54 protein-coding genes, 3 tRNA genes and 1 other RNA gene (1 of these 58 only partly in view) are annotated in these 57,671 nt (G+C 39.5%); 42 read left to right on the forward strand and 16 right to left on the reverse strand.

Features of this window, described 5'->3' with window-relative positions; all coding sequences use genetic code 11:
- The 9 genes from B5D47_RS07285 to B5D47_RS07325 all read left to right on the forward strand — a co-directional run.
- On the forward strand, positions 1–1,109 hold a 1,109-nt coding region (locus tag B5D47_RS07285; protein ID WP_234969964.1), incomplete at its 5' end, for a DNA cytosine methyltransferase.
- Complete coding sequence (locus B5D47_RS07290) at positions 1,102–2,334, forward strand: DNA cytosine methyltransferase (RefSeq protein ID WP_078931178.1); 1,233 nt, start codon at positions 1,102–1,104, stop codon at positions 2,332–2,334. The genes B5D47_RS07285 and B5D47_RS07290, both read left to right, overlap by 8 nt.
- Positions 2,321–4,186 (forward strand): AAA family ATPase, encoded by a 1,866-nt coding sequence (locus B5D47_RS07295; protein ID WP_078931179.1) that lies wholly within the window; start codon positions 2,321–2,323, stop codon positions 4,184–4,186. The genes B5D47_RS07290 and B5D47_RS07295 overlap by 14 nt, the downstream gene beginning before the upstream one ends.
- Before the next feature lie 63 nt (positions 4,187–4,249).
- Positions 4,250–5,608, forward strand: coding sequence for an LlaJI family restriction endonuclease (locus B5D47_RS07300; RefSeq protein WP_078931180.1), 1,359 nt, complete (start codon positions 4,250–4,252; stop codon positions 5,606–5,608).
- Between the two features lie 59 nt (positions 5,609–5,667).
- Positions 5,668–5,886, forward strand: a complete 219-nt coding sequence (locus B5D47_RS07305) for a DUF3791 domain-containing protein (protein ID WP_078931181.1) — start codon at positions 5,668–5,670, stop codon at positions 5,884–5,886.
- Positions 5,887–5,895: 9 nt separating this feature from the next.
- Entirely contained in the window at positions 5,896–6,114 is a 219-nt protein-coding gene (locus tag B5D47_RS11680; protein WP_078931182.1) for a hypothetical protein, read from the forward strand.
- A 356-nt stretch (positions 6,115–6,470) separates the two neighbouring features.
- A complete protein-coding gene (locus B5D47_RS07315; protein ID WP_078931183.1) occupies positions 6,471–6,875 on the forward strand; it encodes a helix-turn-helix domain-containing protein in 405 nt (134 codons plus the stop codon).
- Complete coding sequence (locus B5D47_RS07320; protein ID WP_078931184.1) at positions 6,856–7,521, forward strand: hypothetical protein; 666 nt, start codon at positions 6,856–6,858, stop codon at positions 7,519–7,521. The genes B5D47_RS07315 and B5D47_RS07320 overlap by 20 nt, the downstream gene beginning before the upstream one ends.
- A 293-nt stretch (positions 7,522–7,814) precedes the next feature.
- Positions 7,815–8,573, forward strand: coding sequence for a DUF4469 domain-containing protein (locus B5D47_RS07325; RefSeq protein WP_078931185.1), 759 nt, complete (start codon positions 7,815–7,817; stop codon positions 8,571–8,573).
- 72 nt (positions 8,574–8,645) lie between these two features.
- On the opposite strand, the gene B5D47_RS07330 is transcribed toward B5D47_RS07325, so the two are convergent.
- The 3 genes from B5D47_RS07330 to B5D47_RS07345 all read right to left on the reverse strand — a co-directional run bounded on the left by B5D47_RS07330 (position 8,646) and on the right by B5D47_RS07345 (position 12,150).
- The gene (locus B5D47_RS07330) at positions 8,646–9,446 is read right to left on the reverse strand and encodes an SDR family NAD(P)-dependent oxidoreductase (RefSeq protein WP_078931186.1); all 801 of its coding nucleotides are present in this window, start codon (positions 9,444–9,446) and stop codon (positions 8,646–8,648) included.
- A 54-nt stretch (positions 9,447–9,500) separates the two neighbouring features.
- Complete coding sequence (gene hisS / locus B5D47_RS07335; RefSeq protein ID WP_078931187.1) at positions 9,501–10,808, reverse strand: histidine--tRNA ligase; 1,308 nt, start codon at positions 10,806–10,808, stop codon at positions 9,501–9,503.
- Positions 10,809–11,022: 214 nt separating this feature from the next.
- Positions 11,023–12,150 carry an N-acetylneuraminate synthase family protein gene (locus B5D47_RS07345; RefSeq protein WP_078931189.1) on the reverse strand — a complete coding sequence of 376 codons (1,128 nt, stop codon included), beginning with the start codon at positions 12,148–12,150 and terminating at the stop codon, positions 11,023–11,025.
- A gap of 67 nt (positions 12,151–12,217) precedes the next feature.
- Between B5D47_RS07345 and B5D47_RS07350 the strand changes: the two genes are divergently transcribed.
- From B5D47_RS07350 to queA, 8 genes are all read left to right on the forward strand, one after another.
- Positions 12,218–12,730, forward strand: a complete 513-nt coding sequence (locus B5D47_RS07350; RefSeq protein WP_078931190.1) for a TIGR03546 family protein — start codon at positions 12,218–12,220, stop codon at positions 12,728–12,730.
- Positions 12,730–14,235, forward strand: coding sequence for a hypothetical protein (locus B5D47_RS07355; RefSeq protein ID WP_078931191.1), 1,506 nt, complete (start codon positions 12,730–12,732; stop codon positions 14,233–14,235). Before B5D47_RS07350 ends, B5D47_RS07355 begins: the two co-directional genes overlap by 1 nt.
- A 113-nt stretch (positions 14,236–14,348) precedes the next feature.
- Positions 14,349–14,936 carry a hypothetical protein gene (locus tag B5D47_RS07360; protein WP_078931192.1) on the forward strand — a complete coding sequence of 196 codons (588 nt, stop codon included), beginning with the start codon at positions 14,349–14,351 and terminating at the stop codon, positions 14,934–14,936.
- 106 nt (positions 14,937–15,042) lie between these two features.
- Positions 15,043–15,783 carry a YebC/PmpR family DNA-binding transcriptional regulator gene (locus tag B5D47_RS07365; RefSeq protein ID WP_078931193.1) on the forward strand — a complete coding sequence of 247 codons (741 nt, stop codon included), beginning with the start codon at positions 15,043–15,045 and terminating at the stop codon, positions 15,781–15,783.
- A 58-nt stretch (positions 15,784–15,841) separates the two neighbouring features.
- Positions 15,842–16,453, forward strand: coding sequence for a crossover junction endodeoxyribonuclease RuvC (gene ruvC, locus B5D47_RS07370; protein WP_078931265.1), 612 nt, complete (start codon positions 15,842–15,844; stop codon positions 16,451–16,453).
- A gap of 9 nt (positions 16,454–16,462) precedes the next feature.
- Positions 16,463–17,071 carry a Holliday junction branch migration protein RuvA gene (gene ruvA, locus B5D47_RS07375; protein WP_078931194.1) on the forward strand — a complete coding sequence of 203 codons (609 nt, stop codon included), beginning with the start codon at positions 16,463–16,465 and terminating at the stop codon, positions 17,069–17,071.
- Between the two features lie 3 nt (positions 17,072–17,074).
- Positions 17,075–18,121 (forward strand): Holliday junction branch migration DNA helicase RuvB, encoded by a 1,047-nt coding sequence (gene ruvB / locus B5D47_RS07380; protein WP_078931195.1) that lies wholly within the window; start codon positions 17,075–17,077, stop codon positions 18,119–18,121.
- A gap of 40 nt (positions 18,122–18,161) precedes the next feature.
- Positions 18,162–19,217: a tRNA preQ1(34) S-adenosylmethionine ribosyltransferase-isomerase QueA gene (queA, locus tag B5D47_RS07385; protein ID WP_078931196.1), complete on the forward strand. Its 1,056-nt coding sequence runs from the start codon at positions 18,162–18,164 to the stop codon at positions 19,215–19,217.
- Here queA and B5D47_RS07390 read toward each other — a convergent pair.
- From B5D47_RS07390 to B5D47_RS07410, 5 genes are read right to left on the reverse strand one after another with little or no spacing between them, the layout of a single operon-like run.
- Positions 19,210–20,013: an FAD binding domain-containing protein gene (locus tag B5D47_RS07390; RefSeq protein WP_159443507.1), complete on the reverse strand. Its 804-nt coding sequence runs from the start codon at positions 20,011–20,013 to the stop codon at positions 19,210–19,212. The two genes, queA and B5D47_RS07390, sit on opposite strands and share 8 nt — an antisense overlap.
- Positions 20,000–20,491, reverse strand: coding sequence for a (2Fe-2S)-binding protein (locus B5D47_RS07395; protein WP_078931198.1), 492 nt, complete (start codon positions 20,489–20,491; stop codon positions 20,000–20,002). The genes B5D47_RS07390 and B5D47_RS07395 overlap by 14 nt, the downstream gene beginning before the upstream one ends.
- Positions 20,492–20,494: 3 nt before the next feature.
- Complete coding sequence (locus B5D47_RS07400; protein WP_078931199.1) at positions 20,495–22,624, reverse strand: xanthine dehydrogenase family protein molybdopterin-binding subunit; 2,130 nt, start codon at positions 22,622–22,624, stop codon at positions 20,495–20,497.
- Complete coding sequence (locus B5D47_RS07405) at positions 22,614–23,816, reverse strand: DegT/DnrJ/EryC1/StrS family aminotransferase (RefSeq protein WP_078931200.1); 1,203 nt, start codon at positions 23,814–23,816, stop codon at positions 22,614–22,616. Before B5D47_RS07405 ends, B5D47_RS07400 begins: the two co-directional genes overlap by 11 nt.
- Before the next feature lie 18 nt (positions 23,817–23,834).
- Positions 23,835–25,337, reverse strand: a complete 1,503-nt coding sequence (locus tag B5D47_RS07410) for a polysaccharide biosynthesis protein (RefSeq protein WP_078931201.1) — start codon at positions 25,335–25,337, stop codon at positions 23,835–23,837.
- A gap of 306 nt (positions 25,338–25,643) precedes the next feature.
- Here B5D47_RS07410 and B5D47_RS07420 point away from each other — a divergent pair, with 306 nt between their 5' ends.
- The 4 genes from B5D47_RS07420 to B5D47_RS07435 all read left to right on the forward strand — a co-directional run bounded on the left by B5D47_RS07420 (position 25,644) and on the right by B5D47_RS07435 (position 30,333).
- Positions 25,644–27,179, forward strand: a complete 1,536-nt coding sequence (locus B5D47_RS07420; protein ID WP_078931203.1) for a carbon starvation CstA family protein — start codon at positions 25,644–25,646, stop codon at positions 27,177–27,179.
- Positions 27,180–27,605: 426 nt separating this feature from the next.
- On the forward strand, positions 27,606–28,199 hold the full coding sequence (rpsD, locus tag B5D47_RS07425; RefSeq protein ID WP_078931204.1) for a 30S ribosomal protein S4: 594 nt from the start codon (positions 27,606–27,608) through the stop codon (positions 28,197–28,199).
- Between the two features lie 140 nt (positions 28,200–28,339).
- Positions 28,340–28,852, forward strand: coding sequence for a hypothetical protein (locus B5D47_RS07430; RefSeq protein ID WP_078931205.1), 513 nt, complete (start codon positions 28,340–28,342; stop codon positions 28,850–28,852).
- Between the two features lie 11 nt (positions 28,853–28,863).
- Positions 28,864–30,333 (forward strand): SPOR domain-containing protein, encoded by a 1,470-nt coding sequence (locus tag B5D47_RS07435; protein ID WP_078931206.1) that lies wholly within the window; start codon positions 28,864–28,866, stop codon positions 30,331–30,333.
- A 67-nt stretch (positions 30,334–30,400) separates the two neighbouring features.
- Here the strand turns inward: B5D47_RS07435 and B5D47_RS07440 are convergent, their stop codons facing one another.
- The 7 genes from B5D47_RS07440 to B5D47_RS07470 all read right to left on the reverse strand — a co-directional run bounded on the left by B5D47_RS07440 (position 30,401) and on the right by B5D47_RS07470 (position 35,969).
- A complete protein-coding gene (locus tag B5D47_RS07440; protein WP_078931207.1) occupies positions 30,401–31,723 on the reverse strand; it encodes an aminopeptidase in 1,323 nt (440 codons plus the stop codon).
- Positions 31,724–31,798: 75 nt separating this feature from the next.
- Positions 31,799–32,183: a transfer-messenger RNA gene (gene ssrA / locus B5D47_RS07445) on the reverse strand.
- Positions 32,184–32,260: 77 nt separating this feature from the next.
- Positions 32,261–33,553 (reverse strand): ATP-dependent Clp protease ATP-binding subunit ClpX, encoded by a 1,293-nt coding sequence (gene clpX, locus B5D47_RS07450; RefSeq protein WP_078931208.1) that lies wholly within the window; start codon positions 33,551–33,553, stop codon positions 32,261–32,263.
- Positions 33,553–34,173: an ATP-dependent Clp endopeptidase proteolytic subunit ClpP gene (clpP, locus tag B5D47_RS07455; RefSeq protein ID WP_078931209.1), complete on the reverse strand. Its 621-nt coding sequence runs from the start codon at positions 34,171–34,173 to the stop codon at positions 33,553–33,555. The genes clpX and clpP overlap by 1 nt, the downstream gene beginning before the upstream one ends.
- Positions 34,174–34,310: 137 nt before the next feature.
- Positions 34,311–35,672, reverse strand: a complete 1,362-nt coding sequence (tig, locus tag B5D47_RS07460; protein WP_078931210.1) for a trigger factor — start codon at positions 35,670–35,672, stop codon at positions 34,311–34,313.
- A 102-nt stretch (positions 35,673–35,774) separates the two neighbouring features.
- Positions 35,775–35,846 (reverse strand) — tRNA-Gly (locus B5D47_RS07465).
- Positions 35,847–35,897: 51 nt separating this feature from the next.
- Positions 35,898–35,969, reverse strand: a tRNA-Gly gene (locus tag B5D47_RS07470).
- Between the two features lie 372 nt (positions 35,970–36,341).
- Between B5D47_RS07470 and rpe the strand changes: the two genes are divergently transcribed.
- The 14 genes from rpe to B5D47_RS07545 all read left to right on the forward strand — a co-directional run bounded on the left by rpe (position 36,342) and on the right by B5D47_RS07545 (position 50,342).
- Positions 36,342–36,974: a ribulose-phosphate 3-epimerase gene (rpe, locus tag B5D47_RS07480; RefSeq protein ID WP_078931266.1), complete on the forward strand. Its 633-nt coding sequence runs from the start codon at positions 36,342–36,344 to the stop codon at positions 36,972–36,974.
- Positions 36,975–37,925, forward strand: a complete 951-nt coding sequence (locus B5D47_RS07485; protein ID WP_078931212.1) for a tetratricopeptide repeat protein — start codon at positions 36,975–36,977, stop codon at positions 37,923–37,925. It abuts the gene before it with no gap.
- A 104-nt stretch (positions 37,926–38,029) separates the two neighbouring features.
- Positions 38,030–39,532 (forward strand): hypothetical protein, encoded by a 1,503-nt coding sequence (locus B5D47_RS07490; RefSeq protein WP_078931213.1) that lies wholly within the window; start codon positions 38,030–38,032, stop codon positions 39,530–39,532.
- Between the two features lies 1 nt (position 39,533).
- The gene (locus B5D47_RS07495; RefSeq protein ID WP_078931214.1) at positions 39,534–40,637 is read left to right on the forward strand and encodes a tetratricopeptide repeat protein; all 1,104 of its coding nucleotides are present in this window, start codon (positions 39,534–39,536) and stop codon (positions 40,635–40,637) included.
- Positions 40,638–40,743: 106 nt separating this feature from the next.
- Entirely contained in the window at positions 40,744–41,925 is a 1,182-nt protein-coding gene (recA, locus tag B5D47_RS07500) for a recombinase RecA (protein ID WP_078931215.1), read from the forward strand.
- Positions 41,926–41,927: 2 nt separating this feature from the next.
- Positions 41,928–42,458 carry a 2-amino-4-hydroxy-6-hydroxymethyldihydropteridine diphosphokinase gene (gene folK / locus B5D47_RS07505; protein WP_078931216.1) on the forward strand — a complete coding sequence of 177 codons (531 nt, stop codon included), beginning with the start codon at positions 41,928–41,930 and terminating at the stop codon, positions 42,456–42,458.
- A gap of 47 nt (positions 42,459–42,505) precedes the next feature.
- Positions 42,506–43,291, forward strand: coding sequence for a segregation and condensation protein A (locus tag B5D47_RS07510; RefSeq protein ID WP_078931217.1), 786 nt, complete (start codon positions 42,506–42,508; stop codon positions 43,289–43,291).
- Positions 43,292–43,305: 14 nt separating this feature from the next.
- Positions 43,306–43,851: an SMC-Scp complex subunit ScpB gene (gene scpB / locus B5D47_RS07515; protein WP_078931218.1), complete on the forward strand. Its 546-nt coding sequence runs from the start codon at positions 43,306–43,308 to the stop codon at positions 43,849–43,851.
- Entirely contained in the window at positions 43,841–44,593 is a 753-nt protein-coding gene (locus B5D47_RS07520; protein ID WP_078931219.1) for a pseudouridine synthase, read from the forward strand. The genes scpB and B5D47_RS07520 overlap by 11 nt, the downstream gene beginning before the upstream one ends.
- On the forward strand, positions 44,590–46,938 hold the full coding sequence (gene rpsA, locus B5D47_RS07525; RefSeq protein ID WP_078931220.1) for a 30S ribosomal protein S1: 2,349 nt from the start codon (positions 44,590–44,592) through the stop codon (positions 46,936–46,938). The genes B5D47_RS07520 and rpsA overlap by 4 nt, the downstream gene beginning before the upstream one ends.
- A 9-nt stretch (positions 46,939–46,947) precedes the next feature.
- Positions 46,948–48,504, forward strand: a complete 1,557-nt coding sequence (locus B5D47_RS07530; protein WP_078931267.1) for a sigma-54-dependent Fis family transcriptional regulator — start codon at positions 46,948–46,950, stop codon at positions 48,502–48,504.
- A 29-nt stretch (positions 48,505–48,533) separates the two neighbouring features.
- Entirely contained in the window at positions 48,534–49,199 is a 666-nt protein-coding gene (locus B5D47_RS07535) for a tetratricopeptide repeat protein (RefSeq protein ID WP_078931221.1), read from the forward strand.
- 51 nt (positions 49,200–49,250) lie between these two features.
- Positions 49,251–50,144 (forward strand): hypothetical protein, encoded by an 894-nt coding sequence (locus B5D47_RS07540; protein ID WP_078931222.1) that lies wholly within the window; start codon positions 49,251–49,253, stop codon positions 50,142–50,144.
- Between the two features lie 123 nt (positions 50,145–50,267).
- Positions 50,268–50,342: transfer RNA gene (locus B5D47_RS07545), tRNA-Arg, on the forward strand.
- Positions 50,343–50,388: 46 nt separating this feature from the next.
- Here B5D47_RS07545 and B5D47_RS07550 read toward each other — a convergent pair.
- On the reverse strand, positions 50,389–51,411 hold the full coding sequence (locus B5D47_RS07550; RefSeq protein WP_159443508.1) for a glycosyl hydrolase family 18 protein: 1,023 nt from the start codon (positions 51,409–51,411) through the stop codon (positions 50,389–50,391).
- Between the two features lie 454 nt (positions 51,412–51,865).
- On the opposite strand from B5D47_RS07550, the gene B5D47_RS07555 reads away from it, so the two are divergent.
- The 7 genes from B5D47_RS07555 to B5D47_RS07585 all read left to right on the forward strand — a co-directional run.
- Entirely contained in the window at positions 51,866–52,867 is a 1,002-nt protein-coding gene (locus B5D47_RS07555; protein WP_078931224.1) for a 2-hydroxyacid dehydrogenase, read from the forward strand.
- Positions 52,868–52,938: 71 nt separating this feature from the next.
- A complete protein-coding gene (locus tag B5D47_RS07560) occupies positions 52,939–53,268 on the forward strand; it encodes a hypothetical protein (RefSeq protein ID WP_078931225.1) in 330 nt (109 codons plus the stop codon).
- 2 nt (positions 53,269–53,270) lie between these two features.
- A complete protein-coding gene (locus tag B5D47_RS07565; protein ID WP_078931226.1) occupies positions 53,271–53,999 on the forward strand; it encodes a hypothetical protein in 729 nt (242 codons plus the stop codon).
- A gap of 109 nt (positions 54,000–54,108) precedes the next feature.
- A complete protein-coding gene (locus tag B5D47_RS07570) occupies positions 54,109–54,720 on the forward strand; it encodes a V-type ATP synthase subunit E (protein ID WP_078931227.1) in 612 nt (203 codons plus the stop codon).
- On the forward strand, positions 54,721–55,275 hold the full coding sequence (locus tag B5D47_RS07575; protein ID WP_078931228.1) for a DUF2764 family protein: 555 nt from the start codon (positions 54,721–54,723) through the stop codon (positions 55,273–55,275). It begins immediately after the preceding gene.
- Positions 55,275–57,038, forward strand: a complete 1,764-nt coding sequence (locus tag B5D47_RS07580; RefSeq protein WP_078931229.1) for a V-type ATP synthase subunit A — start codon at positions 55,275–55,277, stop codon at positions 57,036–57,038. Before B5D47_RS07575 ends, B5D47_RS07580 begins: the two co-directional genes overlap by 1 nt.
- A gap of 15 nt (positions 57,039–57,053) precedes the next feature.
- On the forward strand, positions 57,054–57,671 hold the 5' portion of the coding sequence (locus B5D47_RS07585; RefSeq protein ID WP_078931230.1) for a V-type ATP synthase subunit B. The gene runs 678 nt beyond the window's last position; the window shows 618 of its 1,296 coding nt (coding positions 1–618); it begins with the start codon at positions 57,054–57,056; its stop codon lies off the right edge, out of view.

The raw sequence follows: 57,671 nt of genomic DNA on the forward strand, positions 1-57,671 counted from the left end.
AAAACGTCCGTTTAAAGGGCCGGGAAAATGATAGAAAACTCAATTGTATAGACCTCTTTTGCGGTTGTGGCGGACTATCCAAAGGCTTTTTAGATGCCGGATACAACGTACTGCTTGGTATTGATAATGACACCGCAGCTCTAAAAACATTTGAAAAAAATCATGGTAATGCAAAAGTACTTCAATTAGATCTTTTTAATCATGAAAACATAAATGAAATTACAAATTTTCTGGAACAAACAAATCAGAAACTTGATGTCTTGATAGGCGGACCTCCTTGTCAGGGATTTTCTATTGCAGGTCCAAGAAATATGAATGACAGACGTAATTTGCTTTACGTTGCAATGGTGAAGCTTGCGGAGCGGACAAAACCGCGTGCCATACTTCTTGAAAATGTTCCAGGAATGCTTCAAACGAATGGCGGAATTGGAGCAAAACGAATTGTAAGCGATTTTAAAAAAATAGGTTACAACATGATTCCAAAATTGCTATATGCACCTGATTTTGGAATCCCTCAAATCAGAAAAAGAGTCTTTTTTGTTGGACTAAAAAACAATTCTATAAATTTTGAATTTCCGACCCCTGTTTTATCAAAAGAAAATTATATCACTTGTGAAGATGCGATAAGTGATTTGCCTGCGCTAATCGGTATTTATGGTGATGATATTCAAAAATATCCGTCAGAACCAAAAACTGATTATCAAAAGGAAATGAGAAAAAAATCCAATGAGATTCATAATCACATTGGAACGATTCATGATCCAAAAACTGTAAAAATGATTTCCCTTGTTCCAGAAGGGAAAAACTATAAATCCTTACCAGAAGAATATAGGGGGCTTTATAAATATCACGAGGCTTTAACCCGTTATAACAGCAAAAAGCCTTCATTGACAATAAATACAGGTCATAGATCTCATTTCCATTATAAATGGAATCGGATTCCGACTGTCAGGGAAAGTGCAAGGCTTCAAAGTTTTCCTGATGATTTTATTTTTTATGGAAATAAATCTCAACAGTATAGGCAAGTCGGAAATGCTGTTCCGCCGCTTTTAGGAAAAGCAATTGCAGAACAATTAAAAAAATATCTTCAGGACAATAAAGATGACTAAGTATAAATTCTTGGACATCTTTGCTGGTTGCGGTGGTCTTGAAGATGGTTTTTTGCAAACTGAGAAATACATTGATGTCGGTGCTGTAGAATGGCTAAAGCCTCAAGTAAATACGTTACGAAATCGTCTGAAATCAAAATGGGGAATTTTAGATTCAGAAGAAAGAGTTTTGCATTTTGATATCCAAAGAGAGAAAGAGCTTTTTTACGGCTGGAAAAATGATACGGAATATGGCTCTTCAATAGGTCTGGATTCAATAGTAAAAAAATCAGAAGTAATAGATCTGATAATAGGAGGTCCTCCTTGTCAGGCTTATTCTGTTGCAGGACGCATCAGAGATGAAAACGGAATGAAAGATGATTATAGAAATTATCTATTTGAACATTATTGTTCTATCGTAAATAGATATAAGCCAAAGTTGTTTGTATTTGAAAATGTTCCTGGAATTTTAAGTGCGAAACCAGATGGAACCCCAATAATAGAACGTATACGAAAAGGGTTTTCTGATATTGGATATGAAATTGTTGAGAATTTATCTCTTGCAAAAATTGACGCTTCAAATTATTCAGTTCCTCAAAAGCGAGAAAGAATTGTAATTGTAGGATTATCAAAAACTTTTTTTGCAAATCCGCAGACAACATTACAAAAATTCTATACACAGATTCTTCCAAAATATAAAGGAAAAAAAATAATTTCTGTAAAAGAATCCATAGATGATTTACCAAAATTTGAACCATATTTTGATGAAGCTCATCATAAGAAACATATTGCCTATAAAGTACCGGAATGTTCAATTTCGTGGCATGAACCGCGTTATCAAAATCCTAGGGATATGGATACATTCAGAATACTTGCAGAAGATGTTTCGTCAGGACGTTTTGATTATGATTCAAAAAAAATTACAGAACTTTATGAACAAAAAGTAGGCTCCAAATCTCCTATTCACAGATACCATGTGCTTGAGCCTAATAAGCCTAGTACAACCATCATTGCTCATTTATATAAAGATGGAAATCGTTTTATTCACTATGACCCAAAACAATGCAGAACTATAACTGTTCGAGAGGCTGCAAGACTTCAATCATTTGATGATGATTTTGATTTTATAGGGAATAGAGGAAATGCCTATCAGATGATTGGTAATGCTGTTCCTCCCAAATTAGCGAAAGCAATAGGAAATGCAATTTTTGAACTGTTGGAGGAAGTTAAATATGTTTCATTATAATTTTACAAATGATTTACGAATAAGCAATCTTGATACTATTTTGAAAGAATCCGCCAATGCTTTTTTAACAGATACTGTTCCACCTGCAACTATTGATAAGAGCAAAAATAATAATTTTATGACACTTGGTTTTTATTTCAATTTAAAAGCAAAAGGCAATTGTGCGAAATTAGCTGCAAGTGGAAATATTAAAAAAGTTGTTTTAAACTTCATAAAAAAATTCCAGTTCCCTAATGTCAGAACTTCTTCTGATTACGAAAATTCTATATCAGACAAAATTTTGCTTGCTCCAATGAGGGATATTGTAAAACTTCTTCATATTCTTTCTATGATTAGTTATAACGATGCATTTCTTACTAAAGATGAAATTATTAATTTCATCTTTTACAATGAAGACTTAGCAAAAAGAAAAAATTATAATCTTCTTAATACTGCTAATCAAATTCTCCAATATAGAAAAGATCATAAAATTCCTGCAAATGTTGATACAACAGAAAGTAATCATATTTGGAACCAGCCGGAAAGGCAGATTAGAGAAATGCTAAAAACAGTAAATTATACTGGTTGCTTTTTGGAAGATGAAAATGGAATAAAATTAAAATCTGATGGAATCACAAGAGATAACGAAGCTGATTTGTTTGAGATTATAAATTGCAATTCATATTGGACAGGTGAGACTTTGGAGGATTATCAAAAATACATGGACGAGATATTTATGAATGACGAAGATGATAAAAATATTTTGCAGAATATAAGTTCTAACTCTTACACCCCAAACTCCTCCCAAACCATCTACTACGGAGTTCCCGGGTGCGGAAAAAGCAATAAAATTGATGAAGAAACAATAAATACCTCTGATGAGCAGAAAATGCGGGTTGTGTTTCACCCTGAATACACAAACGCTGATTTTGTCGGGCAGATTTTGCCGACCAATGTTGATGGAAATGTTGAATATAAGTTCCGACCCGGACCATTGTCAAAAATTTTAAGAAGAGCTTATCTCCATCCTGATAAAAAGTATTACCTGATTGTTGAAGAAATTAACCGTGGAAATGCGGCTGCGATTTTTGGAGAATATTTTCAATTGCTTGATAGAATTGCTGCTAAAAAAGAAGTTCCTGCTAATGGTTATACTTATACAGAAGGTTGGAGCAGATATTCTATAGAAAATGAATTTATAAACTGGTATATCCGTGAAAATTTGTATGCCGATGTAAGTCATAAATTGCAAAATGAAGACGATGGAATTGCAAAAAAATCTGATGATGAAAGTCAGAAAGCCATTGAAATAGGAAATCTTCATTTTTCAGCCAACACAGGTATCCGTCTTCCTCCAAACCTTTCAATCCTTGCCACTATGAACACAAGCGACCAGAATGTTTTTATATTGGACAATGCTTTTCAGCGCCGCTGGGATATGGTTCTGGTAAAAAACGAATTTGGAAAAGCAAAAACTGAAGAAGAACAAAAAAATGTTGACCAGCAGAAAACGGCAAAAATAGGAGATTCTCAAATTACTTGGGAAACTTTCCAGAAAACAATCAATGAGAAAATCTCGCAGTTTTCTAAGGAAAACAATTTTTCAAGCATGATAGACAAGCGGCTTGGCTGTTGGTTTGTCAAAGCTGTTCCTGATAAAAATGATGCAAATGGAAAATATATTATCACTGAGGATTCATTCAAAAACAAAATCCTGAAATATCTCTGGGACGATGCGTTCAAATTCTGCCACGAAGATGTTTTTGAGGATGCTGATAATTTTGAAGCTCTGCTTGAAAAAGTAAAAATGGATAATCCAGACTTCGGGGTTTTCAAGAATGTTGATTTTTCTGAGAAAGAAGAAGAAAACTGATACGGTTCGAGTTGGCGACACGAACGCAGTGAAACGAAATAAAGGGAAGCGCCCTGAAATAAAATGAAGAACAAAAATGAAATGAAATCAAGAAATTCCCTCTCCTCCTGCTGCGTTTATTTTGGCGAAGATAAAAGTGATGCCGAAAGTCTTTCTGAAAAATTTGTCGGACTAAAGTGTACTGACGGAAAACTGAAAATCTATTTCCCTGTGGGCTACAGAAAGCCCGACGAAAAAAATAATTCTCCTGCCGAAATAGAAAAAGAAGTCCGCAGAAACATTTTGAACCTTATTCAAATTCTGCGGAGATTCGGAGAAAAGGAAGATAATCTTTCTGCCTTGCCGCTGCCTGTAAAAAATCAAAAGGTGGATTTTCCGATTCACGCGTATCTTTTTATAATCCGCGATTTTTTGTCAAACGGCTATTATGTCCAGAAAGAAACGCTGTATTCAAAAACTCCGGGCGGAAAAGTGAGCTGGAACCGCACAATAAAAAGTGTCAAGCCGCAGTTTTTGGATTTTCAGCCGTTTTATTTTGATTTTATAACTCAAAAGATAAATTACAGCCAGACCGAGCTGATTTCCCAAATACACAGATTTTGCGTCCACGAATGTTTTTCAAAGCTCGGATTTCTGTTTTCCGGTTTTATGCCCGAAAAACCGGAGCTCAAGCTGAACAAAAATCTTTTTGTTGCTACGATAAAAAAGGCGGTGGCTCAGACTTTCAACGAGAACAATCTGCTTCTTTTTAAGAGTATGCTGGATGTGCTGAATTTCCTTGATGAAAACTCTGAAAATAAGGAATTTATTTACGGAACACAAAATTTTCATATCATCTGGGAAAAAATGATTGACTGCATTTTCGGAGAATCAAAAAAGGAAAATTTTTATCCAAAAGTTTATTGGAAGCTTAAAAACGGAAATGGCAGCGAAGAGCGTTATTATTTTAAGACGGATGAAAAACGCAACACACTCCGTCCTGATACGATTATGATTACAAACCGCGGAAAAAAACGGCAGAAAATTTTTGTACTTGACTCAAAATATTACCGCTACGGAGCGACTGGCATAAAAAATCATCTTCCGGACAGCGCGAGCATTGTAAAGCAGTTCGCCTATGCTGAATATATAGAAAAAAACGCTTCAATTCCAAGCGATGTAAAAAACAACCGGACTGAAAATTCGATTTTCAATGCCTTTATTATGCCAGCCTGCACAGAACAAATCAAAAACATCGGCTATGCGAGTGCGGATTACATTTTGACGGAAAAAGATTCTTCCGATGTTTCCTGTGTTCCAGAAAAATCCTGGCATAAAATCCACGGAATCCTTCTTGACACTAAAACGATAATGGAACACGCCGCGAAAAAAGACAACGAGCTGATTGATCAGCTTGCGGCGGCGATTGAAGAAAATCGCTGAGATATTCTCTTTTTATAAAATCAATAGAATCTTCCCTGTTCCCATGCTATAATAGCCCTATGAATCTTGAAAAAGACAAGACTGAATACATTGTGGCTTTTGTCAGCGAGTTCGCAAAAAAATATAAACTTTCCGAAAAAGAGGCTTTCAATTATCTTGACCGCTTTAAGGCTGTGGATTTTTTGGAGCGGCAGTACAACATTGCGCACACGCTTTCATTTTCACAGATGGTTTCTGACGTCGCATTTTTCTGCAGAAAAAACGGAGGCGGGCTTTAAAATTCCTCAATGACCGTTTTTGAATATCAAATTGAATGTACCACCCGCGACCTGGCGGACAAGCTTGTCGGGGATTTTTCCATGACTGTTCCACAGGCTCTGCGTGTTGTATATAATTCAGAAACTTACGAAAAGCTTATAAATCCCAAGACAGGTCTTTATTTTCAGAGTCCGCTTTATGTATACGACTTTCTTAAAAACGAGGTCCTTACCGGAAAAATGTCGTAACTCTCTCCACAATTTTCAAATTTCCACCTCCCATTCTGTCTGTACATATTTCCCAGCTTGGCTGTATAAGAGCCCCAGCCAGATTGTGCTTACGCCCCAATCATACTGTATAGCCGCCCCGGTTTGTCTGTGCCGCTTATACAGTTTGTCTGGGCTTGCTATACAGTCAGTCTGTAGCTGCTGTACAGTTTGTCTGTAGTTAAAAAGGTTTCTTTTTTTAATAATATTTACAAATTTGTGAAAAATATTTTATAAATTGCTTGATTTATTTATAAAACTGATATATATTTTACTTAGATGCTAAACGAGAAAGAATCCAAAAGGTTCATTAAAGCCTTAGAACGAGAGGTACATTTATGGGAGTAACGGCGTTTGGAAAAATTTTAAGGAAAAGAAGAATTGATTCTTCAGAAATTCTTGGGGATATGGCAAAGCGGCTAGATGTAAGCGCGGCTTACCTTTCTTCAATTGAAAACGGTCTGCGTGAAATTCCGGACTCTTTTGTTGAAAAGATTTCAAAGGAATACGGTCTTTCAGAGGCAGAAAAACAGGAGCTTGAAGAAGCTCAGGCTCAGTCAAAGGGCAGTGTGAATGTTCCTCTTGGTGAGCAGAAGGATTCAAGTGAATATCTTGAAACCGCTGTAATGTTTGCCAAGGATTTTTCAAAGCTTACAGAAAAGCAGGTAAAAATGATGAAAGAAATGCTTGAAAAGTTTCAGGCGGAATCTTCGGGAGAGAAAAATGGAAGTGGTGCAGTATGAGACACAATTAAAAGACGTAAAATATTCAGAAACTTTAGTTCTTTCTGAAGACGAGATTAAAATAGCTTCTTTCTGGAGCCACCTGCTTTGCACGGCTACTACGAACCAGAAGTTTGACCCGCTCTTTGTAATGGAAAACATAATTCCCCGTTTTGACAGGACTTTCAACTATCTTATTGAGCCGCAGGATTCCTGGAAGCACGGAAAAAATGTTGCGGCTTTTTACAATGCGGCTCAGAACGTGATTGTCATAAGAAGCGATGTCTACGAAGGCGCGCAGAATGGAAGCTATATCGACGTGATTACGGTTGCGCATGAGGTAGTGCACTGTATCCAGTCGATTATCTTGAGATTCATTAGAATTTTTGAGTGCGCGGAATTCAAAAAGAAGCTTTCAAAAATCAAGGCTGAACAGATTCAGGAGCATGAGTTTCAGACTGATTCAATAATGCGGCTTTTGTTCTCTCCGGAAGAAATCACAAAGGGCAGAACCCAGGAGGAGGTTCTGGATGAGTATGTGCTAAAGCCAGTTCTTTCGCTTCTTTGCATTCTGATAAAGAATGTAGGAAAACAGTTCCTGAATTTGCTAAAGGAAGAGAATGCAAAAAGTCCTGTCTTAAATCAGAACTTCCTGGAGGCGGTCTAAAATGAAAAAGAAATATTGTTTTTTTAGGAGGAAGCGGATGCACAATGGAATTGCCGGTGCTCTTGCAAAAAAAAACTTGAACCTACGCCAATAGATTCAAGCTTTGCAATATTAAGTCAGGATATGCCTAACTAAAAAATAACTTTGTATATCCTACTTTTTATTCTGTCTTTTTGCAAGAGCCAGAACAGCGTGCCGGTAAAATTAGATTGTTAAAATTGCCGGCTAAAACATTGCCGCATGGCAAAAAATCAAAAGGCCCTTCACGCCATAAGTTGAAGAAGGATATATAAATGGAAAATATTTCTACATTAGAAAACAGCTCATCCTTGGTGAGCATAACATTAAAAGAAAACAAATTGAAAAAAGACGGAACTTATTACGCTACTGTAACGCGCAATAAGGCAAGCTTCAGGAACATTCTTTCAGAGATTGCGGAAGAAAACAAAGGAATTGACCCGTTCATTCTGCAGTACTGCGCAATTCTTCTGCAGAAGAAAATCTTAAAATTTCTTGAACAGGGGAAAGCCGTGAACATTCTTGACCTTGGAACTATGTACATTGCAATGGAAGTTTCTGCAAAGTCAAAAACTGAAGTTCCGCAAAACGGAAAGTTCAAGGTAAGGTTTTCTCCTACAAAACTTACAAGCTCTTCTTTGCAGAAGCTTAGCATTGATAAAATTGTCTACAACGACAAGTCTCCTGAAATTGATTCTGTGACAGACATCAGCACTGAAGAAGAGAATGTTCTTTCGCTAGGTGCACCGGCAAAAATAACCGGCGCAAACCTTAAGCTTGGTAGCGAAGAAAGCGGAATCTATTTTGCGGCTATTAGCTCAGATGAAAAATTGGAAGATTCTTCTACTTGGACAAGAATTGATGATTCAAAAGTATTCCGCAACAAGCCTGCGGAGCTGAATTTCTTTGTGCCGCAAACTTTGGATTCTTCTAAAGAATACAAAGTTGTAATAAAAACAAACTACATTTCCGCAAGCGTTACCCGCAAGGAAATTTTGGAGTCCGTCAGCAGCGCTGTAAAAATAAAAGAATAACAACGTTGTAGGAACCTCAGTTTTCGCCCGGTTTCAACAAATTCTGCAAAGAACCGGGCTTTTTTATTTCTTTTACGGTCTTAATCCCATTCCGCCTTCAAGTGTGATTGTCTCGCCGCTCATGTATTTAAAGTCAGGGGAGGCAAGCTGTACGCAAACCCGGCCGATTTCTTTTTCTACGTCGCCGAAATGTCCCATTGGCGGTGTTTTTACGTTTGCTTTGAATGCGTCCGGATATGCTTTCTGGAATTTTTCCAGCTGGGCTGTCCAGGCAAGAGGGCAGATTATGTTCACGTTGATTCCGTCCGGTGCCCATTCTGTTGCGGCGACGCGTGAAAGTCCGCGGATTCCTTCTTTTGCGGCGGCGTATGCGCACTGTCCGTAGTTTCCGAATAATCCGGCTCCAGAAGCAAAATTGATTACTGTTCCTTTTGTTTCCTTTAAATATGGATAGCAGGCTTTCATATAGTAAAATGCCGCGTACAGTCCTGAATAAAGAGCCAGATTGAACTGGTCTGTTGTGTGTTCTGCAAGCGGAACTCCGGAAGCCGAGGCCTGGGCATTGTTTACAAGCACGTCAATTCTGCCGAATGTTTCTGCGGCCTGCTTTATAACGTCGTTTACAACCGCTTCGTTGTCCGCTCCCGCGTTTACGTCTGCCTGCACGGCAAGAACCTTTATTCCGTATTTTGATTCAAGGTCGGCTTTTGCGTCGTTTAATTTTTGAAGGTTGCGTCCTGTAATCACAAGGTTTGCGCCTTCTTTTGCGTATGCTGTGGCAATTCCGTATCCGATTGAACCGCAGCTTCCGTCGCTCAAAACCGCCTTTCCGCCGCCTGTTATAATTGCAACTTTATCTTTTAAAAATCCCATAGTTTCTCCTGATGTGTTTTGTTTTGCTTTTTTATCAGATAAAACTATCCAAGACTATTTTTCTGAAAGAATTTTTTCTGCCGCCTGTTCAACCGTCAAATTTTCAAACTGCTCGCGTGTGGCGAGTTTTTTTAAGGTCAAAACATTTTTTTCGGCTTCGTTTGTTCCGATTAAAATTCCCCATGGGACTGTCTTTGCATCTGTTACTGCATATTGCTGCGCCATTTTTTTTGCTTCCGGAAAAACTTCTACGTTGATTCCTTTTTGGCGCAGTTTTTCTGCAACTCCCTGATAGTGAACCGCAAGCGATTTATCCATGCAGTAGATTTCTACATCGAGATAGCTTCCTTTTTTGCCTGTTTTTCCAAGCTGCTCAAGACCTGCAAGAAGACGGTCGAGCCCGATCGAAGCTCCTACGCCAGGAAGTTTTGTTTTTGTGTAAAGGCCTGCAAGGTTGTCGTAGCGTCCTCCAGAACATACTGAGCCGATTGACGGAAGTTCGTTTAAGAAAGTTTCGTAAACAACGCCGGTATAATAATCAAGTCCGCGTGTAATCGAAGGGTCCAGAACGTAAGTTGCCTCAATTCCTGCCGCCTTCATCATATTGTAAATATCGCGCATTCTCTGGCTGTCGCTGTCTTCTCCGCCTGCCATCTGCTCAATCATGCTCAAAGTTGAGTCAAAGTCGGTGGAGCCGGAAATATATGTCAAAATCTGGTCTGCTTTTTCTTCGGACTGTGTATATTCAACAAGTTCTTTTTTTACTTCTTCTTTTCCGACTTTTGCAAGCTTGTCAACTGAACGCAAAATGTCTTCTGATTTTTCTGCAACGCCGAGTTTTGCAAGAAAACGGTTAAAAATTCCGCGGTGATTTACGTGAATCGTAATGTCTTTTACTCCGATTTCCGCAAGAGCTGCACGCATAATGCTCAGAATTTCAAAATCAGCCGCAGCTGAATCCGAGCCTACTGTGTCAATGTCGCACTGTATAAATTCGCGGTAACGTCCAGCCTGTGGTTTTTCGCCGCGCCAGACTTTTGAAAGATGGTATCTTTTAAAAGGAAAATAAAGTTCGCTCTCGTGTTCTGCTGTAAAACGCGCAAAAGGAACAGTCAGGTCAAAACGCAGGGCAACATCACGTTTTCCGTTGTCCAAAAATCTAAAAACCTGTTTTTCTGTTTCGCCGTTGGATTTTCTCAAAAGAATCTCAGAATATTCGAGAACTGGGGTGTCGATAGGAACAAAACCGTATGAGCGGTAAACCTTTGTAATTTTTTCCATAAGTCCGGAACGTTCAATTTCGTTTTCCGGTAAAATGTCGCGGAAGCCTTTAAGCACGCGCGGTTGAATTAAACTAGCCATAATTCAATATGATACAAAAAAAAAACACTTTATACAAACAAAAAAAATTGGAGCGCATTTCCTGCCTGCGACCGTCCCTGCACAGTTACGCTGCCGCTTCATCCGCTTTGCGGACGCTTGCGCGCTGTTCCGGCACGGGCTGGAATTTGTCCCTTCATGAACAGTTTTTTGTCCGCACCTTTTTGTCGTTTCGTTTTCTTTTTTTTGAAAGCCCTTATTCAGCAAAATCTTCAAAATTAACGCCAGAGCCGGCTTTTACTTCGTGTTTGAGCGTTTTTCCTGTAATTTCTTCAAGAAACTTCGGGCTTATTCCAGGCGTTAGAACCTTTTCTGTCCGCAAAACCGCGACATCTCCGTTTTTTATTTTTTCTCCAGCTTTCATGTCGTTTATAAAATGCAGGCTCCGGTTTGTGCGTCCGTAGTTTTGTTTTTCGGAAGGCGCAAGTTCCTTTTTTCCGCTTCCTAAAATTTTTTCGACGCGCTCTTTTCCGTAAGTTTCGCCCATCTGCCTGATTATTTCCATTTCGCCTTTTTCTGTTCCGTAATGCCTCAGAACCGCATCGCTTTGGTGGACTGTGTGGCACATAAATCCGAATTGTTCCGCTGTAAGCGCCACTGGATCGTCAAGTCCGTCGGTTTCTTTGCTTAAGGTTATGTGCTTTTCAATCATTTTTGCGCCCTGGCTTACCGCAAGGCAGGGAACCAGAACAGGATCGAGGGAATGGTCGCTGACTCCGCAGCCGATTCCAAATTTTTTGCTTAGTGTTTTTATTACGCGCAGGTTGTATTCATCTTCGGGAGCCGGATAAAAAGTTATGCAGTGCAAAAGTGTAATTTGCTCTGTTCCCAAAATGTCAATCGCGTTTTGAATGTCTTTTAGTTCGGAAACTCCGCTTGAAATTATTACAGGAACTGATTTTTTGCCGTTTTTTTTCTGTTCGCAGCGGAATTCTGCAAGCGCTTTTAAAAGCGGAAAATGGTTTAGTTCCGGGCTTGCAATTTTTACGTAGTCCGGCTCAATTTTTAAAAGTTCTTCAAGAGATTTTAGTCCAAAAGGCGAGCAGATAAATTTTACATTTTTTGAACGGGCGTAATCACTGCATTTTTTGAAAAATTCGCTTTTTACTTCGAGAGCCTTAAAACGGTCGTAAAGCCGCACTTTTCCGCCGGGAAGCTCTACAAAACCTGTGTTTGGATGCAAAATTTCGTCAGCATAAACCCATTGAAATTTTACGGCGTCCGCTCCGGCTTCAATCGCCGCGTCCATAAGTTCTACGGCTTTTTCAAAATTTCCGCCGTGTGCCGTTCCGATTTCTGCAATTATAAAAGTAGAATTTTTCATAAAAGTCCTGATTTTTATTCTTTTTATTTAATTGTAACATTTTAAACTGTTGTGGTAAAATGAAAGAATGTTAAATAAACTTATAAAACTTTTAAAGGCTTTTAACGGCAATGTAAATCCTGGCGAAATCGCCCATGCCTTTGCCTGCGGCGCAATTCTTGGTCTTATGCCAAAGAATAATCTTTTATGGTATTTGGTCCTGGTTTTTATTCTTTTTGTAAGGATAAATAAACCTTCCTATCTTTTAATGATTTTGCTCGGCTCTGCTGTTTCGCCTGCTTTTGACGGTCTTTTTGACAGTATCGGCTACTGGTTTTTGACTCTTCCTTCGCTTGCTCCTTTTTTTGCGCGTCTTATCGAAATTCCTTTTGTCGCGTTTACAAAATTTAACAATACAGTCGTAATGGGAAGTTTTTTGTGCGGAATCCTTCTATATATTCCTCTTTATGCATTTGCAAGACTTCTTGTTTTTGTATGGAGAAAATACGCGGCTGACTTTATCCGTAACTCAAAAATATTCAAGGTTATAAATAAACTTCCTTTGATTTCTAAAATTGCTTCAATGGCGGGAGAGCGGTAATGGCTGAAAAAACTAAAAAAATAAAAAAAACAAAGGCTCCAAAAACCGAAAAAAAATATCCGCGCTCAAAACTTCCTTCGATTTTTAAAAAAGCATATTCTTCTAAAAAGTTTGAAGGCAAAATAGAAAAAAAACTCTATGTTCCTGCCGACAAGACTTATGTTTCTTCACTTTTTAAGCAGTCGAAGGACAAAAAGGGCAGGGATGTTCTTCGTGTTCCTGCTGAATGTGAATTTACAAAAAAAGAAATAAAGCGCCTTAAGCTTCTTGCAAAACAAATCAAGGCAAACAAAGGCAGAATAAAGGTTGTTCCTTTTATTGCGGTTGCCGCCGTAATTGCTGCGCTTGGAATTACAGTAACTATTTTTAAAAATCCTGTTGCAAAAATCGCGATTAGAAGCGGAATGCAGGGAATCTTTGGCGCAAAGTGCGATGTTGGTTCTGTAGATATTCAGTTTTTTGATTCTCATGTTACCATCGAAAATTTTGCCCAGGCTTCGAGCGATGATGAATTTAAAAATCTTTTTGAATTTAAACGCCTCGATTTAAATTTCAATCTGACAAATCTTTTGCTGGCAAAATTTCATGCTCAAAATATCGAAATTACGGGAATTGAGCTTGGTACAGAGCGAAAAACGAGCGGAAAACTTGCCGTAAAACCGAAAGATAAAAAAGAAAAGGCAAAGAAAAACGATTCGACAGGTTTTTATGATTCTCTAAAAGAAAAAATCGGAACTGATCCCGACGCCGCAAAAAAAGCGATTACGGAACTTTTTACAATGTATGATCCGACGGCAATTGCAGAAAATATAAAGGAAAATCTCCAGTCGCAAAAAGTTGCAAAAGAAGTCGAGGAAGAATTAAAGGTTCTTGTCGAAAACTGGAAAAATAAACCAGACGAGTTAAAAAAGAGTGTTGAAGAAGTTCAGAATGCGACAAAATCGCTTTCAAATTTGAATGTTTCTAAGGTAACTCCGGCAGAAATTCCTTCTCTCCTAAAACAGATTGAACAAGCCGGTTCTACCGTAAAAAAAGCAAAGGCCGATATGGAAACAACTCTCTCTTCTTTTGAAGGTGACCAGAAAAAAATAAAGCAGCTGCAGAAAAAACTTGAAGATTCAATCGCTTCTGACAAAAATCTTCTTTCTGCCCAGGTTTCTGTTCTTGATCCAAAAAAAGCAAAGTCGGCTCTGAACGATTCTATAAACCAGGCCGGATACGCGCTTTTAGGGCAATATTATCCGTATTTAAAAGATTTGATTTCCTATGCTTCTTCAATGAAGGCTTCGGGGGCAAATTCTAAAGAAAGAGAAAAGGCCAATAAAAAAGCGGTCGAAAAGGCAAAAAAAGAAAGCAAACGTTTTGCCGGTCGTTACGTTTATTGGAAAAAAGACACTGTTCCAAAGCTTCTTATCGAAAAAGTTCATGGTTCTGGTAGCGGAATTGAACTTTTTGCCACAAATATTTCAAGCGATATGAATAAGCGCGGCGACCTTGGATTGTAAAGGGCAGTGTAAAGAAAAGTCAGTGTGTTCACAATGCCAATCTTACGGTTGACGCAAGGTCAGGAACAAAAGCGCATCTTGTCGAAGCCGGATATTCTGGAAGCAACTTCCCTTTGACTTTCGATTTGTCAAAAAAAGGCGGTTCGGACGTTATTGAAAAAATTGAAGGAAAATCGACGGTCAGCGCATCCATTGCTGCGGATTCGGATTTTAGTTTTTCTGGAAATGCAAGACTTAATATGAATCCTGCAACCGTAACTGGCGGAGAACTTGGCTCAGAAACTGCAACGAGAATTTACACGACCGCGCTAAAATCAATCAAGTCTCTTAATCTTGGAGCAGGTTTTTCTTTTAGTGAAAAATCAGGCGTTGGTTTAAAACTTGATACGAATTTTGACACTCTTCTTGCAGATGCAATTTCCAGCGTTGCAAATGCCGAATTTGAAAATGTAAAAAAAGATGTGGCTGCAAAGTTGAATGAGCAGATTGCTTCTTCAGAAACTGCAAAGAAATATATTTCTCAGTTTGGCGATATTTCTGCAAAGCTTAACGGTCAGAAAAACAGTTTTGATTCTATTTCAAAACAGCTTAACCAAAAACAGTCTGAACTTAAGAAAAAAACTGGCGATGCTGCAAAAAACAAGGCTTCTCAGGCCGCTTCAAATGCCGCAAGTTCTTTCTTAAAAGGATTGAAAAAATAAAATGCTAATATGCTGTTGATAACAGTTTGGTTTTATGTTAAACTACAAAATCTAAACTTGTTTGTATATTATAAAGCCAAAAGATTGGCTTTTTATAGGAGTTATCATGTCAGGACACAGTAAATGGGCAACCATTAAACATGCAAAAGGTATTGCAGATGCTAAACGCGGTAAACTGTTCACAAAATTCATTAAGGAAATTTCAATTGCCGCAAGAATGGGTGGTGGAGATCCAAACTCAAACCCACGTCTCCGTACTGTAATCATTAAGGCTCGTGCAGCTAACATGCCTAAAGATAACATCGAACGTGCTATCAAAAAAGGTACTGGTGAAGACGGCGCAACATCTTACGAAGAACTTGTATACGAAGGATATGCTCCGGGCGGAGTTGCTGTTCTGGTTGAAGTTCTTACAGACAACCACAACCGTGCGGCCGCAGATGTTCGCAATATTTTTACAAAATCAGGCGGAAACCTCGGAACTTCTGGTTCTGTAAGCCGCATGTTCCAGCGCAAAGGTACAATCGAACTTGATGCTGAAAAAGTAAACGAAGATGAAGTTATGGAAACAGCTCTCGAAGCTGGCGCAGACGACATTGTAAACGAAGATGGAGTTATCACAGTAACTACAGCTCCAGACGCATTCTCTGCTGTTGCAGATGCTCTCGCGGCAAAAGGTTTTGAAACACTTTCTGCTGACGTTGGCATGGTTCCAGACGCTTACACTGCTGTTGACAAGGATACTGCTGCAAAAGTTCAGAAACTTATCGACCGTCTTGAAGACAACGATGATGTTCAGAACGTTTACCACACAGCTGAATATCCAGAAGACTTTGAGATGGAGTAATCCTTAAGACTTTTTAATCAAAGTTTTGCAAAACCACGGGCTTTCCCGTGGTTTTTTTATGGCTTATGATTTTTGCTGTGTAAAAAATATTTTTCAGTGTGGTTTTATTTTGAAAAAGTTTGAAGAATTGCCCGGAACAAAAATTTTTGAAAAAACTGAAAGTTCTCCAGTTAAGGATTCTCCAAAAATCCGGCGTGTAATCGGTATCGATCCTGGACTTGCAAACACTGGTTTTGGAATAGTTGATTTTTTTAGCGGCCGCTACAGAATGGTAAGTTACGGTTGCATTACGACAAAAAGTTCTGACAGCCTTTCTCAAAGGCTCTTAAAAATCGCTTCAAGTTTGCAGGCTGTTATTGATGAATTTAAGCCGACAGAAGCTTCGATGGAAGAGCTGTTTTTTGTAAAGAATATTACATCTGGAATTTCTGTTGCGGAGGCTAAAGGTGTTTGTACGCTGATTGTCGCGCAAAATTGTATTCCTCTGTCAGAATATAAGCCGAATCAAATAAAACAGGCTGTCACCGGAACTACAAAGTCGGACAAAAAACTTGTCGAAAAATATGTAAAAATTCTTCTCGGTCTGGAAACTGAGCCAAAACCAGACCATGCGGCTGACGCTCTTGCAGGCGCAATAACACATCTTCATTACAATTTAAAAATCTGCTAGAATAAAACTATGTTCAACTCTATTACTGGAACAATTACCGGCAAATTTCCAAAACAGCTTTTTTTAGAAAACAACGGCATTGAATGGGATATAAATATTCCGGATTCAAATCTTGACCTTTTGCCGCCTGTTGGCACGGAAGCTAAAATTTTTACGTGGATGCAGCATACAGATACTGTTTTTGCGCTTTTTGGTTTTGCAAACGAGAACGAGCGTTCTTTTTTTCTTGATTTGCTCAAAGTTGATGGCGTCGGTCCTAAGGGAGCTGTAAAAATTATGAGCAGTGCTCCATCTTCAACTCTTATGGATACTCTTGAAAGCGGAGATGTCGCGCTTTTGGAAAAAATTCCTGGTGTAGGCAAAAAAACTGCCGGAAAAATGATGCTCGCCTTAAAAGGTAAGCTCACATTGCACGAAGATTTGCAGACATTTACTGTTCCTAAGTCCAGCGCTTTTTCAGATGTTATCTCTTCGCTTGTCAGCATGGGATATGACAGAAAAACTGTTGAACAGAAGGTTGCTGAGCTTTCTGCAAAACTTGAGCCGGACTTTAACGGAAAATCTCAAAAAGAAAAAGAAGATATGATTTTTAGAAAAATAATTGTGGAGCTTGCGTAGATTATGGACAGCATTGACAGCGAAACAGATTTTTCAGCAATTGTAAGAGCGGACTTAAAAGACGATGAGGTTCAGGAAAATTCCCTGAGGCCTCAGTTTTTGTCAGATTTTCTTGGGCAGGAGTCTGTTAAAAAAAATCTTTTTACTTTTATTCAGGCGGCAAAACTTCGCGAAGAACCGTTGGATCACCTTCTTTTAATCGGTCCTCCAGGTCTTGGAAAAACAACCCTCGCTCAAATTACAGCTCACGAACTTGGCGTTGATTTTAAGGTTACGAGCGCTCCTGCTTTGGATAAACCTAAGGATTTGGCTGGAATTCTTTCAACTATAACTCCGCGGACTGTCTTTTTTATTGATGAAATCCACCGTCTAAAACCTGCAATCGAGGAAATGCTTTACATTGCAATGGAAGATTTTGAACTTGACTGGATTATCGGTCAGGGCGCGGCGGCAAGAACCGTCAGAATTCCAATTCCTCCTTTTACGCTTGTTGGCGCAACGACAAAGGCAGGTTCTGTTTCCAGCCCTTTAAGAAGCCGTTTTGGTTTTATTCCCAGATTTGAATTTTATACTCAAAAGGAGCTTTCTTCGATTATTCATCGCAGCGCAGGAATCCTTGAAGTTTCAATTGATGATGATGCGGCCCTTCTTTTGGCAAAATGTTGCCGTGGAACTCCACGCGTTGCAAACCGTGTCTTGCGCCGTATGAGGGATTTTGCTCAGGTTGAAGGCCGGAATAAAATCACCTTAAAAATTGTCGAAGAAGGTCTTAAGCGTTTGGAAATTGACTGCCTTGGACTTGAAAAATACGACAGGGAAATTCTTCTTTCCATAATTAAAAAATTTGGTGGAGGTCCTGTTGGCGCGGAAACTCTTGCAATCAGCATTGGAGAGGCGCAGGACACTCTTGAAGATTATTATGAGCCGTATTTGATTCAATGCGGTCTTATTCAGCGGACGCCGCGCGGAAGAATTGTCACTTCAAAAGCCTATGAGCATCTCGGTCTTGAGGTAAAAGACAATTCAAACGGGCAGGCTTCCTTGTTTTGATTTTGACAAAAACTGGCTTTTTATTGGAGAAATATAAAAAATGAAACTTAGTGATTTTAAATTTGATTTACCTGAAGAACTTATTGCTCAAAAACCGTCTGGAATTCGCGGCCAGGACAAGCTTATGCTTTTAAACCGCGAAACTGGCGAAGTTCAGCATTTAAAGATGGAAGATTTGCCGGATTTAATTTCTCCAGATACATTGATGATTTTTAACAATTCTAAAGTTCGCCGAAGCCGCTGCTATGGAATAAAAATGAGCGAAAAAGAAGGACAGGGCGGACGTGAGCAGGAATTTATGTTTTTAAACCAGATGACTCCGGACTTAAAAACCTGGCATACGATGGTAAAAGGCGCAAAAAAAGTAAAACCTGGAAACAAATATTCTTTTTTTGACGGAACAGTCGGAACTATTATAGAAAATGAAGGTGATGAAGGTTCTGAATTCCGCACAGTAAAGTTTGAAATTCCTCTTGATGACAGCTGGTTTGAAAAAAACGGACATATTCCGCTTCCTCCGTATATTCGCCGCGAAGACGATGATACAGATTCGGAACGTTACCAGACAATTTATGCCAAAGAAACCGGAAGCTCTGCTTGTCCGACCGCCGGATTGCATTTTACCCAGGAAATGTTTGAAAAACTTGATGCAAAAAAAATCGAACGATGTTTTGTAACCTTGCATGTCGGACTTGGAACCTTTCTTCCTGTCCGTTCAGAAAATATAGAAGAACACAAGATGCACAAGGAAGTCTATTCAATTCCTTTCGATGTTGCTGAAAAAATAAACCGTGCAAAAAAAGAAGGACGTCCGATTCTTGCAGTCGGCACAACTTCTGTCCGGACACTCGAATCGGCGTCAGACGAAAATGGTTTTGTAAAAAGCGGTTCTGGTGCAACAAGTATTTTTATGTATCCGGGATATAAGTTTAAGTGCGTAAACCAAATGTTTACGAATTTTCATACTCCGGAAAGCACTCTGATTATGCTTGTAAGCGCCTTTGCCGGCCGTGAGAATATTTTAAACGCCTACAAAAAAGCCGTGGAGCAAAAGTACCGCTTTTTTTCTTACGGTGACTGCATGTTTATTAAGTAAGCTGTTCAAGAGAGTATTTTACGAGATTTAAAAACTGCGCTCTTAGGATTGGCGGAACTTGCTTGTTCTGGCAGGTTTCGTCGTAGAGTTTTTCCGCGGCTTCCACAAATTCGAGAATCGCGTTTTCGCTCAAAGGAAGGCTGGCTCCTAAAAGCCTGTTTTCGAGCTCAAGGCTGCGCAGAGAAAAAGGTCCTGCAAATGCTATTTTGAGGTTTGCAATCTGGTTTTTTACAGTGTCCGCAAGAAAAACAAAGGAAGCGGAATTTTCTGTTATAAGGTGGGCAGGTCCAAGTCTTTTAAAAACGGCAACTTCCCACTCGCCAAGCGGAAGAATTATTTTTGAAAGGACAAAATTTTCAGGAACTTCGCTGAATTTTGTCATTGGCAGGTAAATTGTTTCCGTTTCGCTTTTTAGTTCAAGTTTTGCGTCAAGAGCGACAAGCGGAGCAAAGAGCGTGTATCGGTAGTTTTTTGCGCAGATGTTTCCTGCAAGGGTTGCGATATTTCTAATGTTTGTGTTTGCAATTGACTTTACGGCTTCGTAAAAAACAGATGGGAGTTTTGCCGGATCGATTTCGAGAATCTGTGAAAGTGTAATTTCCGGACCAAATTCAAAAAAACGTTCGTGCTTTATTGAATAATTTAATTCGCGGATATTGCGGACGCAAAGTGAAATTTCCGGAAGTTTTTTGTCCTGCGTACAGCCGCTCATAAGCTGAATGTCTTTTATCGATTTTTTTTGATAAAAAATATCGTTCAGTGTCTTTGCGTAATAAATCTGCTTAGATTTTAACATTCTTTTTTCTTCCTTCGCGTTCGTGCCGTGCTGCGGTTGCATAAAGAATTCCGTTCATAAAAACTCCCTGTTCCGTGCAGGAGCATTTATCTTCTGTCGTAAGTTCAATTAACTGGGCTTTTGTCGGACGGTAATTGTCTTTTAAGAGCCTGTAGACCGAAAAATACTTGAACGAATTGCAATATCCGCACAAATTCATTCCGGCTTTTAAGAAGCCTGTTTCAATGTCCTTATATTCTTTGGATTTAGAAAAATATTCAAGTGTTTCTATAGTGCAGTCTTTTACGATTCCAACGGGAATCAGGCAGCTTGAAACCGGCTTGTCGTTAAGCAGAACTGTGCAAAAACCGCACTTTCCTGCTTCGCAGCCGATTTTTACAGAAATAAGTTTTTGCTTTCTTAGTACAAAGAGCAGTTTTTCGTCCGGATTTTCATCAAGAATGATTTTTTTTCCATTTATTGTTACAGGAATTTTCATTTTTTATTTTAACTCCGTCGTTTCTTCTGAATTTTTATTTTCTTCTGCTTCTTTTTGTTTTTCCCAGTTTTCTTTCAGGCTTTTTGTGAGCTTAAAAACCGTATCTGTCTGAACCGGCATATTCGTAATTGTTTTTCCGACAGCCTGAGAAAGGGCAGAAGCATAAGCGGCAGGCAAAAGAGAGGCTGCAATATCTCCAAGTTGTTTTGGCTCATCGTTTGACTGCATAAATTGAATCGAAATTGAAGATACTGAAAGCTCATCGTCTTCAACAAGTTCCTTCAATCCTTCTTGAATTGAATTTTTGAGTGATGTTTCTGCCGCGTGGGGATTTAAAATTTTTCCGGCATCGGCAATAAACCAGATTCCGCGCAGCTGCGGTGAATAAGAAGCAGAATCAAGTTCAATTTCTGCAATCATAGCGGCAAAACTTGTGGAAGAAAACGGATATCCGCTGAATGTTTCTAAATCCCAGCTTTTTCTAGGATTTACAGAAAAACTCTTTTTTATTGTCACCGGAAATTCTTCATCTGCAGTTTCTGTTTTTTTTGCAAGCTTTCGAACTAAGGCTTCGCAGGCTTTTTTTATAAGAACAGAATTGATTGAAATTGAGGCGTTTGTTGTCTGTGGATTTTCCGGTTCTGAGTCAATGCTGTAATTTGTGTTCAAAAAAATGTTTTCGGCAGGAATTCCTGTAATTTCGGAAGCGGTTTTTTGCCAGATTTGCCATACATTTTTTGAGCTCGGCATTCCGCGGATATAAAGTTTTTTGTCTTTTGTGTAGGAAAGCTCTATATTCAGATTCTTTTTTATAAAATTTGAACCGAGGTAGGCAGTTCCTTCGTAAGCGCATGCAAGCCCGATTCCTCTCAGTGGCGGTGCGTAAGGAGAAGCGTTGTCGTGGTCAAATCTGTAAGTGTCTTCCATTTTGTAAACCGCATTTTTCCGTAAAAATGTTCCAGTCCGGCAAATGGCTTCGAGAGCCTCTTTTGATTTTCCTGTCTCGAGAATGATTTTTGAGCGGTTGTGCCTGTCTTCGATTTTTAGATTTAAAATACGCAGTTCAAGAGGGTCGATTCCTGTTTCGCGGGAAATTTTATTCATCTGATTTTCTACGGCATAAAACGCTTTTGAAGCGATTATCGAAAAATCAATTGATGACGGAATTGAGTGGCTTTTGTAAATGTTTGAAGTAATTTTTATATTTGGACATTTGTATACTCCGATTGCGGCGATTGCAAGTCTGTCGGCAATTTCCTGCGCAAAAGGATTGTATGCTCCGGCATTCACGTGAATTAAAATGTCCATAGATTTTATGAGCCCGTTTTTTGCAACGGCGGTTTTGTGCCTGATTTTTACGGAAGATGTATTTTCTGCAAAAATCTGCTGCTCGGTTCTTGTAAATTCAAGTTTGACTGGTTTTTTGAGTTTTAGGCAGGCGAGGGCGCACTGACAGCAAATTAAGGTGTTGAGCCAGATTATGTCCGTTGTCTTTGAAAGAATTTTTGTTCTTGTTATGTAGATATTTTCTTCTGGAAAACCTGTCACGTCGGAAAGATTTTTTCTTAAATTGCTAATCCAAAGGTTTGGAGAAGAAACATAGAGGTTTTGACCTTTTATGTAGCAGAAAACTCCGTTTGTTTCTGTGTAATTTTGAAAATTTATGTCGGATTCCCATTCTTCTTCAATCAGGGAGTCTTCTTCTTGAAGCTCGTAGTCCTGGCCGTATTTTACTTCGCGTTGTGCAAGAATATTTGAGTTCTCGTTTTTTTCTTCGTAGTAAAAATGCTCGTCAATATTCATTTTTAGGTTTTTGCTCAGAATCCGCACAGTTTTTTTGTCTGGACCGGTAATTATTCCTATTGCCTGGCCTGTGTAGTCAATGTCTTTTTCGCAGAAAACCGGAATGTTTGTTCCTGAAATTTTTATGTTCTTTTTGAACGGAAGGTCTTCGCGGCTGTAAAAATTATAGCCTTCCGGCAGTTCTTCCGTCAGAATTTTTATGATTCGTCCTTTTGGAACAGGGCTGCGCACGACCGAAGCGTAGAGCATGTCATCTTCAAAAATGTCCGAATAAAATTCGTCTGAAAAGATGAGTGTGTTTTTTGGAAGAATTTTTCTTTTAGCGCACATGAAACTTTTCTCCGGCAGATTTTACTGTTTTTATGACATAATCAGTCATTTCTTCGCTCATATCAGGCCAAAGAGGCAGTGTAATCGTATTTTGGTAATGGCGCTCGGCGTTTGGAAAATTTTCCGCTTTAAAGTCTGGATATTTTTTCTGCCAATACGAAAAATGGAAGATTGCAATAAAGTGCATTGAAATTCCAAGTCCGTTTTGTTGAAGCTCTTTTGCAAATACATTTCTTGTGCAGTTTAATTTTGAAGGATTTATTTGAATCAGATAAAGATGCCAGGCGTTTCCTTCGCCGTCTGGAGGCAAAGTCAAAAAATCACAGTCTGAAAAAGCTTTATTGTATTTTTCGACGATTTTTTTTCTTTTGAATTCAAATGATTCTGCTTTTTTTAGCTGAACCCGGCCGATTGCGCTCAAAATGTCTGGAAGATTTGCCTTAAATCCTGGAGCTATAATGTCATATTCCCAGGAGGCCTTGTCGCTTGTGTAGCGATCCCAGGCGTCCCTGTCCATTCCGTGAAGCCTCATCTGGCTCATTCTCTTTGCAAGAAAATCGCTGTTTGTTGTGACCATTCCGCCTTCGCCAGTGGTGATTGTCTTTGTCGCATAAAAAGAAAATATTCCTGCGTCGCCTAAGGTTCCTGCATAGCCGTCTTTTGTTTTGCTTGGAAAAGAATGGGCGCAGTCTTCAATGACAAAAATTTTGTTTTGTGGAGTTGAGTATTCTTTTGCAATGGCACAGATTTCCTTCATATTGCACAAATTTCCTGCAATATGAACCGGAACAATCGCCGCAACAGTTTCTATTTTTCCGTCTTTTTTGAGCTTTTCCAGAACAGACCTGATTGAATCCGGCGAGATTGAATATGAATTTTCTTCAATATCTGCAAAATAAACGTCTCCATTCAGATGAACTGCGCTGGCGGCGGTCGAAACAAAGGTGTAGGGTGTTGTAATTACAGCTCTTCCGCTCTTTACTCCGCATGCTTCCATAGCAAGAATCATTCCGTTTGTATTTGAATTGACCGCAAGAGCGTGTTTGCATCCTAAAAAATCGGCAAATTCTTTTTCAAATTCGTGGGTTATTTTTCCTGTCGTAAGCCAGCCTGAATCAATAACGCTGCAAACTGCATCTTTTTCTTCCTGCGAAAATGAAGGCTTAAAAAAAGGAACTTTTAATTCTGACATACACACCTGCCGTAATTTTTATAGATAACCTAAAGTAGTTTTTGTCGTTTTGTAATATTCGTCAAGGCTTGGGACGTCTTCTCTGAGGTATTTTAGGAGAATTTCTCTGTTTCTGAACGCTTCCGTGTTCTTTGGATTGAAAAAACAGACAGGTTCAAGTTTTTCGAGAAGATTATCGAGTTTTTTATCTCCAAATTCCAAATTTTTAAGTTCAAGAAGTTTTTCATATTCGGTTTTTTGAGGATTTTCTTCTTTTAGCCACAATGGCTCAAAAGTTCTTTCGCCTTCGCGCGGACCGATTATTTTAATTTCAATGTCGCGCCCCGGTTCAAGTCCTGAAAATTTAATTATTTGTTCTGCCAAATCGTAAATTTTTATAGGTTCTCCCATGTCCAGAAGATACGATTTTCCGTTTTCTCCGATTCCTCCTGTTTCGAGAACCAAAGAGCACGCTTCTGGAATTGTCATAAAATAGCGTTCCATATTTTTGTCTGTGACTGTTACCGGACCGCCGGATTTTATCTGTTCCTGGAATAAAGGCAGAATTGAGCCTCTTGAGCCGAGCACGTTTCCGAACCGGACGAACATAAATTTTTGTGAAGAATTTGCTTTTTTTGAATATTGAAGAATGAGTTTTTCGCAGAGCATTTTTCCTGCTCCATAAACGCTCACTGGATTGACAGCCTTGTCTGTCGAAATAAGCACAAAACGCTGGACATTGTTTTTTAACGCTGCATCCAAAAGATTTTTAGTTCCAAAAACGTTGTTTTCGATGGAAGCGACCGGATTTTCTTCCATCATTGGAACATGCTTGTAAGCCGCGCAATGAAAAATCACGTCTGCCCGGGTATTTTTTATTATGTAGTCTACGTATTCACGGTCTTTCATGTCGCCGATAATCGGAACTACGGTTGCTTTTTCTCCAACGCCTTCCTGCTGCAAAACATGAAGTTCTCTGTAAATCTGTACGATTGAATTTTCTCCATGTCCAAAAAGGTAGAGCCGTTCCGCACCGCCGGAAAGAAGCTGTCTTGCAAGTTCTGAACCTATTGAGCCGCCTGCTCCTGTGATAAAGACCCTTTTTCCGCGAAGGTATTTTAAGCTTTGATGAAGTGGAATTATGACAGGTGTCCGGCCCAAAATGTCGAGAGGGTCTATTTCTCTTGTTTGTACAAAATGCGCCTTGCCGTCAATAATCTGGCTTACACTCGGAAGAATTCTGATGTGGGCAAAACCGCCTTTTTTTAAGGCTTCGTAAATTTCGCGTATTTTTTCTGTCGGCGCGCTTGGAATTGCAATTATTGCTTCGTCCAAGGGACCGCATTTTACAAGGCTTGCAACTTCCGCAATCGAACCCAATACGGGAATTCCTTCGATTGAAGTTCCGATTAGTTTTTTTTCATCATCTAAAAATGCCGCCACCGAACCAAAAACTTTTTTACGCATCAAATCGCGGGCAATCATCTGTCCGGCAAAACCCGCGCCAATAATGTAAATTTTAGAATCAACTTTCTGCAGCATAGGGTAATTTTATCATTAACAGTGCAGATTTACAATTAGACAATAATATTCAGATAAAAATATGATTTTTTTTCAATTTGTTTGCATAAATTTTAAATTTCTTTACAAATACAAAAAGTGGATTTACACTAATCTTTGTAGGATAAAAGTTCGCCTTTTTGACGAGCCTTGTGTCAATTTCTAAAAAAGTGTTGTTAGAGAATTTTTTATGTGATTCCGGACAACAACCCAATAACCACAGTAAGTTTAAATTTTTTCTAACGGCATTTAAATCAGTTTTTAGATTGTTTATCTGGAGGTATTTTTATGATAACTTTCTTTGCTGCGCTTGTGATTTTGATTGTAGGTTATATGATCTATGGCAAAATCGTGGAAAAAATCTTTGCACCGAACGACCATGCAACTCCTGCTGTTGCAAATCCTGACGGTGTAGATTATGTTCCTATCTCTACTGGAAAGGCTTTTTTAATTCAGCTTTTGAATATTGCCGGCCTTGGTCCTATTTTTGGCGCGATTTCTGGAGCCATGTGGGGACCTAGCGTTTACCTTTGGATTGTCTGTGGTACTCTTTTAGCCGGAGCTGTCCACGACTTTATGTCTGGTATGCTTTCTGAAAGAAACGACGGTGCTTCTATTTCTGAAGTTACTGGAAAATATCTTGGTCCTGTAATGCACAATGTAATGCGTGTATTCTCAGTTGTTCTTCTTGTAATGGTCGGCGTTGTATTTATGGTAGGACCTGCTGGTCTTCTTGCCCGCCTTACTCCTGAATGGCTTGATATAAGGGTTTGGACTGTAATAATTCTTATTTATTACTTCCTGGCAACACTCCTTCCAATCGATAAGATTATTGGCCGTGTTTATCCTTTGTTCGGAATCCTGCTTATTTTAATGGCAATCGGTATTGCAATCGGAACAATTATTCACTCTGGTGAGCGCCCGATGATGGAACTTACACTTAAAAACCTGTTCCCTGGAACTGTAGACAGTGTGACTGGAAAGGTTACTGGTGTTCGCCCGATTTGGCCTCTGATGTTTATTACAGTTGCCTGTGGCGCTATTTCTGGTTTCCATGCAACTCAGTCTCCGATTGTTTCCCGCTGTATTAAAAGTGAACGTGAAGGACGCAAGATTTTCTACGGTGCAATGGTTGCTGAAGGTATTATTGCCTTGATTTGGGCTGCCGCTGCGGTTGCATTCTTCTGGAATAAAGACGGCGCTGGAACTGGACTTTCCGCTTTGAAAGCTATTGGCGGCGGAAACTCAAATTCTGTTTATGATATGTGTGTTGCCCTTCTTGGAAAATTCGGCGGTCCAATCGCATTGCTTGGTGTAATTGTTTGTCCGATTACTTCCGGTGATACAGCATTCCGCGGTGCCAGAATGACAATTTTTGACTGGTTTAAACTTGATGAGAAAAAAATCCGTGTTCGTCTTTCTGTTGCGGTTCCGCTTCTTTTGATTGGATATGGAATTTCATTTATCAACTACAATGTTGTATGGAGATACTTCTCTTGGTCTAACCAGACTTTGGCAATGATTGTTCTTTGGGCAGCTTCTGTTTACCTTGCGACAAACTACGGTCCAAATCCAAACCGCTGTTGGCTTACTGTTGTTCCTGCGACATTTATGTCTGCTGTAAGTATTACTTACCTGCTTTATGCTCCAGAATGTTTTAACCTTGGAGCGCATGGTACAACTGGTCTTACGGTTTCTTATGTTGGCGGTGTTGTTGTTGCCTGTGTTTTCCTTGCAATTTTCTTGCTTACTACTTACAGAAATCCTGCAAAGAGTCTTGAAAGACAGCAAAATGTAGATATTAGCCGTAAAGCTGCACATTAGACTGAAAGAATTTTCTAAAAACTAAAGTTTTTAGAAAATAGAACAGGCCGGCTGTAATAAATGTTGCAGCCTGAAGTCTTAGATTGCCCTGTATGTTCTTTTTATAGAATGTACAGGGCTTTTTTTTGAAAGTTTAATGTTTGTTTTTATTTTTTTTCTAGCCCGGATCGCCACGGAAAGACCGGACGAGCGCAGCGAGGAGGACTTGCAGTAAGAGCCGGATAAGACAGAAAATGTGCTCCAATTATTTACTTTGAAAGAAATTAAGCTCAGAGGTAAGAATCAACTAGACTAAAAAAAAAGAATTTGATAATATGTAAAAACTGTTTAGCTTCCCTCTAAGCAGTACATAACTTTGAAAATCAAGTAACAGTTTCTGCGCGGCTAGTGGAAATTTACACTTGATGATTTTTCAGGAGCATTAAAATGGCTACAAAAAAAGGTCCTCGTTTTAAGGAATGTAGAAGACTTGGTGTAAACGTATGCGGACACCCAAAGGCTATGGAAAGAGCAGGGGCACCGGCTTTTAAGAAATCAAAGAAAACTTCTGACTACGGTCTTCATTTGATCGAAAAACAGAAAGTAAAGGCTTACTATGGTATTCTTGAACGCCAGCTTCGTCGTTACTTTGAATTGGCAACAAAATCATCAGAAATGACTGGTGTTGCTTTGCTTGTTTCTCTTGAAACACGCCTTGATAACCTTGTTTACCGCCTTGGATTTGCTAGTTCAATCCGCATGGCTCGCCAGATGGTTTCTCATCGCCACATTGAAGTAGACGGAGTAAAAATCAATATTCCATCATACTCTGTAAAAGTTGGACAGGTTATCTCTTTGGTTGAAAAAGCACAGAAGAGCGAACAGTTCAAAAAATCATGGCTTTCAGATACAAAGGCAAAATTTGACTATCTTGAACGCGATGAAGAGAAGTTCTCTGGAAAACTTACCCGTCTTCCACTCCGTGCAGAAATCCCTGTACAGATTAATGAACAGATGGTAGTTGAATACTACTCAAAGTAGTTTAACCGGCTGCTTTTTAAGACCGTCAGTTTTTTGCTGGCGGTTTTTTTATGTCTTATGATTTTTTTTGTTGATTTTGATTCTAAAATAATTCTAAAAAACTAAACATTGAATTTTTCTTTTCCGATATTTATAAAGAGATGAAAAAAAATTTACTTTTTGCTTTTACATTTTTATTTTTTCTTCCGGCGATTTATTCTAAAAACATCAATTTTCAGGTGGTTCAGAATAATCCTGGGTTTGATACGGTTTTTGCCGTGTCGAATCTTTTTGAACAGGCTTTGTCCGATTTTTTCTTTGAGTCAGGACATATCGTTTCAAATTCGCCTGTTTTTATAAAAGAAGATTCCAAGTCGGATTCGGCCGAACTGAAAAGGGCTCTTGCCGACACTTTGCTTGGCGGAATGGATGTTCTTGTAAGACTTGAAATAAAATATGATGAAAAGACTGCAAATAGTGCCGGCGCTCTTTTGCCGAATTCTGTAAAAAGCGTAAGCTGGCAAAATTATAATCCAAAAACTGGAAAGATTATTTCTGACGGAAGTATTTTTCCTGAAAAAGTTGATGCATCTAATAACAACGAGGCGGAGCTTTACAAATTTGCAAGTTTTGTTGCGGCTAAAGTTAGTTCAACATTAAAGAGTTTAAAATAAAGGGGACGGATATGAAAAAAATTCTTTCATTGGTATTTGCTGTATTTACTGTAGCAACGATTTTTGCGGCTGCTAGGCCTTCTGTTGACGGAAGGGCAGTTGTCTGCGAAGAAGGCGAAATGCCGAAAGGTTTATTTGCAAAAACTATAGGTTATTTGCCTGGCGACAGCGTGACTGTAACAAATCCTGCTAACGGTACGACTGTTGACGTCCTCGTTTTGGGCTCGATTGATTCTGGAGAAGGCGTTGCGATTTTGCTTTCTTCGGAGGCGGCCGAAAAACTTTTGATAAAAAAAGACTCGAATGTTCAGGTAAAAATTACCAGACGCACCGGAAGCATTGACGAAAGCGTTTCTGGAACTGCTGTTTTGACGGAAGAAAGTGAAGAAAATGTTTCTGAGCCGGAAGCTGAGCAAAATATTGCTGAATCTGAAGAAAATCAGGATTCGGTGGAATTTGAGGAAGCTGAAACTCCGGTTGAAGAAAACAAAATTTCGGAATCTGATTCTGAGATTTCTGAATGTGAAACTCCTGTTGAAGATACGGAAACTGTAGAACCGGAAAACACAGAGCCAGTAGAAGAAAATACTGGCTCTAAAGCCGAATCTGAAGTTCTGGAAGAAAAACCGGAAGATATTGAAAATGAAAACTCTGAAGTTTTTGATGCCGATTCTTTTGACGAAGAATCTGAAGCTCCGGCGGACGAACAGAAAGAAGATCTTTCTGAGTCTGTAGAAACCGAAGAGCTTTCTGAAACAGAAGATACGAATACAGAAAATTCTCCAGAACCTTCAGAAGAAGATAATTCTGAAAAAATCGATGCTCCTGCTCCGGAAGCTCAGAAAGAGCCGGATGGTGAAATTGTTGACGAAAAAAAGCCGGAAAACTTGGAGACTGAAGAAGATTCTGCTAGCCCGGAAAGTTTTTCTGAAGATGTTGAAAATGCTGAGACTGAAACTTCTGACGATATAACAGAAGATAAAGAGCAGTCTGAGCATTTTGAATCTGAAGCTCTTTCAAAGGTTGATGGTACTGAGATTGCGGAAGAATATGCTCCGATAGTGCTTACTCCTTCTGCCCTTAATCCGCCGGAAACAGAAAATGAAAACATTGAAGAGGAATCTAGAGATGAGCCTCTGAAAGAAGTTTTTGTTCCTGAACAGGCAGATGGAAAAGTTGAAAGTGTTTCTGTAGTAGAAGAAAATGCCGAAATCTCTGGCTTTGAAAGTTTTGTAACGACAGACGCCGAACTTAAAAAGGGAATGTACTATCTTCAGATTGCAACCCTTTCCAACGAAGAAAATGTTGCAAACCTTACTGAAAAATATGGTAAAAAATATCCGCTTGCTTTGATTAAGCAGGAAAATAAAAATGCCTATAGAGTTCTTGTCGGACCTCTTAACGCGGATGAATTTGGTATGATTAAAGAGCGTTTTGAATCTTACGGATTTAAGGATGCCTTTCTTAGAAAAATAAAATAGAAATTCAAAAAATAAAAAAAAAGCACTTCGTTTTTTCTGAAGTGCTTTTTTTGTTAAAGCTAAAAAATTACAGTGTTAAGAATGCTTTGTAGGCCTCGTATGCCTGCTCGATGTCGAACCGGCTTGTTATTTCCCAAGGTGCGTGCATGCTCAAAACGCTTACTCCCGCATCCAAAACGTTCATTCCGTATTTTGCCGCAAGATATGCGATTGTTCCGCCGCCACCCTGATCGACTTTTCCAAGTTCTGCCATCTGGTACTTTACCGAGTTTTCGTCAAGAACTTTTCTTAAGGCTGCGATAAATTCCGGATTTGCGTCGCTTGCTCCGCTTTTTCCGCGGCTTCCTGTGTATTTGTTGAACACAATTCCGCCTCCGAGAAATGACGCGTTGTTTTTGTCAAAAAGGTCGGCGTTCATTGGGTCATAGGCTGCGTTTACGTCGCTTGAAAGCATTGAGCAGTTTGCGAGGCAGCGGCGGACTGTTAATTCGCTGAATCCGTTTTCTGTGCGTGCAACCAGTTCTGCAACGGCGTTTTCAAAAAAGTGGCTTGCCATTCCTGTTGCGCCGACACTGCCGATTTCTTCTTTGTCTACGCAAAGACAGCAGAGTGTTTTTTTGCCTGCTTTTGAGTCGAAAAGCGCCTGGGCCGAAGTAAATGCGCATGAGCGGTCGTCCTGTCCGTATGCTAAGATTAGGCTTCTGTCGAGTCCGAGGTCGCGGGATTTTCCTGCTGGAACTACCTCAAGTTCTGCCGAGCCAAAATCTTCTTCTTCGATTCCGTATTTTTCTTTTAACAGTTTTAGAATATTTTTTTTGGCAGCTTCTTTTTCTTTTGAGTCTTTTACAGGATTTTCTGAGCCGACAATCAGGTCAAGGTTTTCGCCGGGAATAAAATCCGAGGCGGTTTCTTTCATTTGCTTTTGGGCAAGATGAGGAAGAATATCGCTTATTACGAAAACCGGTTCTGATTCATCTTCTCCGAGACAGACATTTACTGTTTTTCCGTCTTTTGTGCAGATAACTCCGTGGAGGGCGAGAGGCATTGCTACCCACTGGTATTTTTTTATTCCGCCGTAATAGTGGGTGTTTAAGTAAACCACAAAATCTTTTTCGTAGAGCGGATTTTGCTTTATGTCAAGACGAGGTGAGTCGATGTGCGCTCCCAGGACGTTCAAGCCTTTTTCTAGTGGCTCAGTTCCGAGTTCAAAAAGGGCAACTGCTTTATTCATTTTTTGAATATAAACCTTGTCGCCTGGTTTTACGCTGGAAACTGAGGTTAAATCTTTGTAGCCGTTTTTTTCGGCAAGCTCGATTATTTGTTTTGCGCATTCACGCTCTGTTTTTCCATTGTTCAGAAAGTTTTTGTAATTATTGATTAAATCTGACATTTTTTTTATTCTCCCGTAAAAACAAGTTTGCAAATTAAAAAATAAAAACCACGAAAAAATCCGTGGCTTTTATAAAAGTGGAGATGGGGGGAATTGAACCCCCGTCCGAAAGTGTAATCCAAATACATCTACATGTTTAGTTATGCGAACTGGTTGTCGGGAAACACTTGGCAGCATAACAAGCATTGTCTCCGTATTCATCCTAAAAAGTCCCACAAATCCGGCTGAAATGATTTATGGCAAGTCCCTGTTTGTAACAGAACGTCTTAAAGTTAGGAACAGCACCCCAAGAGTTCCGGCTAACGCAGACTAAGCAGCGAGAGCTTCTGCAGAAGAAGCTTCAACAACTTCTTCTTCTTTTCTTGCGAAAATTGCAGTTATTTTTGTGTCAGTTTGGGGAACCTTCACTCCCACATGCAGTAAGTGCATTATTCACAGTCGTCGAAACCGGTGCACCCCCATTTATTCTCTATAAAAATATAGTAAATTTAAATAAAAGCGTCAATCAAAATGCTGTAGATTGACGCTTTATTTTGTTTATGCCGTTACTTTAGAACCGATTAAAAGTGTTTCTGGAGAAGGAAGTTTTCCTGAAAGAACGATGTCCTTTGTGACGGTGAATTTCTTCTTTCCCTTGATGCTTGGAGCTTCGTACATAAGATCCATTAGGAGTTTTTCGCAGATTGAGCGGAGTCCTCGCGCCCCGGTTTTTTGCTTGATTGCAATATCTGCTATTTCTTCAAGTGCGTCTGGAGTAAATTCAAGATCCAGATCGTCAAGCGCAAAACTTGCCTTAAGCTGCTTTATAATGGAATTCTTTGGTTCTGTAAGAATTCGTGTTAAGTCTGCCTTTGTAAGTTCCTTGAGTGCTACAGTGATTGGCATACGGCCGATGATTTCCGGAATAAGACCGAATTTTACAAGGTCGTCCGGCGTGCACTGGTTTAAAAGCTCCATTTTCTGGGATTCGTCCATGGTTCCGATGTTTCCGCCAAATCCCATTGTTTTTCCTGCAATGCGCTGTTCAATAATCTTATCGATTCCAACAAATGCTCCTCCAAGAATAAAGAGGATGTTTGTCGTGTCGATTTCAATCATTTCCTGGTTCGGATGTTTGCGTCCGCCCTGAGGTGGAACTGAGGCAACTGTTCCTTCGATGATTTTAAGCAGAGCCTGCTGTACGCCTTCTCCGCTTACATCGCGGGTTATAGAAGTGTTTTCGCTTTTTCTGCCGATTTTGTCGATTTCGTCAATAAAGATGATTCCGCGTTCTGCAGCCTGAACATTTCCGTCTGCGGCGTTGATCAGCTTAAGAAGGACATTTTCTACGTCTTCGCCGACATAGCCTGCTTCCGTAAGAGTTGTTGCGTCTGCAATTGCAAAAGGAACGTTCAGTTTTTGAGCCAGTGTCTTTGCGAGAAGGGTTTTTCCGCTTCCTGTTGGTCCTATAAGAAGAACGTTTGATTTTTCGATTTTTACCTTGTCTTCGCCGTCGGCTTCAAAATCTGGGAGCGAGCCTGATTTTTGGGCTGCCATTCTTTTATAGTGGTTGTAAACTGCAACCGAAAGAACTTTTTTTGCGTAATCCTGGCCTACAACGTACTGATCGAGATATTCCTTGAATTCTTTTGGAGAAGAAACATCGCTTAAATCGATTGGGGTAAGGCTGCTTTCGTTTTCCAGTCCGATAAGATACTGTTCACAGGCTTCTACACATTGAGAACAAATGCGAAGCTCGTTGTTTGGACCGCCTGCAACCAGAGGTCTTTTTTCTCCGCCTGGTCTTCCGCAAAATGAACAGCGGTTGTTTTCGTTATGAAATCCTAACATTATTTTGCCTCTTTATCTGATGAAACTCTTTTTGGCATTACTTTGTCAACAATGCCGTATTCCTTTGCTTCTGTGGCTGTCATGTAGAAGTCTCGCTCAATGTCTTTTGCAACCTGCTCGTAAGATTTCCCTGTTTTTTCGGCAAGAAATTCAATTGAGAGTTTTTTGATTCTTAAAAGTTCTTTTGCCTGGACAGTAATATCGCTTTCCTGACCGCGAACTCCACCTGAAGGCTGGTGAATCATAATGCGGCTTGAAGGAAGAGAAAATCTTTTGCCTATTGTTCCGCCGGCAAGAATCAGAGCGCCCATTGAGCAAGCCTGGCCGATACAGATTGTCTGAATATCGCATTTTACGTATTGCATTGTGTCGTAAATTGCAAGACCTGCTGTAACGCTTCCGCCCGGAGAATTGATGTACATGTTTATGTCCTTGTCTGGATTTTCTGATTCAAGAAAAAGAATCTGCGCTACAATCAAATCTGCCGTAACGTCATTTATTTCGCCATCAACAAAGATGATTCTGTCTTTTAAAAGTCTTGAAAAAATATCGTAAGCACGTTCTCCGTTTCCGCTTCTTTCGATTACCTGTGGTACTAAATTATTCATTGTTTCGTTCATGTATATTGCTCCGATCTGGTATGATTTTCTTTAGATATTTTAAATATAACAAAAAAAATCTGGAAGTCCAAAAAAAAACGGAATGTAAACAAGATTTTTTTCTGTCACATTCCGTTCACATTTAAACTTTTATAAAATTAGTTTGCCTTGAAAAGGTCTGCAAATGAAGTTTTGTCGCCTTTTGCAACCTTAATCTGTGCAAAAATATCATCATAAAGTTTCTGTTCTTTCACGTCGTCGATGAACCATTCTTTTGCACGTGGATCAGCGTAGTGCTTTTTAACATCTTCAACTGAAACGCCGTTTGAATCTGCAAGTTTCTGGTATGCTTCTTCAACTTCTTCTGGAGTTACAGAAATATTTTTTGATTTAAGAAGTGAATCTACGATGATTCTGCTCTTAAGCATTTTTTCTGCATCGCCAGTCCACTGTGCGAGCATATCTTCTTTTTTCTGCCCAGAAGCTACAACCATTCTTTCGAGATCTTCTGGAGTTGTCTGGAACTGCTGTGCCATCTGTCCCCAGCGGCCGTTGAGTTCTGCCTGAAGCATGCTTGCAGGAATTTCGATTGGATTTTTTTCGATAAGCTGCTCGAGAAGAGAGTTTACCTTGATTTCTTTGATTTTTCTGTCTTTTGCAATGTTGAGGTTTTTGAGAATGTCAGCCTTCAAGTCTGCAAGAGTTTTGTATTTGTCGCTTACGTCCTGTGCAAGATCGTCGTCGAGTGCAGGAAGTTTGCGGACTTTAATCTGCTTTACAGTTACGCTGTATTTTTTTGTAGTTCCGGCAAGGTTTTTATCAGCGTCTGTTTTTGCATATTTTTTTGTGATTTCTTTAGTTTCGTTTGCTTTCATTCCGATGATGTCATCATCGATTTTATAAACGTTTTCTGCTGTTCCGAGGGTGAATGTGAAACCTTCGCGTTTTGTTCCTTCTACAGCTTTTCCGTCTTCATCGATCTCTTCAATGTCGATTGTAACGATGTTGTCTTTTTCTGCTTTTTCATCTTCTTTTTTGTCGATTACAGCAGCGTTTCTTTCCTGAATCCCTTTGAGTTCTTCTTCAACTTCTGCGTCGCCTACAGAAACCTGTGGTTCTTTTACGGAAATTCCGTTGAAGTCTTTTACTTCTACAGAAGGGAATACATCGTAAGTTACAGTGAATGTGAATTCTTTTGCAGTGTCAAATGCCGGCATTTCGTCCATTTTTGGCTGCGCATAAGGAAGAGGGCGGTTTGAAAGCTCTTTTTCGTCCTGGAAAATTTCGTTCAATACGCTGTCGATGAGGTCGCCAGCTGCTTCCATTTTAATCTGTTCGCCGTATTTGCGTTCAAGAACCGATGCTGGTACGTGACCTTTGCGGAATCCTGGAATCTGAACCTGTTTTACATATTTTCCGAGTGTTGTTTTATAACCGTTTGCTACATCTTCTTTTGCAACTGTTACTGTTAATTTTGCTGCCGAGTGTTCAAGCTTTGTGATTTCTTTTGTGAATTTCACTTTTTGGCCCCTTGAAATAAAATAATTGGAACCTCTAAAAAAAATTAGAGATGCCGTAATAAAAAAAAGCGATTCAGATGAAATCCAAATCGCTTTGCATAGAGCGGGAAACGGGAGTCGGACCCGCGACATCCACCTTGGCAAGGTGGCGCACTACCACTGTGCTATTCCCGCAAAAATAATTTGCATCTGTTTATAATCTGTTTTACAACAGCTGTGCAATAGAGCGGGAAACGGGAGTCGGACCCGCGACATCCACCTTGGCAAGGTGGCGCACTACCACTGTGCTATTCCCGCAAAAATAATTTTGCTGAAATGCTGATTAACTTTCGCTTAAGAAAAGTTGCAATCAACGTGATAAAAAATATATCAGTTTGAAAAAAAAATGTCAATTTGTTTATTGGAAAAATTAACTTTTTTTTTGCGATTTTGAAAAATTTACGCCGGATGTGCCGCCCTTTAGTTGCAAAAAGCAGTTTTGCAATGAGCGTTGGCGAAGGCAGAGCAGCCGGTTGAAAAAAAATACGGAACGCTGGCGGAAAAATGTTTTTTTTTGAGAAAAAATGCCGTCCTGAATTTTTATAATCTTTGCGGTTAAAGCGGTTAAAATAATACATTTTGGCTTAGGTTTGTTGTTTTTATCGTTTTTGTCTGATATTATAGTTGGAAATGAAAAGTAGAATTTTATCACCTTCGTTGCTTTCTGCGGATTTTTCTAATCTTGCGGAGGCCTTAAAACTTTGTGAAGAAAAAAAATCGGGCGCGGTTCATATTGACGTTATGGATGGACATTTTGTTCCTCAGATTACTTACGGACAGCCGGTTATAAAATCTGTGAGAAAACTTACATCTTTGCCGTTTGATGTCCATCTTATGGTTGAGCGTCCTGAAGAAATGGTTGACACTTTTGCGCAGGCTGGGGCTGACTGGATTACTTTTCATCAGGAAGCGACCGTGCATATCGACAGGCTTATTTCTCATATTCATTCGCTTGGAAAAAAGGCTGGAATCTCTATTGTTCCGTCGACTCCTGTAAGCGCAATAAAAGAGATTCTTCCGGAAGTCGACCTTGTGCTTGTCATGACGGTTAATCCAGGTTTTGGCGGGCAGAAACTGATTCCTTATTGTGTTGAAAAAATTGCTGAGCTCGATTTAATAAGAAAAGAAAAAAATTACAATTATTTGATTTCGGTTGACGGCGGAATAAACAACGAAACTTTGCCTTCTGTGCTGGAGGCTGGTGTTGATGTGGTTGTTTCCGGTTCTGCCTTTTTTAACGGCTCTTTTAACTGGGAGGCGTAAATGTTTGTGCGGACTTTGTGCGGACAAAACCAGAATGGGTTAAAGCGCATTTGTGTTTTTTTTGCGGCTGTTTTTTTTGCGGCAGGAAGCGTTTTTTGTCAAAAATATTCTGCGGAGCAGGAGCAGGGGTTTGAGGCGTTTAGAAAAAATGACTGGGCTTCTGCGATGTTTTTTTTGCGGAAAGCCGGGAGTTTGCCTGAGGGGTTTGACGAAGAGACTTTGTATCTTTTGGTGATGAGCGAAATCAATGCCTGCGAGTATTCGGACGCGCTTTCTGATGTAAACGTTTTTTTGCAGTCTTTTAAGAAAAGCCAGTATCTTCCTTATATGCATTTTCAAAAAGGACGGGTTTTGCATCTTTTGGAACGCAATGAAGAGGCGGTTTTGGTCTTGAGCGATTTTTGCCATCTTTATCCGGATAGCGAGCTTTATGCGGCGGCTTTGTATTGGGTTGCCGAGTGTTTTTACGATGAATATAACTTTGATTCTGCGCGTGCCCTTTATGAGCGCGTTGTGTCGGATTTTCCGGCAGATTCAAAAGCCGGAGACTGCCGTTATCGTCTTGAAATGATTGCTCAGCGTGAGCGTGAAGAAAAATTGATTTATCTTTTAAAAGTAACCGGAGAAGAAAATCTTTCTGCGCGTGAAGAATACGAAAGACAGATAAAGCTTTATCAGAGTCAGGATAAAATGGGGCTGAGAAAAAGCCTTGCCGATTCTCAGAACCGGATTGCCGAGCTTGAGGCGGAGCTGGCGGAGCAGAAAAAAGCGAATTCTGCCCTTGAGATGAAGGTAAAGAATTTTGGCGAAGCGATAAGTTCGCAGAATGTTTTTGAAGAAAAAAAAGATGGGGAAATTGGCGGAAAAACTTCTGTTCCGAAGACTGATCCAGAAATTGAAGCCTTAAAACAAAAGGCTCTGTTCTTGCAGTTTTTGCTTGAAGAAAAATAGCAGATTTTTTTGTGTTTTTTGTTAGATTTTTTAAAGGTTTTGGCTTTTATAAGAATTAAAATCAAAACTTATGCTTAAAATAAAAATTCCGGAGATAAAAAATTATGAAAGTTTTGAAAAAAAATCGATTCAATAAGTTTTATTTTGAAAAAAAAGTTCTTTTATGTGCTGTTCTTGCGGTTTTTGCAGGCGGTGTTTTTTATTCTCAAAACGAAAATGTGAATGACGGAGTTCTGGCCGAAAGTCTTGAAAAAACGGAAAGTTCTGAAAATTCTGAGAAAAAATCTGCTTCCGAAGACTCTGAAAAACTGAAAAAAGAAAAGGCTGAAGATTCAAAGGAAAAAAAAGAAGAATCTAAGAAATCAAAAAAAGCAAAAAAGACAGAAAAAACTGACGAATCAGATAAAAAACAGGAAAAAAATAAAGAGATTACAAAAATCGATCCGTATCTTGGAGATGTTTATATTCCTGTAAAAAAATATTCGCTTTTTTTTGAAAATTATTCTATTGAATGTAATTCTGAACGCGGAACTTTCAATTTTTATTCCGCTCAAAAAAATCGCAAAAAAACTCCGGTTTTTTCAAATTATGAGGATTCAATTTCTTCATCTTTCTTTTTAAAAATTGGAAAAACGGTTTACTGTCTGAATAAAGACAGCGCGGTTCAAAAAGAGCTATGGAAAACAGCGAACGGAGCGCGGCTTGTTTACACAATAAATAATAAAGCCCGTGTTGCCATAGATTTTTCGTTCGAGCCGGAAGAAACTGTTAAAAAGATTTTTGCCCTTGAGCAAAATGATGAAAAAATTGTAACGGAGCAGGATGGAAACCTTTTAAAAACTGAAGAGGATGAAGAGGTTCCTGACGATGTGGTTTTGCCAGGCGTAATAAAAATCAGGGCTTATGTTACAAATCTTTCTGAAAAGAAAGCAAATTTTGCCTTGAAGTCTGTTTTGGATACGGCTGTTGGCGAAGGCGCGGATTTTCATTTTTTGACAGAAAACGGCCTTTCGTTTAATTCTGAGCATCAGTTTGAAAATATGCTCAAAGAGAGGGCGTTGTGCGTTTCTGACTCGAAAACTTCCGCGGAATTTGTTTTTGAGGGAAAAAATATCTCTTCTCCGGAAGTTGTGACGATTGCAAACATTGCATATTTGAATTCTCCGAGATGGATTATGGTTTCGGAAAGCGGAAGAAGCTTTAATTCGCTGAATGCGTACAATAATTCTGGAATTTCTGTTGTCTGGCCGCAGAAAAAACTTCAAAAAGAAGAAACTTATTCAATTCAATTTTTTGCAGGAATTTCGAGCAACGGAAGAAAATGCGATACTTTAAAATACGTTGATTTTGTCGAAACGGACAGCACAAAAAAAGTTGAAAAAACAGAGCCAGCCGCGAGCTTTGATGTTCAGGGTTCAAAAAAGGCCGATGTTGATTTTATAGTTCAAAACGTTACTGAAAAACAGCTTGATTTTGAATATATCCAGAACCTTATAAATCGGATTGACGCTCTTGAAAGCACCGATACTGATGTTGATAGAAATGAACTTAGACAGCTTAATTCTGAGCTTGATGCTATTCTTGCTGCCTTGAGGAAGCGGAACTAAAATGAGCAGAGCGACGATTGACGAAGCACGTTCACTTATTCGGAAAAAAAAGTATTCAAATGCGATTGTTCTGCTTGAAGGTGTCCGTGAACTCTACAGAAACAGTTTCGATTATTATTTGGTTTTGGGAATTGCCTGCCTTTACTCTCGCGATTATGGAAATTCGTACAGGAATTTTGATGAAGCGCGGCACATAAAAGTTCAGAACGTAGACTTGCTTTTGGGACAGGCCGCTTTATATTTGGTTCGAGGAGATACAAGTACTGCGATTGGCTATTATCTTGATATTCTCGATCTTGAGCCGGAAAATAAAAAGGCAAAGGCTGCCCTTGAATTTGTCCGCTCAAAAGGCGACTATGAGACGATTGTAAAATGGACGGATACTGGAAAAATAGAAGAATTTTATCCGGAAGTTGCTGAAAAAAAAGGAGTCTGGCCACTTGTATTTTCTATTTTTGCAGGAGGTTTTGCCGCTCTTGCCATTCTTTTTTGCATGAATTTAAGCAAGGCAAGACAAAATGCGCAGCGTGCGGATTTGAGCGAACTTGACCTGACGGCTTCCGATAAGTCTGTTTTGCAGGAAAAGGATTTGTCTGGCGGAGTTTATAAGTATATTCTTTCGGATTCGCAGATTACGCAGGCTTATGAAAAGGCGAAGTTTTATTTTCAGAATTACAGGGACAATTCTTCCCGGGTTGAAATAAACAGAATTCTGAATTCAAATGCATCTCAGACTATAAAATCTAAGTCTGAGCTTTTGATTTCATACTTTGAAGAGCCTTCTTTTGACAGTTTTTCTAGCCGTCCTGAAGAGAATTTTACATATTCGACCGTGGCGGCAGAACCTGCTCTTTATGCGGACTGCTGGGTTGTCTGGTCTGGAAGAATTTCCAATGCAAAGACGGAAAATGGCGTTTTTAGTTGCGATCTTCTTGTCGGATACGAAAATCTTGAGAGGGTTGACGGAATTGTTCCGGTGATTTTTGATGTTGTGCCAAAAATAGAAGGAGACCGTGCGGTAAAAATCCTTGCGCAGGTAAAGTTGAAAGACGGAAAATTGTGTCTTTTTGGACGCTCTGTTTATCAGCCTTTGAGAAAAAATTGATAAAAATTCGATATTGATGTAAAAATATACTGAAAAATTCAAAAAAAATGTGTAAAAATTGAATTTCAGGGCCATATATATAGCGGGAGGAAAAAAGGTGGCTAAAATGGTAGAAACAAATCAGCCGGCAGATATGTCGGAAAAACTGAAAGCTCTTGAAGCGGCTCGCATCCAGATTGAAAAGCAGTTTGGTGCCGGCGCGCTTATGAAACTTGGAACTCAGCCGGATGCTCAGGGCGTTGATGTTGTTCCTTCTGGTTCGATTTTGCTCGACGAGGCTCTCGGTGTAGGCGGTTATCCGCGCGGTCGAATTATTGAGATGTACGGTCCGGAAAGTTCTGGAAAAACGACTCTTGCCTTGCATGCGATTGCGGAAGCTCAGAAACTCGGCGGAATTGCGGCGTTTGTAGACGCAGAGCATGCTCTTGATCCGGTTTATGCAAAAAATCTTGGCGTAAATATTGATGAATTGTGGGTTTCGCAGCCGGATACAGGAGAGCAGGCCCTGGAAATTACAGAAAATCTTGTTCGTTCTGGGGCTGTTGATATTATTGTTGTCGACTCTGTTGCCGCCCTTACTCCTCAAAAAGAAATCGAAGGAGATATGGGAGATGCGATGATGGGACTTCAGGCCCGCCTTATGAGCCAGGCTCTCAGAAAGCTTACGGCCATCGTAAATAAAAGCAAGTGTATAATCGTATTTATCAACCAGATTCGCATGAAAATCGGTGTAATGTTCGGTAACCCTGAAACTACAACCGGTGGAAACGCCCTTAAGTTTTATTCGTCTGTCCGTTTGGAAATCCGCCGAATTGAATCAATTGACGGAAAAGGCGAGGAGGACGCTATTGGTAACCGTGTCCGCGTAAAAGTTGTAAAAAACAAGGTTGCTCCTCCATTCCGCAAGGTTGAGCTTGATATTTATTTCGGAAAAGGAATTTCTGCAACTGCATCTCTGCTCGATTCTGCCGTAAAACATGGAATAATCGACAAACGTGGAGCCTGGTATACTCGCGGAGACGAAAAAGTCGGCCAGGGAAAGGAAAATGCAATCAACTTCCTTAATCAAAATCCGGAATATGCAAAACAGATTGAGGCTCAGATTCGTGCGGAAGTTTTTCCTGGACAGGTTTTAAAAACAAAGGAAGGCGTTCCTGTTTATCCTGAACAGGTAAAGGCCGCAAAAGCCTTGGAAAAAGCAGAGAAAGAAGGCGTAAAACAAAAGACTGCTTCTCAGATAGATGCTTCTTCTGAAGTTGTGCCTTCTGCAAAGGACGCTCTTTTTTAGTTATGATTGATGTTGTTTTGGGAGTAGGTTCCAACAAAAGCTGGAACGGAATGAACAGTTTGTGTCTTTTAAAAAAAGCCTGCGAAGCTTTGAAAGGTCTGCTCTCAGAATTCACTGTTTCGTCAGTTTACCGCACAAAACCCATGTATCTTGAAAATCAGGATGATTTTTATAATATGGCTGTCCGCGGTAAAATTGATGATTCTTATTCGCCTTTTGACCTGCTCGAAAAAATTCACGTAATCGAATCTTGCTTGGGACGCAACCGTGAACTTGAGGTAAGAAACGGACCTCGTTCAATCGATATTGATATTGAATTTTTCGGGACTCAGACGGTAGATACAAAAAATCTCCAGATTCCTCATCCACGGCATAAAGAAAGGGCATTTGTTTTGGTTCCTTTACTTGAGATTTTAAAAGAAAATGCCGATTTTATAAAAAGAGAGGATTTTTCCAGTTGTTTGGAAAAAATTGGTTCGGGCGGAGTTGAGAAATTCCTTTCGGCCAAGGATTTTATAGACGGAAAATTTTAAAGAGCAAGCGTTTTATAAAATCATCGTCTTTTTTTTGAGGAGCATTCATGGAACAGAACCTGGAGTTAAAAACAAAAACTGTTGATTATGACGAAACTGCGGACAAAATCGTCCACAAATATACAGCCGGCCAGTTTGAAGGTCCTCTGGATTTGCTTTGGACTTTAATCCGTGACAATAAAATCAATATTTATGATATTCCGATTGCCGAGATTACAGAGCAGTTTCTTGAATATCTTGATTATGCTTCTCAGGTTGAACTTGGTGATTTGTCCGAATTTTATAATATGGCGGCTCGTCTTGTTTATATAAAAAGCCGTATGATGCTTCCTGTTGAAGTAAAGGTTGATGATGACCTTGATTTTGACGATCCTCGTGAAGAACTTGTTGAAAAACTTATTGAATACCAGAAATTTAAGAAACTTTCTAATCTTATGGAAGAAAAAGAGGACGAAAGTGAATGGAATTTTGAACGAAAAAAAATTCAGCGTGTTCTGCCGTTCGATGATGAAAATATGTGGGAGCAGGTAGATACCTGGGATCTTTTGCAGCAGATGCAGAAAATCTTTCAAAACCTTATTTCGCAGTACTCGGATTCAAAAATCATCGATATGTACGAAGAAATTTCGGTTAATGAAAAAATTACGCTGATGAACGAGCTTCTTGAAAAAAAAGATGAATGTATGTTTACGGATTTGATTGTCAGACATGGCAATGTTCTTGATGTAATCTGCGCGTTTATGGCTCTTTTGGAAGCCGTGAAGTTTAAGATGGCAACGATTATGCAGAACAGAATGTTTGGCGACATAAAAATCTGCAGATATGCGGCATAAGGAAATATATAAAAATGGATGTAAATCTCGAAAAAGAAATGGGACTTGTAGAGGCGGTCCTGTTTTTGGACAGCGAGCCTCTTACGGTTGAGTCGATTGCAAGAATTGCCGAGCTTTCGGAAGATGTTATTGAACAGTGCCTTGACGGATTGAAGGAAAAATATTCTCAGGAAAGTTCTGGTGTTGAGCTTTCAAAAATTACAGGCGGCTGGACGCTTACTCCAAAAAAAGAATTTTGGGAAGTTCTAAAAGAACGGTATGGAAATAAAAATGCAGGAAGATTGAGCCGTTCAGCAATGGAAGTTCTTTCGATTATTGCCTATAAACAGCCGATTACGCGTGCGGAAATTGAAGCAATCCGTGGAGTTCCGCCGGATAATATGATTCGTATCCTTCAGGAGAGGCAGCTTGTAAAGGAAGTTGGCAGAAAAGATGCTCCTGGAAGACCGTGTCAGTTTGGAACTACAAAAGAATTCTTGAAATTTTTTAATCTCAATTCAATTGCAGAACTTCCTGCTCTTGACGAGAAAGAATCAGAGAGGTTCGAACTTGCAAGATAATTCTCAAGAAAAAAAACAAATTCGGCTTCAGGCATTTCTTGCACATTGCGGACTTGCAAGCCGGCGTGCCTGCGAAAATATAATTACGGACGGACGCGTGAGCGTAAACGGAAAAATAGTCAATGAATTAGGGACAAAGGTTTCAGAAAATGATGTTGTCTGCGTTGACGGAAAACAGATTTCCCTTGAAAAAAGAAAAATTTACGTTTTATTGAATAAACCTGCTGGCTACGTATGTACTCAAAACGACGAGAAAGACAGACCGGTGGCTGTAGATATTCTGAAAGAAAAATATTCTGAGAGACTGTACAATGTCGGCCGTCTTGATATGTTCAGCCGCGGAGCCATAATTTTTACAAATGATGGAGATTTTGCCGCAAAGTTGAGCCATCCTTCCAGTGAAATCGAAAAAGAATATCTTGTAGAAACCAGTTATCCTCTGCCGGAAGGTCTTGAAAATCGCTTTACGCGCGGAATCCGTGTTGAGGGAATCTTTTACAGGGCAAAAAGCGCGCAGGTTGTAAATTCTCACAAGATGAAGGTTGTCCTTGTCGAGGGTAAAAACCGTGAAATTCGCCGTGTATTTAGCGATGCGGGAGCTGCAATACGAAGCCTTCAGCGTGTCAGAATTGGAAATGTAAAACTTGAAAATTTGGAAGAGGGAAAATTCCGGGAGCTTTCTGAAAAGGAAGTAAAAGAACTTTTGTCTCTTTGCAAAAATAATATTGGGAGCGGAATATGATAATCGCAATGGACGGACCTGCTGGAACAGGAAAATCTACAATTGCATCGTTGATTGCAAAAAAATTAAAAATTACATATCTGAACAGCGGAAGTTTTTATCGGGCGCTTACAATGGCTCTTAATTCTTCTGATATCGATATTTCAGATTCTGAAAAGGTGCTTGAATTCTGCAAAAAACAGAAGCTTGAATATAAAAATTCACGACTTGTGCTTAATGGAGTCGATGTTGAAGACCATCTTCACGATGATGCGGTTAGCGAAAAAGTTGCGCAAGTGTCTTCGATTGTGCCTGTCCGCCATCTTGTAAACGAAAAAATGCAGGAAATAACAAAGTCTCTTGATATTGTCTGTGAAGGACGCGATATGACGACAGTTGTTTTTCCAGACGCTCAGTACAAGTTCTATCTTGACGCCTCGGTAGATGTTCAGGCTCAGCGCCGTTTCGACCAGGGCGTTTCTAATATGACGCTCGAAGAAGTAAAGGCGGCAATTATAAAACGCGATGAAATTGACAGGAATAAAGCTGAGGGAGCTTTAAAACGTGCTCCTGATGCCTTCTACATTGATACATCAAACTTGACTATAGAACAGGTTTGTGCGATAATCTTAAGTAAAATTCAAAACAAAGGGTTTACTATGGAACAGATGGAAGTGGAAAAGGAAGAGACAAAAAACTCTATCCAGACACAATTAGAGGAGTCTCTCAAGAGCTTTATGCCTCTTGAAGATGGTCAGCTTGTTGACGGTACTGTAATTGCAGTTACGGATGAACTTGTATTTATCGATATTGGTGCTAAATCGGAAGGAAAAATTCCTGTACAGGAATTTGCAGGAAAACTGCCAAAACCTGGCGATGTAGTTTCTTGCGTGCTTGTAAAGCTTAACGGACGCAATGGTCCGGAAGTTTCTTTCACAAAAGCACAGTCAAAACAGTTGTGGAAAGATCTCCGCAAGGCTGCTGATGAAAAAACTCCAATTGAAGGAACAATTGAAAAAGAAGTAAAAGGCGGTTTTGAAGTAAACCTCGGTGGCGATATTCGTGCATTCTTGCCAATCAGTCAGTCTGATTCTTCAAAAGTTGAAGAACCGAAAAAACTTATTGGAACAGTTTCAAAATTCTATATTGAAAGACTTTATTCGGATAACAAGGCAAATGTTGTTGTAAACCGCAGAAAGTATCTTGAAGAAATTATCAACAAGGCTCGCGATGATTTCTTTGCAAATACTCAGGTTGGCGACACTGTAAAAGGAACTGTAAAATCATTTACAAGTTTCGGTGCTTTTATCGATCTTGGCGGTTTCGACGGTCTTCTTCATATCAATGATATGAGCTGGGGACATGTAACTCGTCCAAAGGATTTCGTAAAAAAAGGACAGGAAATTGAGCTTAAAGTAATTGCTCTTAATCCGGAAGACAAGAGAATCAACCTTTCTCTCAAACATTTTACTGAAGATCCTTGGGTTCATTTTGAAGATAAATATCATGTAAATGATGTTGTTGAAGGAACAGTCACAAAACTCACAGACTTTGGCGCTTTCATTGCTCTTGAAGAGGGAATTGAAGGTCTTGCTCACATTTCTGAATTCAGCTGGACAAAGAAAGTAAACAAGGCTTCTGATATGGTTCAGATTGGCGACAAAGTAAAATGTATGGTTCTTGGCTATGATATTCAGGCTGGACGCGTTTCTCTCGGTTTGAAACAGGTTACACCAAATCCTTGGGATACAATTTCTGAAAAATATGCAGTTGATTCTGTAGTTCACGGAAAAGTTGTAAAAATCACAAATGCAGGCGCATTTATTCAGCTTGAAGAAGGCATCGACGGATTCCTCCATTCAGAAGATATTTCTTGGACAAAGAAGGTTAAGCATCCTGGCAGCGAATTTGCAGTTGATCAGGAACTTGATGTAAAAATTCTTGATGTAAATCCTGAACAGCACCGTATTACAGTTGGTTTGAAACAGCTTACTGATAATCCTTGGGTGGCATTTGCAGACAAATACCATGTAGGTTCAACTCTTGAAGGCGAAATTACATCAATTACTGATTTTGGTGTGTTTGTAAGAGCTCCAGAGGGAATCGAAGGTCTTGTAAACAAGGCTAACCTCAGCGACGACAAAGATGTTCCTTTTGAAGAGGCTGTTGAAAAATACAAGGTAGGCGACAAAGTTAACGTTTACGTTGTAGACATCAATGTTGAAAGAGAGAAAGTTGCTTTTTCTGTAAAAGATTTCAAAAAAGCTCAGGCTCGTAAAGAAATCAATCAGTATATTTCTTCTGAAGACAATGTTGGCGGTGCTTACACACTCGGCGACATGCTTAACGATCAGAAAAACAATTAGTTGATTTCGATGGGTGAACTTACTTCTCTTACTCTTGAAAAACTTAAAACACTCATCGAAATAAACGGCAGAATAAATTCAAATTATTCAGATGTAAAGGCATTGCTGGTTTATATTCTTGAATCAGCAATGCGTTTGGTCGAATGTGAATCTTCTTCACTTCTGCTTGTAAACAAAGAAGACGGAACTCTTCGCTTTGTTGTTGCCCTTGGACCGAAAGGTGCCGAGGCAAAGAATATAATTGTTGAAAAAAACAGTATTGCCGGTTGGGTTGTTGAAAATAATAAGCATGTAATCGTCAATAATGTGGGGCTTGATCCTCGCTTTTCAGATACGGTTCAAAACAAGACTGGTTATGTAACAAAGACGATGATTGCAATTCCAATGCGCGTAAAAGGACAATGCATTGGTGTTATAGAGCTTATAAACAAGTCTGGTTCACGGGGATTTTGCAATTCTGATTTGGAAATTTTAAATCTTCTGGCAAGCCAGGCAGGAATTGCGTATTTGAACGCAGATTCTTACCGGTCGGCAAAAGATAATTTTTCTGTATTGCAGAATAACATCGTTAGTGGAAGTGATTATCATCCTTTTGTTGCAAAAAGTCCTGTTGTCCTGGATTTGCTTCATGTAATCGATGAGGTTGCGAAGGCGAATACAACAATTCTTATAACAGGCGAAAGCGGTGTCGGAAAAGAGCTTTTCGCGGAACAGATTCATTTGCGGTCAAACAGGGTCGGAAAGCCCTTTTTGCGCGTAAATTGTGCGGCTTTGTCATCTGCGCTTTTGGAAAGTGAATTATTCGGCCATGTAAAAGGTGCTTTTACAGATGCTGTTTCTGACAGAAAGGGAAGGTTTGAGGCGGCAGAAGGCGGAACTTTATTTCTTGATGAAATTGGTGAATTGCCTTTGGAATTGCAGTCAAAACTTCTAAGGGTTTTGCAGAATCACACTTTTGAAAGAGTTGGTTCTAATGAAACGATTTCTGTCGATGTCAGGATCATTGCTGCGACAAACCGTAATCTTGAAAAAATGGTAAGCGAAGGTTCATTCCGTAGCGATTTGTATTACAGGCTGAATGTAATGCCTTTAAATGTTCCTCCTTTGAGGGAACGGAAGGAAGATGTTCTTCCGCTTGCAAAATTCTTTTTGGCAGAATTTGCAAACGAAACAAAAAAGAATTTCGAGTCTTTTTCGGCAGCCGCAGAGAAAGCTCTTTTGGAATATTATTGGCCTGGAAATATTCGGGAATTGGAAAATTCGATAGAAAGGGCCTGTGTTTTGGGTAAGCCTCCGCTTATTCAGACTGAAGATTTAAGAATCAATTCAAATGCTTCCAGTGTTCAAAAAAATAAAACGCAGGATAGTTTTGAAGAGATTGCTGATGAAATTGCGAATCCAGCTGATGGTGACAGAACCTTAAAAACAGCTTTAAATAAATTTAAAACCGCCTATATTAAGAAAATCCTTGATTCTACATCTTGGAATCAGACTGAGGCGGGAAAAATTTTGGGAATCCAGCGGACTTATGTTTCACGATTGCTGAATGAACTTAAAATCCGTTGAATATAAATAAAAAATTTGGAGATAAAAATATGTCTAATGAAGAAGAAAAAACGTCTGTTCTTGGAAAATTCCTTGAAAAAAATATAAAAGTTATCGGCGGTTTGATTGCCGTTTTAATCGTGTTTGTTATTGTTGCAGTAGTCGGATCTTCAATAAAAACAAAGGCTGCTGAGAAGGGACTTTCTCAGGTTGATGCGATTGAATACACTTTCAAAAAAGATGCGGATGATATTTCTGCGGAAGATTTTAAGGCTAAACAGGATGCCGCTCTTTCTGAACTTGAAGCGCTTGCTTCGAAAGGTGGAATTGTCGGTGTAAGGGCAAATATGCTTAAGGCTGAGATTCTTTTTGAACAGAAAAATTACAATGCAAGCCGCAGTGCCTGGTTAAAGGCTGCTGATGCAAAAAAATCGGCCTATACAGCTCCTCTTTGTTATTACAATGCGGCAATTTGTTCTGAAAACTTGAATGATTTGGAAGGCGCTGTTTCTGGTTACGAAAAGGCTATTTCTTCAAAAGATTTTTATCTTATCGACCATGCATATTTTAGTCTCGGTCGCGTAAACGAAGCAAAAGGTGATTTGGAAAAAGCTGTTGCGGCTTATGAAAAAATTGAAGCGATTCATTCTGGTTCAAGATGGGCAAATCTTGCAAAAGACAGGATTATTGCAATCAATTCAACAAAAGCAGAATAATTTGTAACCTGATAAAGGTAAAATAGTTTTTTTATTATGAAAAGTTTCCCTATGGCGAGTAAAATATTTATTACGTGTATTCTTGCCCTTGCGGAAACTTTTTTTGTTTCCTGCGGACTTGAAGATGTAATAACAGTAAATGCCCCGACATCTTTAATCAATAGCCCGCTTTATAGTGGCGATGATTATTTGAAATGGTACGCTTCTTTTAGGGTGAATGAAACTGACCAGCCCGATTCTTTTTCTGGAACTGAAATTTATTATAAAATTTACAATAATTCCAGTGATTTAATCTCCCAGCGAAATTCAATTCTCTCGGTAAACACGAGCAGTAATTCGACAGCCGCAGCCACAAGAATGATCGATACTTATCAATATCAGGTTTTGGGCGCGCATTCTTTTAAGACCGGAAAAACTGTTTCTCAGTCGGTTTTTGTTCCTGCGGATATTCTAAAAAACAGTTTAAATGTCGCTTTTAGGGTAAAAACTTATACAGGAAATGAAAATTACGGAGCTAATGGCGAAGATGTTTCTGATTTTGAGCAATTTCGTGCCTGTATAAAGTTTTCTGGCCGTTTAAGGGCTTTTGTCAATGGTTCTACAGTTTTTGTTGGTTATGATTCTTCTGAAGGCTGGAAATATTTTTCTGGAACTTCGGGTGGTTCTGGAACCGCAGTTGCGTATAATGATATAGATTTTATCGTTCCTGCAAGAAATAATGGAAAGTCATTTGATTTTTTTGACGAGCAGGATACAGATTCAGACGAGAATGTAGAGCCGTCGGAAAGCGATGGTGACTATAAGCATAATGATTCGGCTTCTGCGAGCGATACTTATTATGTCCAGTTTTTTGCGGTTGGTGTTGCATTTGATGGCAGTTCACTTTCAAACGCTTATAGCCTTGTCCTAGATCTTGGTTCTGTTCCGATAATAAAAAATAAATAGCAATTACTGGAAGTGTTTTTCTGGGGCAAAAAACAAAAATTGCCAAAAATTGCTATAAATTTAAAAAATACAGCAAATTGAGTGTTGCAAAAAAAATACAATTTTGATAAAGTAAATAAATACGAGATTGTAGCTCAGTTGGATTAGAGCATCTGCCTTCTAAGCAGAGGGTCGCGTGTTCGAATCACGCCAGTCTCAAAAAGCGTGTAATTCGTTGAGTAGAACGGGATTGCGCGCTTTTTTTTTATTTATTTTCTTCAGTCTCTTTTATTTTTAAGTGCTTCCAGTATGCTTCGTCTTCCTGTCCGATTCTCCAAAAACTCAGGGCTTTTATTTCATTTTCTGCATACATTTTTGTCCTGACAAAAAGGGAAGTTTCATCGTCATAAAAAACCGTGATATTCAGTTTTTTTGTAATTGTAAAACTTGGAACTCCATATTCATCGCGTCTGTGGTTTTTTACCTTGTTTTCTTCCATTATTTTTTGCAGCGTCGGGTAGATGTATGCTTTTCCGCCGAGAGTATCATCTCTCCAGGCTCTTCCGTAAAACGAAAGTCCCATTACAAGTTTTTCCGGAGGAATTTGACTTTTTGCATAGTCTGAAATCTTTTTGCACCAGTCAGTGCTTGCTATCGGACCTGGTTTGCTTGTGGCCCAGTGCTCATCGTAGGCCATTATGATGATTTTATCCGCAACCTTTGCAAGTTTTTCATAATTATAGGCATCTTTTGAAAGAGTCCTTATTCTCGCAGGAATTGCAATAGAAAGTGTTTTTTCGCCAAGTTTTGATTTTAAAATTTTCAAAAATTCAATAAAATTTTCATCATCTTCAGGACTTACAAGTTCCCAGTCAACCTGAAGCCCGTCATAAGTCTTGCTTGCTTCTATTAAATCGTCAATAATTTTGTTTCTGAGCGGAAGTTCTGGTAAAAGCAAAAGGTGGGTTTGCGAGCGCGAGTCGCAGCTTGTTACGAGATGAACTTTTGCCGGACAGTCAGAAAAATATTTTTCCTTAGGAGGGGGCGCCGGCACCTCGCTAAATGCCGAAATTGCTTCTGTAAAATAGCCGATGTCGGTAAGAGGAAGGTCTGGAGTGTATGAATCTTCTCTTTTATAAAAAACATAGCCCCAAAGTTCTTCAAATTCGACTGTCTCGTCTTCAGAAAAATCTTTCTTAAAATCCCCATTTTTTGCCTTTGGTACCGAAGAGCATGAAAACAGCAGAAACAGAAAGAAAAAAATGTTTAATTTAAAAAAAATCTTCATATACACAGGATAACAGAAAAATTTCAAAAAATCCAAAAAATCTTCTTTTTGAATTCGGGTGGCTTTTTGCCTTGCAAAAACCGAGCTTTTCAGGGCTGCGGTTTTCACCTCCGGTATTTTTGCATAGCAAAAACACACGCTTCGCGTCCCTTTCAATCTCTGCCACAAAAAAATGCCGCAAAAAAACATATTTTTGTTACTCTATGCTGACTTAGAATCTATTTCTTGTTATAATCCGCTTAAAAATATTTCAGTTTGCTCAAGCGTTGCTTTCACAAACTGTGATTCTCGCCATCCGTGGCTCGCCGCTAACGCGGTGCTTATTATGGAGGCATGATAAAAATTACATTCCTGTAATTTTTATCATTACAGTTTGTTCAAGCGTTGCTTTCACAAACTGTGATTCTCGCCATCCGTGGCTCGCCGCTAACGCGGTGCTTATTATGGAGGAAATATGATAAAAATTGCTTTTTATGACACTCGTTCGTACGACAAGGATTCTTTTTGCTCTGAAAACGAAAAATTTGGTTTTGAAATTGATTATTTTGATTTTAAATTGACTGAAAAAACCGCGTTCACAGCAAAGAATTTTGATGCTGTTTGTGTTTTTGTAAATGATACAGTCGATTCATCTGTCCTGAAAATATTAAAGGAATGCGGAGTAAGACTCGTCGTTTTAAGATGTGCCGGTTTTAACAATGTTGACCTGTCTGCCGCATCTTCTTTTGGAATAAAAATTGTCCGTGTTCCGGCTTATTCTCCTCACGCAGTTGCAGAACACGCGCTGGCGCTTTTAATGTCTCTTACCCGCCATATTCCTCAGGCCTATTTAAGAACAAAAACCCAGAATTTCAGCATCGAAGGTCTTACTGGCCGTGATCTTTTCGGTCTTACCGCGGGAATTTTCGGTACAGGAAAAATTGGACGGATAATGGCTGGACTTTTAAAAGGTCTTGGCATGAAAATCATCTGTTATGATCCTTATCCAGACGAAAAATGGGCTGAAGAAGAAGGTTTTTCTTATGTCGATGTTCCGACGATTTTTAAGGAAAGCGATGTCTTAAGCTTTCATTGTCCGCTTACGCCGGAAACAAGGCATATTGCAAATCACGATACAATGAAAACTATGAAAAGCGATGCTGTCATCATTAACACAGGCCGCGGCGCTTTAATCGACACCAAAGCCCTTGTTCACGCATTAAAGCACAAGCATATCGGAGGAGCTGCGCTGGATGTTTACGAAGAAGAAAGCGCTTTTTTCTTCAATGACCATTCAACGGAAGTAATAACAGACGACGTTCTTGCAAGGCTTTTAACGTTCCCTAATGTTCTTATAACCGGACATCAGGCGTTCTTAACGACGACTGCGCTTTCAAATATTGCGGAAGTCTCGCTTCAGAATGTTAAGGATTTTGCTGAAAACAAAGAACTCAAAAACGAAGTAAAGATTCTCTAAAAAATCATTTTTTAGTTTTTTGCGCTCCTGCGTTTTGTTGATTTTTATAGGTTTTGGAGTAAAATTAGATTATGGCGATACAACCGATTGACCTTCAGACGATATATTCTCAAATGAGCAACGTTGCAAAAAATGTTGCCCATCAGCAGAACGGAAATCAATTGACGCAGGCAATGCAGGAAAATGTTGCCGTTCAGCAGGAGCAGGAGCGGTTGTCTCAGGTTCACAAAACCGCCGAAAACGAAGCGAACACCAGCCAGGTAAAAGACGAAGGCCATCAAAATAGTTCTTTTCAAAATCAAAAAAATCAGAAAAAAAGTAAGGAAGAAGAACATGAAAAAAAGAAACTGACAGAAATCCGTGAATCTTTTTTGGGACAAAATATTGATATTTCGAGGTAGATATGCAGGGAATTGCAGTTCTGGCATTTATTCTTTGTTGCTTAAATATAACCGGCTGGCTTGTATTTTTAAGAAAATTTAAAAGGCTTTTTACGACCGAAGATATTATTTCTAAAACTCGGCTTGAAGTTACACGGATGATTGAAGATGTAAACCGCACGACCTCAAAAAATCTGGATTTAATCGAGGAAAAAATCAAACAGTTAAAGGCAACTTCGGCTGACGCAGAACGTCATATTGCTGTTGCAAAGTCGGAATTGGAAAAACGCGCTGCTCTGGTGCAATTTAACAGGGCGATTTCTGAAAAATCTGAGGTTTCTCACAAAAATGAAATTCACCCTAAAACTCAAGATCCTTCAGTCTATGGAAGCAAAGCGCCTTACGGAAGAATTTCCGATGCTTTGCAGGCTTCCAGCGTATATCAGATAACTTCAAAAGGTAAAAAAGAAGTTGCAGGCGAGCAAGGCGAATTATTTGAACAGCAGGAAGAAAATTATATAAAGTCGCCTTCCGGAACAAAATTTATGGTCGATAACGAAGGAACAGGCTTTGCTTCAATTCCAAAAATTGGAGAAAATGTCTTTTATTCGGACAACCCGATAAAACCTAAAAAAACAATAAACGAGCAGATAAAAGAACTTTCAGACCGCGGTTACGATATTGAAATGATTGCACGTGAGCTTGGCCTTACAACGACCGAAGTTCAATTTTCGTTGGATATGGGGTTTTAAAAGTTTGTAATCATTAACGCAAAGTTATTTAACGCCGCCAAGTTTTGGTGGTATATTTAAATAGATAGTTTTTTAACTAAAAAAAATTCACAAAAAAAGAGAGGATAGCATGGACACCCACGTTGAAGAACTGATTGACAGAATCAAAAAAGATGGCGTTGCCGTTGCTGAAAGCTCTGCCTCAGAAAAAATTGCACAGGCCCAGAGAGAAGCCGACAAGATTATTCTTGATGCAAAAGAAGAAGCAGAGAAAATTCTTATGCAGGCTAAGGAAGAGACAGCCCGCCTGGAAAAAGCAAGTGAAGATGCCATTAAACAAGCCGGAAGAAACCTTCTTCTGCAATTTAAAGACAGTATTACAAAAGAGCTTTCTGCGCTCATAAAACAGGAAGTTTCGGATTCTTATTCAAAAGATTTGCTGGCAACCCTTGTTCCAGAAGTTGTAAAGGAATGGGTAAAAAACAGTTCTGCTGAAGATATTTCTGTTCTTTTGAACGAAAAAAGCTTAAAAGAAGTTGAATCAAATCTAAAAGCAGCTTTGAAAAATGAAATTTCTGCCGGGCTTACACTGAAAGTTGACAATTCCGTTTCAAACGGATTCCGCATCGGTGTAAAGGATGGAGCAGCATTCTATGACTATTCAGCAGAAGCTGTAGCTGACTTGTTCAGTTCATATTTAAATCCTAGAGTTGCTGCATTGATGAAAGAGGCGGCTAAATAAGTGAGTAATCAGTATTATCTTTTGGCACAACTTCCATCTTTCTCAGTTACTGACGAAAAATCGGTGTTGCCGGTTACAGAAGAATACTTTTATGATCTCTGCTCGCGTTTTCTCGACAAGAAAAGTTTTGAACAGGTAAAACTTCTTTCTTTGACACCTCCGTTAAAAAAAGTTTCAACAGGTTCTGTTTTTCTTGACAAATGGTATGACAGTGAACGAAATCTTCGTTTTGCTTTGGCTCAAATCCGTGCACTTCGCATGAATAAAAAATTCGAAATAGAAAACGAAAGTTTCTCTCCTGATGTGATTCAGGCGGCCCGCACTGCGACTGGAATGGACAGTCCATTGGCTGCAGAGCAGTTCTTGAATCAATACAGGCTGAATCTTTTGGACAGTATTCGTCCTGCCGATGAGTTTTCTGTTGATGCTGTTTATGCCTATGGTTTGCGCTTAAAACTCGCATTAAGAATGAAGATGTTCAATGCAGAGAAAGGTATGGTTTCTTATCATAAAATCTATGATTCAATCCTCAAAGGAGATATGGGAGATAAATAATGACGGATACAAAAGGAAAGGTAGTCGGCGTTAATGGAAACATGGTTTCTGTCGAATTTGACGGAAATATTTCCATGAACGAAGTTGCCTATGTAAAAGTTGATAATTCAAGCCTGAAAAGTGAGGTAATCCGTATCCGCGGAAATGTAGCCCAGCTTCAGGTTTACGAAATGACAAAAGGAATTAAAACCGGAGATGCTGTTGAGTTTACCGGTGATTTGCTTTCTGCTGAGCTTGGTCCTGGACTTCTTGGCCAGGTCTACGACGGTTTGCAGAATCCTCTTCCTTTGCTTGCTGAAAAAGCAGGATGGTTCCTTGAAAGAGGCGTTTATGTAGATCCTCTCGACAGAACAAAAAAATGGGCGTTTACACCAACTGCAAAGCCTGGCGATGTAAAAAAAGCCGGTGAATATATCGGAACTGTTCCAGAAGGTCCGTTCACGCACAAGATTTTTGTGCCGTTCTATTTGCTTGGCTCATACACTGTAAAATCTATAAAACCTGCTGGCGAATATACCCTTGATGACAAGGTCGCTGTTCTTACCGATGAAAATGGAAAGGACGTAGAAATCGGTCTTTCTTTCAAATGGCCGGTAAAACGCGCGATTAACTGCTATGAAGAGCGTCTTGCGCCGACAGAGACAATGGTTACTAAGGTTCGCCTTATCGACACATTCTTCCCTGTTGCAAAGGGCGGAACTTACTGTATTCCGGGTCCTTTCGGCGCTGGAAAAACAGTTCTTCAGCATACAACTTCAAAATATGCAGACGTTGACATTGTAATCATCGCTGCCTGTGGTGAACGCGCCGGTGAAGTTGTAGAAACCCTTACAGAATTCCCTGAACTTAAAGATCCGAAAACCGGAAAATCTTTGATGGAAAGAACAATCATCATCTGTAATACTTCTTCAATGCCAGTAGCTTCGCGTGAAGCTTCTGTTTATACTTCTGTAACTTTGGCTGAATATTACAGACAGATGGGATTGAACGTCTTGCTTCTTGCCGATTCAACTTCCCGTTGGGCTCAGGCTCTTCGTGAAATGTCTGGCCGTCTTGAAGAAATCCCGGGAGAAGAAGCATTCCCTGCTTACATGGAATCTTATATTGCAGCCTTCTATGAACGTGCCGGACAGGTTCGTTTGCCAGACGGTTCTGTAGGTTCTGTAACAATCGGTGGTACAGTTTCTCCTGCCGGCGGTAACTTTGAAGAACCTGTAACACAGGCAACATTGAAGGTTGTCGGCGCTTTCCACGGACTTTCACGTGCTCGCTCAGATGCCCGTAAATATCCTGCGATTGACCCGATTCAGTCATGGTCAAAATACAAAGGCGTAATCGATTCAAGCAAGGTAAATTTCTGCTTTGATATTATGAAAAAAGGCGTTGATGTCGCTTCGATGATGAAGGTAGTTGGTGAAGAAGGAACTTCCCTTGAAGACTATCTTGTTTATCTAAAAGAAGAAATGCTTGATGCCGTTTACTTCCAGCAGAACTCTTTTGATGCAGTAGATGCAAATGCAACTGTTGAACGTCAGAAGTACGACCTTGATAAAATCATTAAAATTCTTGGTTCTTCTTTTGAACTTGCAGATAAAGATGAAGCAAGAACTTATTTTAACCAGTTGCGTCAGAAATTCCTTGACTGGAACTACACAGAAGAGCACAGCGATGCTTTCAAAAAAGTTGAGTCAGAAATCGACGAACTTTATTCATCAAAAAACGGCAAACTTACAGCTCAGGCCGAATCATTGCTTAAGGCTTAAGAAGGACGGTGAAAAATGAATAAAATATACAGCAAAATTGAATCAATCACTGGTTCCGTAATTACAGTAAAGGCAGAAGGCGTAAAATATAACGAACTTGCAGAAATTACAACCCGTTTTGGAAAATCTCTTGCAGAAGTAAACAAAATTGACGGTGATACAGTTTCTTTGCAGGTTTTTGCCGGCGGACGCGGTGTTTCTACAGGCGATCAGATTCGCTTTTTGGGACACGATATGCGTGTTTCTTTCGGTGATGATCTTTTGGGAAGAATCTTCAACGGTTCTGGAGATCCTCGCGACAAGGGACCTGCTCTTACTGAAAATATGACAGAAATTGGAGGACCTTCAGTAAACCCTTCAAAACGTATTCTTGCAGAAAGAATGATGAGAACAAACATTCCTATGATTGATATGTTCAATACTCTTGTTGTTTCTCAGAAGCTTCCAATTTTCTCTATTTCGGGAGAACCTTACAACCAGCTTCTTGCACGTATTGCCATGCAGGCTGAAGCTGATGTTATCGTTCTTGGCGGAATGGGTCTTAAATATGACGACTTCCTTTATTTCAAGAAAACTCTCGAGGAAGGCGGCGCGTTGAGCAAGACGGTTATGTTTATTCATACTGCCGCAGAC

The sequence above is a fragment of the Treponema berlinense genome (assembly GCF_900167025.1).
Classification (GTDB): domain Bacteria; phylum Spirochaetota; class Spirochaetia; order Treponematales; family Treponemataceae; genus Treponema_D; species Treponema_D berlinense.

What these genes read in the sequence shown, in the direction of transcription:
- rpe (WP_078931266.1), top strand. Translation starts at nt 36,342, where the DNA reads ATGAAAAGTAGAATTTTATCACCTTCGTTGCTTTCTGCGGATTTTTCT.
- B5D47_RS07355 (WP_078931191.1), top strand. Translation starts at nt 12,730, where the DNA reads ATGGCTGAAAAAACTAAAAAAATAAAAAAAACAAAGGCTCCAAAAACC.
- clpP (WP_078931209.1), bottom strand. Translation starts at nt 34,173, where the DNA reads ATGAACGAAACAATGAATAATTTAGTACCACAGGTAATCGAAAGAAGC.
- B5D47_RS07365 (WP_078931193.1), top strand. Translation starts at nt 15,043, where the DNA reads ATGTCAGGACACAGTAAATGGGCAACCATTAAACATGCAAAAGGTATT.
- scpB (WP_078931218.1), top strand. Translation starts at nt 43,306, where the DNA reads ATGGATGTAAATCTCGAAAAAGAAATGGGACTTGTAGAGGCGGTCCTG.
- B5D47_RS07400 (WP_078931199.1), bottom strand. Translation starts at nt 22,624, where the DNA reads ATGTGCGCTAAAAGAAAAATTCTTCCAAAAAACACACTCATCTTTTCA.
- clpX (WP_078931208.1), bottom strand. Translation starts at nt 33,553, where the DNA reads ATGTTAGGATTTCATAACGAAAACAACCGCTGTTCATTTTGCGGAAGA.
- hisS (WP_078931187.1), bottom strand. Translation starts at nt 10,808, where the DNA reads ATGGCTAGTTTAATTCAACCGCGCGTGCTTAAAGGCTTCCGCGACATT.
- B5D47_RS07350 (WP_078931190.1), top strand. Translation starts at nt 12,218, where the DNA reads ATGTTAAATAAACTTATAAAACTTTTAAAGGCTTTTAACGGCAATGTA.
- B5D47_RS07495 (WP_078931214.1), top strand. Translation starts at nt 39,534, where the DNA reads ATGAGCAGAGCGACGATTGACGAAGCACGTTCACTTATTCGGAAAAAA.
- B5D47_RS07430 (WP_078931205.1), top strand. Translation starts at nt 28,340, where the DNA reads ATGAAAAAAAATTTACTTTTTGCTTTTACATTTTTATTTTTTCTTCCG.
- B5D47_RS07565 (WP_078931226.1), top strand. Translation starts at nt 53,271, where the DNA reads ATGCAGGGAATTGCAGTTCTGGCATTTATTCTTTGTTGCTTAAATATA.
- B5D47_RS07485 (WP_078931212.1), top strand. Translation starts at nt 36,975, where the DNA reads ATGTTTGTGCGGACTTTGTGCGGACAAAACCAGAATGGGTTAAAGCGC.
- B5D47_RS07305 (WP_078931181.1), top strand. Translation starts at nt 5,668, where the DNA reads ATGAATCTTGAAAAAGACAAGACTGAATACATTGTGGCTTTTGTCAGC.
- B5D47_RS07330 (WP_078931186.1), bottom strand. Translation starts at nt 9,446, where the DNA reads ATGGGATTTTTAAAAGATAAAGTTGCAATTATAACAGGCGGCGGAAAG.
- B5D47_RS07290 (WP_078931178.1), top strand. Translation starts at nt 1,102, where the DNA reads ATGACTAAGTATAAATTCTTGGACATCTTTGCTGGTTGCGGTGGTCTT.
- B5D47_RS07320 (WP_078931184.1), top strand. Translation starts at nt 6,856, where the DNA reads ATGGAAGTGGTGCAGTATGAGACACAATTAAAAGACGTAAAATATTCA.
- B5D47_RS07580 (WP_078931229.1), top strand. Translation starts at nt 55,275, where the DNA reads ATGACGGATACAAAAGGAAAGGTAGTCGGCGTTAATGGAAACATGGTT.
- B5D47_RS07420 (WP_078931203.1), top strand. Translation starts at nt 25,644, where the DNA reads ATGATAACTTTCTTTGCTGCGCTTGTGATTTTGATTGTAGGTTATATG.
- B5D47_RS07530 (WP_078931267.1), top strand. Translation starts at nt 46,948, where the DNA reads ATGGGTGAACTTACTTCTCTTACTCTTGAAAAACTTAAAACACTCATC.
- B5D47_RS07325 (WP_078931185.1), top strand. Translation starts at nt 7,815, where the DNA reads ATGGAAAATATTTCTACATTAGAAAACAGCTCATCCTTGGTGAGCATA.
- B5D47_RS11680 (WP_078931182.1), top strand. Translation starts at nt 5,896, where the DNA reads ATGACCGTTTTTGAATATCAAATTGAATGTACCACCCGCGACCTGGCG.
- folK (WP_078931216.1), top strand. Translation starts at nt 41,928, where the DNA reads ATGATTGATGTTGTTTTGGGAGTAGGTTCCAACAAAAGCTGGAACGGA.
- B5D47_RS07435 (WP_078931206.1), top strand. Translation starts at nt 28,864, where the DNA reads ATGAAAAAAATTCTTTCATTGGTATTTGCTGTATTTACTGTAGCAACG.
- ruvC (WP_078931265.1), top strand. Translation starts at nt 15,842, where the DNA reads ATGGCTTATGATTTTTGCTGTGTAAAAAATATTTTTCAGTGTGGTTTT.
- B5D47_RS07510 (WP_078931217.1), top strand. Translation starts at nt 42,506, where the DNA reads ATGGAACAGAACCTGGAGTTAAAAACAAAAACTGTTGATTATGACGAA.
- B5D47_RS07440 (WP_078931207.1), bottom strand. Translation starts at nt 31,723, where the DNA reads ATGTCAGATTTAATCAATAATTACAAAAACTTTCTGAACAATGGAAAA.
- B5D47_RS07300 (WP_078931180.1), top strand. Translation starts at nt 4,250, where the DNA reads ATGAAGAACAAAAATGAAATGAAATCAAGAAATTCCCTCTCCTCCTGC.
- recA (WP_078931215.1), top strand. Translation starts at nt 40,744, where the DNA reads ATGGTAGAAACAAATCAGCCGGCAGATATGTCGGAAAAACTGAAAGCT.
- rpsA (WP_078931220.1), top strand. Translation starts at nt 44,590, where the DNA reads ATGATAATCGCAATGGACGGACCTGCTGGAACAGGAAAATCTACAATT.
- B5D47_RS07295 (WP_078931179.1), top strand. Translation starts at nt 2,321, where the DNA reads ATGTTTCATTATAATTTTACAAATGATTTACGAATAAGCAATCTTGAT.
- B5D47_RS07315 (WP_078931183.1), top strand. Translation starts at nt 6,471, where the DNA reads ATGGGAGTAACGGCGTTTGGAAAAATTTTAAGGAAAAGAAGAATTGAT.
- B5D47_RS07535 (WP_078931221.1), top strand. Translation starts at nt 48,534, where the DNA reads ATGTCTAATGAAGAAGAAAAAACGTCTGTTCTTGGAAAATTCCTTGAA.
- ruvA (WP_078931194.1), top strand. Translation starts at nt 16,463, where the DNA reads ATGTTCAACTCTATTACTGGAACAATTACCGGCAAATTTCCAAAACAG.
- B5D47_RS07390 (WP_159443507.1), bottom strand. Translation starts at nt 20,013, where the DNA reads ATGTTAAAATCTAAGCAGATTTATTACGCAAAGACACTGAACGATATT.
- B5D47_RS07570 (WP_078931227.1), top strand. Translation starts at nt 54,109, where the DNA reads ATGGACACCCACGTTGAAGAACTGATTGACAGAATCAAAAAAGATGGC.
- queA (WP_078931196.1), top strand. Translation starts at nt 18,162, where the DNA reads ATGAAACTTAGTGATTTTAAATTTGATTTACCTGAAGAACTTATTGCT.
- B5D47_RS07490 (WP_078931213.1), top strand. Translation starts at nt 38,030, where the DNA reads ATGAAAGTTTTGAAAAAAAATCGATTCAATAAGTTTTATTTTGAAAAA.
- B5D47_RS07560 (WP_078931225.1), top strand. Translation starts at nt 52,939, where the DNA reads ATGGCGATACAACCGATTGACCTTCAGACGATATATTCTCAAATGAGC.
- B5D47_RS07410 (WP_078931201.1), bottom strand. Translation starts at nt 25,337, where the DNA reads ATGCTGCAGAAAGTTGATTCTAAAATTTACATTATTGGCGCGGGTTTT.
- B5D47_RS07395 (WP_078931198.1), bottom strand. Translation starts at nt 20,491, where the DNA reads ATGAAAATTCCTGTAACAATAAATGGAAAAAAAATCATTCTTGATGAA.
- B5D47_RS07555 (WP_078931224.1), top strand. Translation starts at nt 51,866, where the DNA reads ATGATAAAAATTGCTTTTTATGACACTCGTTCGTACGACAAGGATTCT.
- B5D47_RS07345 (WP_078931189.1), bottom strand. Translation starts at nt 12,150, where the DNA reads ATGAAAAATTCTACTTTTATAATTGCAGAAATCGGAACGGCACACGGC.
- B5D47_RS07405 (WP_078931200.1), bottom strand. Translation starts at nt 23,816, where the DNA reads ATGTCAGAATTAAAAGTTCCTTTTTTTAAGCCTTCATTTTCGCAGGAA.
- ruvB (WP_078931195.1), top strand. Translation starts at nt 17,075, where the DNA reads ATGGACAGCATTGACAGCGAAACAGATTTTTCAGCAATTGTAAGAGCG.
- rpsD (WP_078931204.1), top strand. Translation starts at nt 27,606, where the DNA reads ATGGCTACAAAAAAAGGTCCTCGTTTTAAGGAATGTAGAAGACTTGGT.
- B5D47_RS07540 (WP_078931222.1), top strand. Translation starts at nt 49,251, where the DNA reads ATGGCGAGTAAAATATTTATTACGTGTATTCTTGCCCTTGCGGAAACT.
- B5D47_RS07550 (WP_159443508.1), bottom strand. Translation starts at nt 51,411, where the DNA reads ATGAAGATTTTTTTTAAATTAAACATTTTTTTCTTTCTGTTTCTGCTG.